Here is a 54,835-nt window from a genome sequence, read left to right on the forward strand (position 1 = left end):
GCGGTGCTGCACCTGGCCTCGTCGCCGAACCGGCGTACCCACCAGATCGACGTGCTCGGCACCCGCGAGCTGGTTCGGGCCGCCGGGGCCGCCGGCGTGGGCCATCTGGTCTACGTCTCGATCGTCGGGGTTGACCGGGTGCCGATCCCGTACTACCGGCACAAGCTGGCCGCCGAGCGGGTGGTCGCCGCCGGACCGGTGCCGTGGTCGGTGCTGCGGGCCACCCAGTTCCCGCAGTTCCTCGACGACATGCTGGTCGCGTCGAGCCGGCTGGGCCCGGTGATCGGCGACCGGGCGGTGCTCGCCCAGCCGGTCGACCCGGACGAGGTCGCCGCCCGGTTGGTCGAGCGGCTGGCCACCGGCCCGTCGCGCGACGTCGAGGAGTACGGCGGCCCGGAGGTGCTCCGCTTCGATGAGGCGGTACGCGCCTGGAAGGCCGCCCGGCGGTCCCGCCGTCCGCTGCTGCCGGTACGGATCCCGGGCCGGCTCGGCCGGGTCCTGCGCTCGGGTGGACTGGTCACCGAGGCGACGCCGAGAGGCTCCCTGACCTGGGCGGACCACCTGGCGGACACGTACGGGGGAACCCGGGCAAGATGAGAACCTTCCCTGTTCACGTTCGGCCTACCGTGACGCCATGTTCGCCATCGTCACCACAGTGATCCTCTACGTCGCCGGCTTCGTCTTCCTCTACGGCGTCATCCGGCTCGCGGTCCGGCACGCTCTGGAGGATCTGGAGGTGCGCCGGATCCAGGCCCAGCGGGCGGAGGAGCTGGCCGCCGTGCGGGACCGCACCATGCTCCGCGAGAACGCCTTCCTCACCGGCAGCTGACCGGCGCATCCGCCCCGCGGCTGACCCGACTGCCGGTCGCGGCCGAGCCCGCCGGGCCGGCGGCCGGTCGCAGCCCGGTCGCGCGGTTCCGGTGGGCGGAACGGGCCGGGTGGTGCGAGGATCGCACCCGTGATGGGGACGCTGAAGACCGAACCCGCCCGTACCCGGCTCGACCTGCTGGCACCGCCGGTCGCCGCCGCGCTCGGGCAGTGGCCCGCCGACGCCCCGGTGGACGTCGAGGACGTGCTGGTCGCGCCGATCGACGCCGACCTCGCCGACACCGCCGCGTTCTGCGCCGCGTACGAGGTGGGGCTGGACGAGTCGGCCAACTGTGTGGTGATCGCCGGCAAGCGCGAGGGTGTGGTCCGCTACGCGGCCTGCGTGGTGCTCGCCACCACCCGGGCCGACGTCAACGGGGTGGCCCGGCGGGCGCTGGACGTCCGCAAGGCGAGCTTCGCCCCGATGGCCGACGCGGTTGAGCTGACCGGCATGGAGTACGGCGGGATCACCCCGATCGGCCTGCCCGAGGAGTGGCCGATCCTGGTCGACGCCCGGGTGATCGCCACCCCGCACGTGATCATCGGGTCCGGCGTGCGGCACAGCAAGATCGCGCTGCCTGGGCCGGCGCTCGGTGCGCTGCCCGGCGCGCGGGTCGTGGCGGACCTGGCCCGGCCGGCCTGAGCGATCACCACCGTCGATACCGTTGCACGTGAAACATCACGTGCGTCGATGCGCCCGACGCTCCACCGGGGACGGCGGCGTCAGTCGGTGCCCGACTCGCGCCGCTGCACCTCGGCCAGGGCGGCCAGCAGGGTCGCCGGCTCCTGGGCGCCGGTCACCGCGTACTTGCCGGCGAGCACGAAGGTGGGCACGCTGGTCACCCCGAGCTGCCGGGCGGCCGCCAGGTCGGCGGTCAGCTCGGCCACCCGCTCGTCCGAGTCGAGGAACCGGCGCGCCTCGGCCGCGTCCAGCCCCACCTCGGCGGCCAGCGCGGCGAGCGCGTCCCGGGAGCCGACGTCCACGCCGTCGGTGAAGTGCGCCCGGTAGAGCGCCTCGACCAGCTCGCCGGCGCGACCCTGGTCGGTGGCCCAGGCGACCAGCCGGTGCGCGTCGAAGGTGTTCGCCGCGACGGCCCGGCCGAAGTCCAGCTTGAGGCCGGTCCCGGCGGCCACCCCGGTCACATGCTCGGCCATCTGCTGGGCCCGGTCCGGCCCGCCGAACTTGGCGCCCAGCGCGTCGAGCAGGGGCTGCGGCTCGGGCACCGGCGACGGGTCGAGCTGGAACGGCCGGTAGCGGACGGTCACCTCGCCGTCGTACGACTCCAGCGCCTGCTCCAGCCGGCGCTTGCCGATGTAGCACCACGGGCAGACCACGTCCGCGTAGATCTCGATCTCCATGGTCGGGACAACCTCCAGGTCAGCTGGTCTGTTCCCGCACCTGGCGCTTGAGCCGGGCCAGGATGGCCGTGCCGCCGCGCACCCGCAGCGGGCTGATCGCCTGGGCCAGCCCCATCCGCTGGTAGAGGTCGTCCGGCACGGCGAGCACCTCGTCCGGCTTCGCCCCGGCCAGCCCTTCGGCGAGGATGCCGGCGAAGGCCCGGGTGGTCGGGGCCTCCGGCGGGCAGTCGAAGAGCGTTTCCACGGTGCCCTCGGGCGTCACCCGGGCGCGCAGGAAGAACGCGGTCTGGCACTCCGGGACCTGCTCCATGCCCTCCCGGTCGGCGGCGTCGGGCGGCAGCGGCGGGATGACGTCGGCGTACTCCAGCAGCATCTCCAGCACCACGTCCCGGGGCGCGGCGGCGAACTCCTCGACGATCTCGGCCAGCCTGGCCGGCATGGATGACATGCCCCGAGGCTACGCCGTCGTCGGCGTACGCCGCCGCGCCGCCGGGCACCCGCTCAGACGGTCGGCGCCTGCTCGCTGATCTCGCTCAGCGCCGACTGGGGGTCGAGCTGCATGGCCAGGTCACCGAGGGAGACGATGCCGACCAGCTTGCGCTCGCTGTCGCAGACCAGCACCCGGCGGATGCCCCGCTCGCGCATCAGCGCCGCCGCCTCGCCGGCGCTGGAGTTCTGCTCGATCATCACCACCTCCCGGGTGATGATCGAGCCGATGGTGGTGGCGGCCGGGTCGCTGCGCTCGGCCACCGCCCGCACCACGATGTCGCGGTCGGTGAGCATGCCGGCGAGGGTGGCGCCGTCGGTGACCACCACATCGCCGATGTCCGCCTCCTTCATCACCTTGGCGGCCTCGTCCAGGGTGGTCTCCGCCGGCAGGTAAACGACCTGCTTGGTCATCACGTCAGCGACCCGGTAACCGGTCATGAGAGTCCTCCGAAACAACGTCCACCCGATCCAACTGCGGTACCCAGCGACACGTCGGCTACACCCCCGCCGGCTACCGGCTCACCTCGTCGCGCAGCCGGTCCACCACCTCCGCCACCGGCAGTTCGGTGCGCTCGCCGGTGGCCCGGTCGCGCAGCTCGACGTACCCCTCGGCGAGGCGGCGGCCGACCACGACGGCGCGCGGGATGCCGACCAGCTCGGCGTCGGTGAACTTCACCCCGGCCGAGACGTGCGTCCGGTCGTCGACCAGCACCCGCAGGCCCGCCGCGGCGAGCTGCCCGCCGAGCTCCAGCGCCGCCGCCAGCTGCGGCCCCTTCCCGGCCGCCACCAGGTGTACGTCACACGGCGCGACCGCCGCCGGCCAGACGAGTCCCCGCTCGTCGTGGTGCTGTTCGGCGATCGCCGCCACCGCCCGGGACACCCCGATGCCGTAGCAGCCCATGGTGGGCCGGACCGGCTTGCCCTCCGGGCCGAGCACGTCGACCGAGAACGCGTCGGTGTAGCGGCGGCCGAGCTGGAAGATGTGCCCGATCTCGATCCCCCGCCGGATGGTCAGCTCGCCGGTGGCGCAGGCCGGGCAGGGGTCGCCGGGGCGCACCTCGGCCGCCTCGATGGTGCCGTCCGGGGTGAAGTCGCGGCCGCTGACCACGTGCACCGCGTGCCGGCCCGGCTCGTTCGCACCGGTCAGCCAGGCCGAGCCCGGCGCCACCCGCGGGTCGACCAGGTAGCGCACGCCGAGCTTCGCCATGAGCTGCGGGCCGAGGTAGCCGCGGACCAGCTCGGGGTGGGCGTCCCAGCCGTCGAAGACCTCCACGGTGGCCGGGGCCACCGCCGCGTCGAGCCGCTTCAGGTCCACCTCGCGGTCGCCGGGCAGCCCGACCACCAGCAGGTCGGCCTGGTCGGCACCCGGCCGGCGGACGGTCAGCACCACGTTCTTCAGCGTGTCGGCGGCGGTCCAGTCGCCGCGGCCGCCGAGCCGGCGGGCGTTGGCCAGCTCGACCAGGGTGGCGATGGTGGGGGTCTCCGGGGTGTCGTGCACCTCGGCCGGCGGGTGCGCGTCCGGGTCGCCGGCCGGCGCGGCGGGGGTGGTCACCGCCTCGGTGTTCGCGGCGTAGTCGCAGGCCGTGCAGCCGACGAAGGTGTCCTCGCCGACCGGCGCCGCGGCCAGGAACTCCTCCGAGGCGGACCCGCCCATCGCCCCGGACATCGCGTGCACGATGGTGTGCTCCAGCCCCAGCCGGTCGAAGATCCGCCGGTACGCGCCCCGGTGCCGGTCGTACGCGGCCCGCAGGCCCGCCTCGTCCAGGTCGAACGAGTAGGCGTCCTTCATCAGGAACTCGCGGCCGCGCAGCAGGCCGGCCCGCGGCCGGGCCTCGTCGCGGAACTTGGTCTGGATCTGGAAGATCGTTACCGGGAAGTCCCGGTACGAGGAGAAGAGATCCTGCACCAGCAGCGCGGCCAACTCCTCGTGGGTGGGTGCGAGCAGGTGGTCGGCGCCCTTGCGGTCGGCGAGGGTGAAGATGTCGTCGCCGTACTCCGTCCACCGGCCGCTGGTCCGGTACGGCTCCGCCGGCAGCAGCGCCGGGAAGTGCACCTCCTGGTCGCCGATCGCGGCCATCTCCTGACGGACGATCTCGGTGACCCGGTCCAGCACCAGCTTGCCTAGCGGCAGCCAGGTGTAGCCGCCCGGCGCGGCCCGACGGATGTAGCCGGCGCGCACCAGGAGCCGATGGCTCGGCACCTCCGCGTCCGCCGGGTCCTCGCGCAGGGTCCGGAGCAGCAGGGTCGACATACGGAGCAGCATTGCCGCAGCGTACGGCCGACCCGGCAGGACGGGCGACCCGAATGCGGTGCGGCGGGCGAGAGTTCGATCAGCCGGGTGGACAACCCCGTGATCGGTGGGGTGACACAGCGGGCGTGGGCGCTAGCCCTGCCGCCTCGTGTTTGCCCAGTCGACCGCGGGGTCACCAGCCATCGCCTCGGGTTGCGCGGATCGGGTCGGCGTTGACCAGCGCTGCTGTGATGTCGGCGAGCCGTCGCGCCGCGGTGGGGTCGAGGGTCTTCAGGCCCAGCGACAGGGGCTTGCCGCGGTCGACTGCGGTCAACGGAGCTGGGGGTGGCGCGTCGATGAAGTCGTGGACGGGCGCGACGGCTTTCTCCACAGGCCGGGCAGCGGCCCGGCCGATCGTCTTGATGAGCGCTCGCGTCAGCGGGTTGATCTGCTCCATCGCGGAGTAACCACTCCTGGTGAATCCCGGGTGGCAGAGGACGTAGGGAACCTGGTGACCGAACTGCGCCGCCATCGCGACACCGAGCAGGTCGTTCGCGCGACCGGCCTGGAGTTGCGCGGTGATCGTGCGGTAGCGGTCGCGCAGTTGGAGATCGTTCCAGTGGATCTGCCCGGAGGTGAGACCGACGGCGGCGATGTTGATGATCACCGAGCGACGCAGGCCGGCCGCCAGCGTGGGCATCAGCCCGTGGCCAAGAAGATAGCGGCTGAGATAGTAGAGCGCGAAAGTCGACTCCAGACCGTCGCTGGTTTCGACCCGCTTCGGGAATTGCCGGTTGGCCGCCAACACCAGGGCGCCGATGGCGTCGTATTCGGCCGTGACGTGCTCTATCACCTTGTTGTTTCCGCGATCGTGCTGAGGTCGGCAGCCAGGAACCCGACACGTTCGCCCAGGCCAGCCTCCTCCGCCGCGGCGAGCAACCGGTCGCCCTTGGCGGGGTTGCTGCCCACCGCGAGGACGCGGTCCCCCCGCTCGGCCCGGCCCAGGACGACCGCTCGGCCCATGCCATCGGTTCCGCCGGTGACAACGACGCTCCTTGCTCCTCGTACGGCGTCGACGTCGTTGTCCCGTTGCCGGTCGACCATGAGAAACCCCCGGTTACTGTTGGTAATTACCCCCATCATCCGTAAGCGGTCAGGATCGCGGAAGAAGGCAGTTCGATGTCAGCACCGCACACTGGTGTGCCTGCCCTGCTCAACACGGCGCTGCCGAGCCCTGTGCCTCGTGACGAGCACGACCAGTGCCCCGTGACCGACGTTCTCCGTCGGGTCGGCGACAAGTGGACGGTGGTGGTGGTGGTGCTGCTCGGGCAACGGCCGCACCGATTCAACGAACTCCATCGCGGTATCGAGGCCATCAGTCAGCGCATGCTCACCCGCACGCTGCGCGGACTGGAACAAGACGGGTTGGTGCACCGAGAGGTCTTCCCCACCAACCCGCCCAGTGTGGAATACCGCCTCACGCCACTCGGTGCCTCACTACTGGAGCCGCTCTCGGCGCTCGCCGAGTGGGCCATCACACACCAGCCGACCATCGCCGCCAGCAGGGGCGTCAACATTCGCCAGCCCCGCGACACCTAGCTACCGGTGCCGTCCCACTGCCAAGCCTCCCTACTGCGACTGCGACGAGGTGGGGCTGGGGGTGTCGGCCGGCGCTGACGGCACGAAGGTCAGACTGACCCGCGAAATCGGCTGCCCGGGCGGCAACCCGGCGACCCCGAGGTGACGTCTGGGAAGTCGTCAACGACTACCCAAGGATCGGCTCGTGTGGACCCTGCGCTGAGTGAGTTCGACTCGTTCGTCCGGACCCGGACCCCCGCCCTGCTGCGGTCGGCGTACCTGCTGACCGGGGACCAGCACCTCGCCGAGGACCTCGTCCAGTCGGCCCTGGCCCGCGCCCACCGGTCCTGGGGCCGGCTGCACGACAGCGGCAACGCCGAGGCGTACACCCGCAAGATCATGTACCACCTGCAGGTGTCCTGGTGGCGACGCCGTCGGGTTCCCGAGTCGATGACGGGCGACCTGCCCGAACCACGCGGAGGCGACTCGGCCACCGACCACGCGAGCCAGACCACGCTGCGGCTCACCCTGCGGGCCGCGCTGGCCAAGCTCTCCGCCAAGCAGCGCGCGGTGCTGGTCCTGCGCTTCTTCGAGGACCGCACCGAGGCCGAGGCCGCCGAGCTGCTCGGCGTCACCGTCGGCACCGTCAAGAGCCAGACCTCCAAGGCGCTGGCGAAGTTGCGCGCCGTCGCACCCGAGCTCGCCGAGCTGTACGTCCTGGAAGGAAGCGCCCGATGAACGACCAGCGTCTTCGGCTCGACCTGGCCGACCTGGCCGAGGAGGTCACTCCGGTCGACCTGCGGGACCGCGCGCTGCGGACGTCCCGCCGGATCGGCATCCAGCGGGCGGTGGCGACGTCCGCCGCGGCGGTGGTGATGCTCGCCGCCGCCACCGGCACCGCCTTCGCGATCCTGCCGAACCGGGGGACCGACCCGCTCCCGGCGACCACCCCGTCGGTCACCGCCAGCCCGTCGCCGTCGGCCTCGCCCACGCCCTCGGCCACCCAGAGCCCGTCCGCGCCGGCCACCGGCGACGCGGGCGCGACGGCCGGCGCCGCGACCTTCGGACGCGTCCTCTACGGCGCTCATCCGGGCACGCTCGGGGAGGACAACAAGGCCGCCGGCCACCTCTACTCCTGGCAACCGGGAGATGGACCGAAGCGCTTGCTCGCCATCGACCCGCTGGTGGCCGTGCTCAACGCGGCGGTGTCACCCAACGGCCGGCGGGTGGCCTGGGTCGAGGACGATGCGCTCTGGGTGTCGGCCGCGGACGGCTCCGGGAAGCGGAAGCTGCGTACCGGCGTCGACGGTCAGTGCTGGGGACCGACCTGGTCCCCGGACTCGCAGCGGCTCACCATCGGCACGATCAGCAGCGACCCGGGTGCCTACCGCACGGGCACGATCGAGGTGTCGTCCGGGCGGTTCACCGAGGTCGGTCCCGCGGACGGCTGTCACCCGGTCTGGTCCGGTGACGGCCGGACGATCGCCTACGCCGAAGGCTCGGGCGGGCGGGTGATCCTCGCGAGCCCGACGGGGAAGGGCAAGCGCGCCATCCCCGGCCTGGGCGGCGACGCGCGCTACTCCTGCTTCGACGTGGCCAGCCTCTCGCCCGACGGTGACCGGATCGCGCTGTACCGGCGCGGTCCCGACATGGAATCGGGCGACGTGGCCCGGGAACTCGACGCCAACGTCGTGCTCGACACCCGTACCGGCAAGGCGGTCAGCCTGCCGCTGGGCGGCCGGGAGCTGCGGCAGGTCTATTTCCAGTCCGACGGCTCGATGGTGGTCCGGGTGCGCGGCGGCGAGCGGTACACCCTGATCCTCGTCGACGAGAACGGGAAGAAGGTCACCGAGCAGGCGGAGCCGTCCAGCCTCAAGGGCATGCAGATCATCGGCGTGGCCGACTAGGCGAGAAACCGGGTCGGCGATGTGGGGGTGTCCGGCGGGTACGGATACCACCACATCGCCGATCCGCCACATCGCCGGCCCAAGGCGTCGCCGTCAGGCGTGCGGGCCGACGCTGACCGGGCCGATGGTCAGCGTCGGCCTGCCCTCCAGGATCTCGCCGACCCGCTCGACCTGCGCCTCCAGTGCCCGCCGGGTGGCGGCGCGCAGCGGCGTCAACGGCTCCACCGTGACGTGGACGGTGCGGCCGGAACGGCGCTGGTGCCACACCCCGGCGACCGCCCCGTCCACCAGCAGCACCGGATAGTTGCCGGCCTGGCCGCCGGCCAGCGCCCGCTGCGCCGCGCCCCCCGGGAACAGCAGCTCCCGGGGATGGCAGCCGACCTGGTACACGTCGAAGTACGGCAGCAGCCGCACCCCGCTCGGGCCGTCCGGCGGGAAGTCGGTGTCGCCGGCCGTCACCCAGGCCGGGGTGCCCTCGACGGTGACCTCGTCCAGGTCCAGCGAGGCGAACAGCTCGGCCGCCCACCGCCGGGGCACCGACAGCCACTGCGCGAAGTGCGCCGAGGTGGCCGGCCCGTACGCGTACAGGTAGTGGCGCACCAGTTCGGCGAGCGCGGCCGGGCCGGCCATCGGGGTGAACCCGGGCAGCCAGCGCGCCGGGCTGGTGTAGGTGCTGGTGCGGCCCCGGTTCGGGCCGAAGCACATCGCCCCGCGCCGGGTGGCGGCCTCCATCGCGGCGATCCACCGCGGCCACTTGTCTCCGAACGCGTCCATCACCCGGTCGCCGGCCCACGGGCCGGTGCGGGCCACCACCTCCTCGGTCAACTCGGCGGTGGTCAGTTCGGCGTCGCGCAGCGCGTCCGCGATGGCCGCCACCACCTGCTCGGTCTGCTCCGGGCTGAGCAGGGTGCGGGCCTGCTCGTGCGGCGGCGCCGGGATCGCGGCCAGCGCCCCGGTCCACATCGGCAGGTCAGCGGCGGCGAGCAGGTGCACGGTGCCGCGCGGCCCGCGCGTCTTGACCAGCGTGCGGTCCGTCCACAGGGCCTGCCGCACGGTGGTACGGGTGGCACCGGCGACCCGCAGCCCGATCGACAGCTCGGCGGCCGAGGCGACCTGGGCGTGCGCGCCGCAGATCGCGGAGACCACGCCGGCCACCACACCCGCCGAACCGGCCCCGGCCGCCGAACCGGTCCCGCCTACCGTGTCGGTCCCGCCTACCGTGTCGGCCGCGCCCGCCTGACCGGCCGCGACTGCCTGACCGGCCGCGCCCGAGGGACCGGCGCCGCCCGATGGGCCGGCCGGGGTGGCGAGGGCGTGCCGGTGGAGCCGGCGGGCGCAGACCTGCGACCAGGTCAGCGTGGTCATCGCAGCTTCCCGAAGAAGGTCCGGATGTCGGCCGCGTGCGCCTGCGGCACCTCCATCGCCACGAAGTGGCCGCCGGGGTTCCCCTCCGGCCAGTGGATGATCGTGTTGTGCCGCTCGGCGAGGCGGCGGATGAGCGCCGGCCCGCCCCCGTAGACGCCGCTGGGCACCCGGGCCTGCCCCTTGGGCCAGGCGAACGAGGTGTTGTCGTACATGAACCAGGACGAGGTGCCGGCGGTGCCGGTCAGCCACCACAGCGTCGCGTTGGCCAGGATCTGGTCGCGGGCGATGGCCTGCTCGGGGGTGTCCGCCGTGACGGTGAACTCCTTGAACTTCTGCACCAGCCAGGCCAGCAGCCCGACCGGGGAGTCCTGCCAGGCGTACGCGAAGGTCTGCGGCGCGGCCCGCAGCAGCGCGTGGTGGTCGACGCCGCCGCTCATCCACTGCTGCATCTCGGCCCAGAGGGCGCGCTCGCTGTCGCTCATCCCGGGCACGTCGGCCTCGGTGGGGAAGCCGAACCCGCCGTCGATGTGGACGCCGACCACGTGCTCAGGATCCACCACCGCCACCTCCGGCGCCACGTACGCGCCCAGGTCACCGCCCTGGGTGCCGTACCGGTGGTAGCCGAGGCGGCGCATCAGCTCGGCCCACATCCAGGCGACCCGGTCGACGGTGAACCCGGTCTCCGGCGGTGCCTGGGAGAAGCCGAAGCCGGGCACCGAGGGCACCACCACGTGGAAGGCGTCCGCCGGGTCGGCCCCGTACGCCCGCGGGTCGGTCAGCGGCCCGATCAGCTCGGTGAACTCGACGAAAGAGTTCGGCCAGCCGTGGGTGAGGATCAGCGGCAGCGCGTCCGGCTCGGGCGAGCGGACGTGCAGGAAGTGCACGTCGAGCCCGTCGATCTCGGTGACGAACTGGGGAAACTCGTTCAGCCGTGCCTCCTGCGCCCGCCAGTCGTACCCGGTCGCCCAGTGCTCGGCCAGGTCGCGCAGGTAGTCCAGCGGCACCCCGCGGCTCCAGCCGTCGCCGGGCAGCTGCCGGGGCCACCGGGTGCGGGCGAGCCGGTCGCGCAGGTCGTCGAGGTCAGCTTGCGGGATGTCGATCCGGAAGGGCGTCATGCCGACCACGCTAGGCGCCATGTAGGTCAGGTTCTGGCACACATCGTCGTTAGTCTGGCGACCATGTCCGACACCCCGGCCCGCCTGCTGGCCCTGCTGTCGCTGCTCCAGACCCCCCGCGAGTGGCCCGGCAGCGAGCTGGCCGCGCGGCTCGACGTCAGCCTGCGCACCATCCGCCGCGACGTGGACCGGCTGCGTGAGCTGGGCTACCCGGTGCAGGCCACGATGGGCGCGATCGGCGGCTACCGGCTGGTCGCCGGCAAGGCCCTGCCGCCGCTGCTGCTCGACGACGAGGAGGCGGTGGCCATCGCGGTGGGCCTGCGTACCGCCGCCGGGCACGCGGTCACCGGCATCGAGGAGGCATCCGTACGCGCGCTCGCCAAGCTGGAGCAGGTGTTGCCGACCCGGCTGCGGCACCGGGTCGGGGCGCTCGGCGCGGCCACCGAACCGCTGCTGACCTGGAGCCGGCCGACGGTGGACCCGGAGCAGCTGACCGGGCTGGCCGCCGCCATCGCCAACCGCGAGCGGCTGCGGTTCAGCTACCGCCGGCACGACGGCGTGAGCGGTGAACGCCGGGTGGAGCCGCACCGGCTGGTGTCGGCCGGGCGCCGGTGGTACCTGGTCGGCTACGACAACGACCGGGACGACTGGCGGATGTTCCGGGTGGACCGGATCAGCGAGCCGGTCTCGATCGGGGTGCGTACCGCCGCGCGGGAGTTGCCGGCCGCCGACGCCGCCGCGTACGTCACCGACAAGCTGACCGAGCTGACCCCGGTGTACCGGGCGGTGGCGACCCTGCACGCACCCGTCGAGGCGGTCGCCGGCCGGGTCGGCGACTCGCCGGCGGACCTGGTGCCGATCGACGCGCGGAGCTGCCGGCTGACCAGCCACAGCGACACCCTGGACTGGCTGGCCTGGCGGCTGCTGACGCTGGGCTGCGAGTTCGAGGTGCACGAACCGCCGGAGCTGGTCGCGTACCTGCGCGAGATCGGCGGCCGGGCCACCCGGGCGGCGGGCTGATCGCCCCCCCGCCGGCGAGGTGGGGGTGTCGGCGGCGCGGCGCTGCCGCCACCTCGCCGATCAGGGCGTACGCCTCAGCGCCGCCGGGCGAAGTCGACGAACGCCCGCCAGTTGTGCGGGCCGACGGTGAGCACGGGGCCGGACGGGTCCTTGCTGTCCCGCACCAGGACGACGCCCGGCAGGTTGTCGGCCACCTCGACGCACTCACCCTGCGTGCCGCTGCGGGTGGACTTGCGCCAGGTCGCGCCGATCAACTCCACGACGCCATCACTTCCTTCATCAGCTCGATCGACTGCCGGCGTGACAATGCCTCACTGCGGACGCTCTCCCACCTCGACAACAGAGTAGACAGATCCTCATCTCTGTCGACCACCACGCCGCCGAGCTGTGTCCCCAAGTGACCAACCCATCCGCCGTCGTCACCTCTGGCCAGGACGAATGGCCCGTCCAGCCCGACATGAACGCTGACCTCGGCGGGTATCACATGGACGCTGATGTGCGGAGCCTCCGCGCATTCGATGAGGTGATCGATCTGCTGGACCATCAACCCACGAAAGCCCTCGTCGGCACGGCGGAGAACTGCTTCTTCGATGACCGCTACGAACTTGGGTGGGTCCGGTCGGAGAAAGACCGACTTCCGATCCATGCGGACGGCCAGCCGCCGCTCCACCTCGTCATCGCTGATCGCGTCGTCGCAGCGGATCAGGGCGCGGGCATAGTTCTCGGTCTGAAGCAGCCCGGGAATCAAGCTCGGCTGGTAGTACCGGAGCTGCTGCGCGCGTCGCTCCGCCTCAAGCGAGGGGCGGAACCAGCTCGGCTGGCCGTCGCGCTCGGCCAGCTTGAGCAGGGACGTCAGCAGGCCGCCGGTGGCCAGCACCTCGTCGGCGCGCCTGAGGAAGAACCGGTCGAGGGGGCGTTGCCCGAGCTCGACGGCGGACACCTGCGAGCCCGAGAAGTGGACGAGCTTCCCGAACTCCTCCTGGCTCAGCTCGGCCTTCAACCGCAGTCGCCGCAGTTGGGCGCGGATCAGGTCGGTGGTCGGTTCGGATTCCACAGTTCCTCCACAGATCCGCCGGCTCCTGCCCGGGGGGTCACGCAATGACGACGGGTCGCTTCGTCCTCGCCTCGCCCGCCGTCGATGCCTTCCGACAGTAGTCACCTCCACAGCAGAGTGTCATCAGCGGTCGCGCTCGCCAACGGTGGCGGGCGGGCCGCGCCGGGGCCGCTCCGGTTCCCCCGTGCCGGGCGGCCCCGGCCCCGGCATCCCGAGGAGGTCGACATGGACGACCAGAGCCGCCGCTACCGACGGCGTCCGGTGTTGGTCGGCCCGCTGCCCGTGCCCCGCCTCGGCCCGTACGCCGACCGGCCCCGGGCCTATCCGGCGGACCGGGTGCCGCACCTGCCGCTGCGTCCCATGTGGCTGTGCCGGGCCTGTGGCCGGCCCTGGCCCTGCGCGGAGGCGCGACTGCTGCTCCGGGTCGAGTACGACGGCCGCCCCGTCGACCTGGCCGTCTACCTCTCTGGGCTCTACCACGAGGCGACCCACGACCTGTTCTGGCTGAACCCGCACGACGGCCCCACCCCGCGCGAACTCTTCGAGCGGTTCGTCGCCTGGGGGCCGTACCGGCGGCCGGCGGTCGAGCCGGCGGCCGGCGAGCGGTGAGCAGTCACGACGCTCGCCAGCGCGCCGATGGTTGCCGCCCGGGACGGGGAAGAACTGTCGGATAACAACAGTGATCGGCGGCAACTGAGGTCCGGAAGGGACGCGTCTTGGGTGGCGTCACAACGTGATCCACTCCCGAGAGGCCACCCCCATGGACAGCATCCTCACCCCCGTACCGTCTTCACCTCGGCGCTGCGGCGGGCCCTGCGGCCGCGCGTGCTGATGAGTGCCGCGGCGCTGGTGCTGCTCCCCGTCGCTGCCGCCGGCTGCGGCGCGCCGGCCCCGACCACCGCCGCCAACCCCCCGGCGGACACCGCCACCACCGAGGCGGCCGCGGTGAGCGTCGCCGCCACCGACCAGGGCGGCGCGGGCGGCTCCGCGACGGCCCACCCCCGCCCGTCGGCTCCCTCGGGTGGCGCCAGCCAGCTGAGCTGGCCGCAGCTCACCTGGCACTCCGCGCAGGCTTACGGCACGGACGACGCCCCGGCCCGGATCTGGCGCAGCACCCCGGACGGGCGTTGGGAGCTGGTCCGCGAGGGACGCCCCGGTGACCGGGTGGCGGCCGGCGAGGTGGTCGCCTCCCCGGACGGCCGGCGGGCGGCCTGGCGGTCGACGAACCCGCACCGCCTGACGATCAGTGCTTTCGAGGGCGGGTCGGCGGTGTCGGTGCCGATCGCGGGCACCCTGAGCTGCACGCCGCGCTGGATCGACAACCTCACGGTGGTGTACACCGAGGGCAGCGAGCGCGACTGGACGGTGGTCGGGGTCCGGGTCGACGGCAAGGGTCGCCACGTCATCGCCACCCACCAGCGCAGCTGCCCGGTCGTCGCGAACGGCATGATCGGCTTCGTCGAGGACCGGTCGTTGCGCCTCGGTGACTCCAGCGGGGCCTTCCGCACCGTCCAGCCCCGCATCCCCGGCGACCTGAAGATCCACAGCCTGGCCGGCTTCTCGCTGGACGGCCGGCACGTCGTGGTCAGCACCCACGTGCCGAGCCCGGGCGAGTGCGGCTGCACCTGGCGGATCCGCAACTACCGGGTGGACGTCGCCACCGGCGCCGCCACCGAGCTGACTCCGCTCGACCCGGCGTGGACCAAGGCCACCGGCCACGGCGCCATCAAGCAGGTCCGCTTCCTGCCTGGCGGCACGCTGGTCGCCCAGGTCGACACCGGCACCTACGGCGACGACGCGCCCGCCTACCGGCTGGTCCGGTACGCCGTGGACGGCCGGGTGCTGGGGAGCCTGAAGGTGCCGGCCGGCACCCCGCGGGGCTACCTGCTCTGACCCACGGCACGAACGGGAACGGCGGGCCACACCGACGGGGGGTGGCCCGCCGTTCGCCGTACGGCGTGGGGGTCGCCACACCGACCCGGTGGCCGGGCCACCACGGCGACCGGCCGGTGGAAGACTGACCGACCGACGCGGATCGGACCGGAGGCCGGAGTGGCAGACGTGCGCTGGCGCAGTTACGTGGCGGTGGGGGACAGCTTCACCGAGGGGATGGACGACCCGTACCCGGACGGCACCTACCGGGGCTGGGCCGACCTGGTCGCCACCCGGCTCGCCGCCGAGGCCGGCCCCGACTTCCGGTACGCGAACCTGGCCATCCGGGGCCGGCTCTTCCCGGACGTGGTGGCCAACCAGGTGCCCGAGGCGGTCGCCATGAAGCCCGATCTGATCAGCTTCGCGGCCGGCGGGAACGATGTCCTCCGCCGCACCTTCGACCCGGACGCCCTGGTCGCCCGCTTCGACGACGTGGTGCGGGAACTGCGCTCCGGCGGCGCCGACGTGGTCCTCTTCCGGTTCGCCGACGTGATGGCCCGGCTGCCCGGGCAGCGGCTCGTCGCGCCCCGGGTGGAACTGCTCAACCGGGCGGTGGGCGAGACCGCCGAGCGGCACGGCGCGATCCTGGTCGACCTGTACGCCGACGACACCTACCTCAACCCGATGCTGTGGAGCACCGACCGGCTGCACCTCTCTCCGGCCGGGCACCGGCGGGTGGCCGCGCAGGTGTTGGGCGCGCTCGGCGTCGGCTGCGACGACGATTGGCTGCTGGTGCCCGACCGCCCACTGCCGAAGCCGTGGCTGGTCGCCCGCGCGGACGACCTGCGTTGGGTCGGCCAGCACCTGGCCCCCTGGATCAAGCGCCGCCTGACGGGCCGCTCCTCCGGCGACACCGTCACGGCCAAGCGCCCCACGTTGTCCCCGATCACCGACTGACCCACCCCCCCTTCCCCCGCGATCTTGCACTTTCGGCCCTCGTTTCGTTGTCATATGACCCTTCTGCCCGGGCAGAAGGTGCAAGATCGCGGGGGTGGTCCGGGGAGGGCGCGGGTTGTGCAGCGCATCTGCTGCACTCGATCTGGGATGGCCGCTCGGCGGGGCGGGATCCGGCGTACCTTGGGGATCATGTCTGTGCCGAGCGATCCCGATCCCCGACTCCAGTCCTACGCGGACCCGCAGCGGCTGGTCACCACCGGCTGGCTGGCCGAGCACCTGGGCGACGAGGGCCTCGTCGTGGTCGAGTGCGACGAGGACGTGCTGCTCTACGACACCGGCCACCTTCCCGGCGCCTTGAAGATCGACTGGCACCTGGAGCTGAACGACCAGGTGACCCGCGACTACCTCGACGCGAAGAGTTTCGCCGAACTCTGCGCCGCCAAGGGCATCGGCCGGGACGACACGGTCGTCTTCTACGGCGACAACTTCAACTGGTGGGCCGCGTACGCCCTCTGGGTCTTCTCCCTCTTCGGCCACCCGGACGTGCGGCTGCTCGACGGCGGCCGGCAGAAGTGGATCGCCGAGGGGCGGGAGCTGACCCGCGACAAGGTGACCCGGCCGCGCGCCGACTACCCGGTGCCGCAGCGCGACGACGCGCCGATCCGGGCCTACCGCGAGCAGGTGATGGCGCACGTGGCGGCCGGCCGGCCGCTGGTCGACGTCCGCTCGCCCGGCGAGTACACCGGCGAGATGCTGCACATGCCGGACTACCCGCAGGAGGGCGCGCTGCGCGGCGGGCACATCCCGGGCGCCGTCAACAAGCCGTGGAAGTCCGCGGCCAACGACGACGGCACCTTCAAGTCGCCCGACGAGCTGAAGGCCATCTACGCCGACCAGCTCGGGCTGAGCCCGGCCGACGACATCGTGGCGTACTGCCGGATCGGCGAGCGGTCCAGCCACACCTGGTTCGTGTTGCGCCACCTGCTCGGCTACCCGCAGGTGCGCAACTACGACGGCTCGTGGACCGAGTGGGGCAACCTGGTCCGCGCCCCCGTCGTGAAGGGCGACCAGCCCGGCGGGCTGGAGAGCTGAGCGGTCCGCCGGCCCCGCGCACCGGTTCGCGGTCGCGCGGGGTCCGGCCCCTTCCGCGGCGCGACCCCGGGGCGGTGCGACGGGGCTCAGCCGGCGGCGAGGGAGACCTCGCCGTACAGGTCGCGGACCACCCCGGTGATCTCCCCGGTCTCCGGCTGCCAGCGCAGCAGCCCGCCCGGATCGTGGCGGAGCAGCACCGCGCCGTCGGCGTCCCAGCCGAGCACCTCGCAGCAGCCCTTCCAGCGGTCCCGGCCCAGGTCGAGCAGGCGGGTCACCACGCCGGTGCGGGCGTTCAGCACCGCCACCCCCTCGACCCCCTGGAACTGGCCGGTGGTGAGCCAGCCGGCCCGGGCCACCAGGTCGCCGTGCCGCCAGCCGCGCCCGTAGAACTCGTCGACCCGGTTGCCGCTGGGCAGCGCGCGCAGGTCGAGCGGGGTGTCGCCGCGCATCGTCTCGTCGCCGCTCCACTGCCGCAGCCGCAGGCTCTCCAGGGCGCCACCCACCTCCAGCAGGCCGTCCGTCGGTTGCGCCGGGTCGGGGGTGACCAGATCCCAGGGGTACGCCTTCAGCCGCCGGGCGGCCCCGCTGCTCCGGTCCACCTCGTACGTGGCGGCCTCGTCGCCGACCAGGAGCCGGTCGCCGGCCCAGAGGACGTGCTCCAGGTAGCCCTTGAGCGGGTAGCGGCTGACCGTCGCGGTGGTCAGGTCGACCACGGCGACCAGGTCGGTCTGGGCGAAGGCGGCCAGCCGCCCGTCCGGGGAGAGGCTGCCGGTCTTCAGCGGCACCGCGTGGTTGCCCTCGGCGTCTCGGGTGCGGGCCGGGGTGAACACGTCGAGGTCGCGCACGATGCCGTCGTCGCCGAGCACCCGGATCCGCCCCTCGACGCCGGTCGCCGGGTCGACCGGCTGGTAGAGGGCCAGCGCCTGGCGGACCGGGCGGGCGGAGAGCGGTGCGGCCACCGGGTCGCCGAGGCGGCCGAGCGGGTCACCGGGATAGCTCAGCCGCTCCGGCGGCCGCTGCACCGGCGACGCGCTCGGCACCGGGCGTACGGTCGGCGTGGCGGGCGTGATCGGCGCCGGCCCGTCGGCGGGGCGCAGGGCCAGCGCCGTACCGCCGGAGAGCAGGACCACCGCCACCGCGGCGGCCCCGGCGGCCCGGCGGTGGCGCCGGACGCGGCGGGCCCGCTCCCAGCCGGCGGACGCGGGATGCGCCGGTTGGACGTCCTCGGTGGCCACGGTCAGCAGCCGGGTCAGCTCCTCTTCCCTCACGGGTTCACCTCCATCCCGCTGGGCAGGCCGTCCTCGCGGCCCAGCTCGGGCGCCACCTCACGGAGCCGGCGCAGGGCCGCGTGGCACTGGCTCTTCACCGTGCCGACGGTGACTCCGAGCGCCTCGGCGGTGGCCGTCTCGGTCAGGTCCTCGAAGTAGCGCAGCACCAGCACCGCGCGCTGCCGGGGCGGCAGTTGACCGAGGGCGGCGTGCAGGGCGAGCCGCAGCTCCCCGTCCCGGTCCCGGGCCGCCCGCTCCGGCGGGTACGCCGCCAGCCACTCCCGCCGGCGCCGCCGCCACCAGGAGACCGCGTCCCGGTAGAGGATCGCCCGCACGTACGCGGCCGGGTCGCCGTCGCGCACCGCCGGCCAGCGCAGCGCGAGCTTGAGCAGCGCGTCCTGGAGCAGGTCCTCGGCCTGGTGCCGGTTGCCGCAGATCAGGTACGCGGCGCGCAGCAGCCGGTGCTGGTGCGCCTCGACGAAGCGGACGTAGCCGTCCCGTCCGTCGTCGGTCGTCGCCGGTGCCATCCACCCTCCCTCCGGCCGGCCGCCGCGTTCGGCGTCACCAGCCAGACGCACCGGAACCCGGAAAAGGTTGGGCGGTCAGGCGCCGGGGGTGCCCAGCAGGTAGCGCTGGACGGTCGGCGCGACCCAGGCGACCAGGTCGGCCCGGTCCATCTCGACCATGGGCGGCAGCCGCAGCACGTAGCGGGTGAGCGCCAGCCCGAGCATCTGGCTGGCGAACAGCCCGGCCCGCCGGGGCAGGTCCGCGGGTGCGGCCTGGGCCACCGCCGGAGCGACCTGCTCGGCGAAGATGGCCCGGATCCGTTCGGCCGCGCCCGGGTTGGTGGCCGCCGTACGCAGCAGCGCGGCCATCGTCTCGTCGCTCTCCCAGCGGTCGAGGAAGTGCCGGACCAGCACCTCGCCGAGCTGGTTGGGCGGTACGTCGGCCAGGTCGGGCAGCCGCAGGTCGAACTCGGCGGCGGCGGCGAACAGCCCCTCCTTGCTGCCGTAGTAGCGCATCACCATCGACGGGTCGATCCGCGCGTCGGCAGCGATGGCCCGGATGGTGGCCCGGTCGTAGCCCTCCGCGGCGAAGCGCTCCCGGGCGGCACGGAGGATCGCGGCCCTCGTGGCGTCGGAGCGGCGGGGACGGGTCGCGGTCGGCTCGGTCATGCCTACGACCGTATGCCAACAACTGTTGACACTCCAGCGGGGACGGGTCTAGCGTTGCCAACATACGTTGGCCAACACGTGTTGGCATAGACGAGGAGGTGCGGTCATGCTGCCCACGAGCACGGACGTCCTGGTGGTGGGGGCCGGTCCGACCGGGCTGACCGCCGCGCTCGCGCTGGCCCGGCGCGGGGCCGAGGTGACCGTCGTCGACCGGTTGGAGCGGCCGCCGGTCACCTCCCGGGCGGCGGTCGTGCACGCGTACACCCTGGAGGAGCTGGACCGGATCGGCGCCGCCGCTCCGCTCATCGCGCGCGGGCTGCGCTCGCCGGGGTTCACCGTGCGCGACCGCGACCGGGTGCTGCTCACCGTGCCGTTCCGCACCCTGCCGTCGCGGCACGCCTACGCGCTGATGGTCTCCCAGTCGGTCACCGAGGAGGTGCTCACCGGGGAACTCGCCGCGCTCGGGGTGACCGTGCTGCGGCCGTACCAGGTGACCGGGCTGGCGGTCGACGCCGCCGGCGCGACGGTCGCCTTCGCGGGCGGGGCGACCGTGCGGGCGCGCTACCTGGTCGGCGCGGACGGCATGCGCAGCCTCGTACGGGAACAGGCCGGCATCGGCTTCTCCGGGCCGGCCACCGGCGCGGAGTCGTTCGCCCTCGCCGACGTCCGGGTGACCAGCGCGCTGCCCCGCGATCAGGTGGCCCTCTTCCTCGCCCGCTCCGGCCCGCTGGTCTGGGCGCCGCTGCCCGACGGGGTGGTCCGGCTGGTCGCCGCGGTCGACGAGGCGCCCGCCGACCCGGACGCCGGGTACTTCCAGGCGCTGCTCGACGAGCGCGGGCCGGCCCGGCGCCCCGACCGGGTGACCGAGGTGCTCTGGAGTTCCCGGTTCCGGCTGCACCACCGGATCGCCGACACCTTCCGCGCCGGCCCGGTGCTGCTCGCCGGCGACGCCGGGCACGTGCACAGCCCGGCCGGCGGGCAGGGGATGAACCTCGGCATCGTGGACGCGGTCGACCTCGGCAGCACTCTCGCCGACGTGCTCGCGGGTGGCCCCGAGACGCTGCTCGACGGGTACGCGGCCCGGCGCCGGCCGATGGCCGAGGAGGTCGTCGGCTTCGCCGACCGGCTGACCCGGCTGGCCACCCTGCCGCCGTCCCGCCGGCCGGCCCGGAATCTGCTGTTCCGGCTGATCTCCGTGCTGCCACCGGCCCGGCACCGGGTCGCGCTGCGCCTCTCCGGGCTCGACCAGCGCCCACGGGGTGCCCGACCGGCCGCACACCCGTAGCTCCCGCCCTGCCGGCGCGCCCGCCGGCGCTGGCCGCCCTGCCCGCGCCGTGGGCCTGCTGGCGCCGGGCCGCGCGGCCTGCTTCGCAACTCTGGTCGGGACGTGGCACGATTTCCCAGGTGACCAGCAAGGCCGACCCGGAGCAGCACCTGCGCGACCTGGCGCGGCTGCGCCGCGTCCGCGACCGGATCGACCGGGAGTACGCGCAGCCGCTGGACGTCGAGGCGCTCGCCCGCGGGGTGAACATGTCCGCCGGGCACCTCAGCCGCCAGTTCCGGCTCGCCTACGGCGAGTCGCCGTACAGCTACTTGATGACCCGGCGCATCGAGCGGGCGATGGCGCTGCTGCGACGCGGTGACCTCAGCGTCACCGAGGTCTGTTTCGCGGTCGGCTGCGCGTCGCTGGGCACCTTCAGCACCCGGTTCACCGAACTGGTCGGCATGCCGCCCAGCGTCTACCGGCGGCGGGCGGCGCACGGGACCGCTGGCATGCCGGCGTGCGTGGCGAAACAGGTGACCAGACCGGTCAGGAAATGAGAAGCGCCGGCCCGCGAGCCGCAACTAGCGTGACCGGCATGGACATCAAAATTCACGCGAGCTTCCTCCCGCACACCGACCCGGACGCCTCCCTGACCTTCTACCGCGACGTCCTCGGCTTCGAGGTTCGCGGCGACGTCGGGCACGCGGGGATGCGCTGGATCACGGTCGGCCCGGCCGGCCAGCCCGACACGGCCATCGTCCTGCACCCGCCGACCGCGACCCCCGGCCTCACCGACGAGGAGCGGCAGACCATCCTCGAACTGATGGCCAAGGGCAGCTACTTCGGCGTCAACCTGGCCACCACCGACCTCGACGACACCTTCGCCAAGCTGGAATCCACCGGCACCGAGGTGGTCCAGGAGCCGACCGAGCAGCCGTACGGCGTCCGCGACTGCGCGTTCCGCGACCCGGCCGGCAACATGATCCGCATCCAGGAGCTGCGCTGAGCCCGGGCCGGGCTACGCCGGCGAACACCGCGAAGGCGGCCACCCCGCTACGGATGGAGACACGATGAGCAGGGCCACGAGGACGGACAACCGATCGCCGGAGCGGCAGGTCGCCGACAGCCACGACCTGATCCGGGTGCAGGGCGCGCGGGAGAACAACCTCAAGGACGTCAGCATCGAGATCCCGAAGCGCCGGCTGACGGTGTTCACCGGTGTCTCCGGCTCGGGCAAGAGCTCGCTGGTGTTCGGCACGATCGCCGCGGAGTCGCAGCGGATGATCAACGAGACCTACAGCGCGTTCGTGCAGGGCTTCATGCCGTCGCTGTCGCGGCCCGAGGTCGACGTGCTCGACGGCCTGACCACCGCGATCATCGTGGACCAGGAGCGGATGGGTGCGAATCCGCGCTCCACCGTCGGCACCGCCACCGACGCCAACGCGATGCTGCGCATCCTGTTCAGCCGACTCGGCCAGCCGCACATCGGTTCCCCGAACGCGTACTCGTTCAACGTCCCGTCGGTGAAGGCGAGCGGCGCCATCACCGTCGAGCGCGGTGCGGGCAAGACGAAGACCGAGAAGGCGACCTTCCACCGCCTCGGCGGCATGTGTCCGCGCTGCGAGGGCATGGGCTCGGTCAACGACTTCGACCTCTCGGCGCTCTACGACGAGACCAAGTCGCTCAGCGAGGGCGCGATCAAGGTCCCCGGCTACAGCATGGACGGCTGGTACGGCCGGATCTTCAGCGGCAGCGGCTACTTCGACATGGACAAGCCGATCGGCAAGTACGGCAAGAAGGAGCTGCACGACCTGCTCTACCGGGAGCCGACCAAGATCAAGGTCGAGGGCATCAACCTGACCTACGAGGGCATCATCCCCAAGATCCAGAAGTCGATGCTCGCCAAGGACGTCGAGTCGATGCAGCCGCACATCCGCGCCTTCGTGGAGCGGGCGGTGACCTTCACGACCTGTCCGGAGTGCGACGGCACCCGCCTGAGCAAGGAGGCGCGGTCGTCGAAGATCAACGGAAAGAGCATCGCCGACGTCTGCGCGATGCAGATCAGCGACCTGGCCGACTGGATCCGCAAGGTCGACGAGCCCTCGGTGGCCCCGCTGCTCGGCCGGCTCCAGCACCTGCTCGACTCGTTCACCGAGATCGGGCTGGGCTACCTCTCGCTCGACCGGCCGGCCGGCACGCTCTCCGGTGGCGAGGCCCAGCGCACCAAGATGATCCGTCACCTCGGCTCGTCCCTCACCGACGTCACGTACGTCTTCGACGAGCCCACCATCGGTCTGCACCCGCACGACATCCAGCGGATGAACGACCTGCTGCTGCGGCTGCGCGACAAGGGCAACACGGTGCTGGTGGTCGAGCACAAGCCGGAGACCATCGCGATCGCCGACCACGTCGTCGACCTCGGCCCCGGGGCCGGCACGGGCGGCGGCACCATCTGCTTCGAGGGCACGGTGGAGGGACTGCGGGCGAGCGACACCATCACCGGCCGGCACCTCGACGACCGGGCGAGCCTGAAGAAGTCGGTGCGGAAGCCCGCCGGCGCGCTGGAGGTCCGCGGCGCGTCGACGCACAACCTGCGCGACGTCGACGTCGACATCCCGCTCGGTGTGCTCTGCGTGCTCACCGGCGTCGCCGGCTCCGGCAAGAGCTCGCTGATCCACGGCTCGGTCGCCGGCCGCGACGGCGTGCTGGTGGTCGACCAGGGCGCGATCCGCGGGTCGCGCCGCAGCAACCCGGCCACCTACACCGGGCTGCTCGACCCGATCCGCAAGGCGTTCGCGAAGGCCAACGGGGTGAAGCCGGCGCTGTTCAGCGCCAACTCGGAGGGCGCCTGCCCGGCCTGCAACGGCGCCGGGGTCATCTACACCGACCTGGGCGTCATGGCCACCGTCGAGTCCGTCTGCGAGGAGTGCGAGGGGAAGCGGTTCCAGGCGGCGGTGCTGGAGTACACGCTGGGCGGCCGCAACATCGCCGAGGTGCTGGCCATGTCGGTGACCGAGGCCGAGGAGTTCTTCGGCGCCGGCGAGGCGCGTACGCCGGCCGCGCACGCCATCCTCGACCGGCTCGCCGACGTCGGGCTCGGCTACCTCAGCCTCGGCCAGCCGCTCACCACGCTCTCCGGCGGCGAGCGGCAGCGGCTCAAGCTGGCCACCCACATGGCCGAGAAGGGTGGCGTCTACATCCTCGACGAGCCGACCACCGGCCTCCACCTCGCCGACGTCGAGCAACTGCTCGGCCTGCTCGACCGGCTCGTCGACGCCGGCAAGTCGGTGATCGTCATCGAGCACCACCAGGCGGTCATGGCGCACGCCGACTGGATCATCGACCTCGGCCCCGGCGCCGGTCACGACGGTGGCCGGATCGTCTTCGAGGGCACCCCCGCCGACCTCGTCGCGGCCCGCTCCACCCTCACCGGCGAGCACCTGGCGGCCTACGTCGGCGCCTGACCGGCCCCGGCCCGGCCGCGGAGCCGGGCCGTCGGAGCGATCCGGCGGCCCGGCGGCGGTCAGGTTCCGCGCCCGCGTTCTACATCAGTTGGACTGAACCTCCTGGTCCCAGCGGGACCGGCGTTCCAGCGGGACTGGCGTTCCAGCGGGACTGGCGTTCCGCGCTGGTGGTCGGCTGACCCGCGCGGTCGGCCGGACGCCCTAGGCTGCGCGGGTGGAACAGGCGTGGCGTGACTGGGGCGGCGTGGTGCTCGCCGCGCTGGCCGGGCTGCCGCTGCTGGTCCTGGCCACCGCCGAGCTGGCCCGGCGCCGCCGGGACGCGGCGACCGCCGGTGAGTCCTGGCGTCGCAGCGTGGCCGAGGTGGGCGCGCTGGCCGGCACCCTGCCCTGGGTCTGGATGATCCTCACCCCGCGCGACGCGCCCCGCGAGGTCGACCTGGTGCCGCTGCGCGACCTGGCCGACCTGCTCACCGGGCCGGCGGCCACCGCCGTGGTCCAGGTGGTCGGCAACCTGCTGGTCTTCGCCGCACTGGGCTTCTTCGCCCCGGTACGGCTGCCCGCGCTGGCCGGCCTCGGCCGGCTCTTCCTGCTCGGCGCGGCCGGCTCGGTGCTGGTCGAGTCGCTCCAGTACGCGCTCGACCTCGGCCGGGTCTCCTCGGTCGACGACGTGCTGCTCAACGCGACGGGTGCGGCGCTGGCCGGGCTGCTGTCCCGGCGGTGGTGGGCGGGGCGGTGGGCGGCGGCGCCGGGGCGGCCGGTCGCAGCACCCGCCACGCCGCGAGGGTGACCAGCGCGAAGATCACCGCCACCGCCGCCGCCACCGGCACCGTGCCGTACGCCGCCCCGACCAGCCCGGCCAGCGCCGCGCCGACCGGTGCGGTGAGCAGCCCGACCACCCGCTGGCCCGCGCCCACCCGGCCGAGCAGGTCGGCCGGCACGTGGAGCTGCCCGTACGACGCCCAGAGGCTGTTCCACACGGTGCTGCCGGCGGCGAAGACGGCCAGCGTGAGCCCACCGGTCACCGGGTGCCGGGCCAGCGCGAATGCGGTCAGGGCGACGGTCTGCGCGGCGAGCACCACCCGCAGGGCGGCGGTGGTGCCGAGCCAACCGGCCAGCCGGCCCGCGCCCAGCGCACCCGCCACGCCGCCGAGGACGGCCGCCGCGGCGAACCCGCCGTACCCGGCCGGCGGCACCCGCAGCACGTCGAGCGCGTAGAGCACCAGCACCGCCAGCAGCCCGCTGATCGCCAGGTTGCTCGCCGCGGTCAGCACCGTGATCCGCCACATCGTGCGATCCCCACGGAGCCACCGCACCCCGTCCGCCGCCTCCCGCCACACCGACCGCCGCCCCTGGTCCCGCCGCCTCCCTCCCGCGATCTTGCACTTATGGCCCTCGTTCTGCGGCTTTGCGCCCGGTTCGCCAGGGCGGAAGGTGCAAGATCGCGGTGAGGGAGGGGCTGAGAGGGCGAGGACGAGCAGGGCGGCGGCGACGAAGGTGAGGGCGTCCAGGGCGAACGGCAGCGGTGCGGCGACGGCGAAGAGGACGCCGGCGGCGGGGGCGCCGAGGAAGCCGCCGGCCACCGCCGTACCGGCCTGCAACCGGCCGTTCGCCCGGGGCAGGGCGGCCGCCGGCACCACCGCCGGGAGCAGCGCGAACGCGGCGGCGTCGAAGAGCGTGCCGAGCGTGGCGAGCAGGAACGCGACCAGCAGGAGCGTGGCCACCCCGGCCCGGTCGACGGCGACCGCGACGGCGAACCCGCCCACCACGGCGGCGCGCAGCCCGTCCGTCACCGCCATCGTCCGGCGCCGGTCCCAGCGGTCCGCGTACACGCCGCCGAGCAGGCCGAACAGCAGCGGCGGCAACTGGGCGGCGACGGTCACCGCGGCGATCACCCGCGGGTCCCGGGTCAGCGTGGCGGCCAGCAGGGCCAGGGCCGGCGTACGCAGGGCGTCGCCGAACCGGGACGAGACGGCGGCGGACCAGAGCAGGTGGTAGTCGCGGCCGAGCCGGGGTGCGGTCATGCCGGCGACCCTGCGGGCTCGACCGGGTCGAGGGTCAACCCGGGGAGTGACCCAACCGACGGGTAACCGAGCCTCCACGTGGTGCGGCGCGCGGTCTACGCTTGCCCGGTGACGGTGGAGCAGCAGGCACGGGGCACGAACGGAGCCACGGGGTCGGGTCGGCGCCGGTCCCGCAAGGACGAGATCCTGGAGATCGCGGTCGGCCTCTTCGCCGCGCGCGGCTACCACGGCGTCTCGATGGACGACATCGGCGCGGCCGCCGGGGTCACCGGCCCGGCGCTCTACCACCACTTCGCCGGCAAGGAGGCGATGCTGGTCGCCGCGCTGATCCCGGTCAGCGAGGGGCTGCTCGCCGGCGGCCGGGAGCGCTCCGCCGGCCACCCGGACGACCCGCGCGCCGCGCTGGAGTCGTTGATCGACTTCCACGTCGACTTCGCCCTGGCGAATCCGGCGGTGATCGCCCTGCACCTGCACGAGCTGGACCGCCTCCCGGACGAGCCGCGCCGCCGGATCCGCCGGCTCCAGCGGCTCTACGTCGAGGAGTGGGTGACCGTGCTGACCGCGCTGCACCCGGGGATGCCCGACGGCGAGGCGCGGGTGCTGGCCCACGCCGCGTTCGGCCTGATGAACTCCACCCCGTTCCTCGGCGGCGAGGTGGACCGCCGCCGCCGCGCCGAACTCCTCCGCGGCGCCACCCTCGCCGCCCTCCTGGCCCCCACCCCTCCCGCCTGACCCCACCCCGGCCCCGGCCGCCCGGCCCCGGCCGCCCGGCCCCGGCCCTCTGGCCCCCGGGCACGACCCTCGGCCCCGGCCCTGCCCCCGGCCCCTGCTCTGGTGATCAAGGGGTTTGTGTCGGGGAACGGGTGGTGTTCTTCTGACGCAAACCCCTTGATCAACGGGCAAAAGGTCGGGCGGGACGGTGGCGGGAGTCCGGCGGGAGTCGGATGGGTGGGGTGGGGCTCGTGGGTGGTGGGGGCGGCGTGGTTCGCTGTCAGCGTCCCAATCCTTGGACGCTGGGAGGAAGAATGATCGAGTCGCTGCTGGTCGCCAACCGGGGCGAGATCGCCCGTCGGATCATCCGTACCGCCAGGCGGCTCGGCGTCCGCGCGATCGCGGTGCACTCGGAGGCCGACGCCGGCCTGCCGTTCGTGACCGAGGCCGACGAGGCGGTCTGTGTGGGCCCGGCCAACCCGGCCCAGAGCTACCGCAACGTCGAGGCCATCCTCGCCGCCGCCAAGTCGACCGGCGCGCAGGCCATCCACCCCGGCTACGGCTTCCTGTCGGAGAACGCCGACTTCGCCCGTACCGTCGAGGCGAGCGGGCTGATCTGGGTCGGACCCGGCGCGGACGCGATCAGCGCGATGGGCGACAAGATCAACGCCCGGAACCTGATGGCGGCGGCCGGCGTGCCGGTGGCGCCCGGCACCACCGACCCGGCGGCCGACCTGGACGCGGCGGTCGCCGCGGCGGCGGAGATCGGCTACCCGGTGATGGTCAAGGCGGCGGCCGGCGGCGGGGGCATGGGCATGGGCGTGGCGAACGACGAGGCCGCGCTGCGCACCGAGTACGACAAGGTGCGCTCGTTCGCCGAGCGGATGTTCGGCGACGGCTCGGTGCTGATCGAGCGGTACTTCCCCCGGGTGCGCCACGTTGAGGTGCAGATCCTCGGCCTGGCCGGCGGCCGGGTGGTGGCCCTGGGCGAGCGGGAGTGCTCGGTGCAGCGGCGCAACCAGAAGCTGGTCGAGGAGTCGCCGTCGCCGGCGGTCTCGCCGGAGCTGCGCGAGCGCTTCCTGGCGGCGGCCGTGCGGGCCGGTGAGGCGGTCGGCTACCGCAACGCGGGCACGGTGGAGTGCCTGCTCGACCCGGCCACGCAGGAGTTCTTCTTCCTGGAGATGAACACCCGGCTCCAGGTCGAGCACCCGGTCACCGAGCTGGTCTACGGGGTCGACCTGGTCGAGGAGCAGCTGCGGGTCGCCGCCGGGCTGGCCCCGACCTTCGACCCGGACGCGCTCGCACCGCGCGGGCACGCCATCGAGCTGCGGATCAACGCCGAGGACCCGAAGCGCTTCCTGCCCGGCCCGGGTGCGATCAGCACCTGGAACGAGCCGGCCGGCGAGGGCGTGCGGGTCGATTCCGGCTACGTCGCCGGCAACACGGTCACCCCGTTCTACGACAGCCTGATGGCCAAGCTGATCGTCAGCGGCCCCAGCCGGGCCGAGGCGATCGAGCGGGCCCGGGCCGCGGTGGCCCAGTTCGAGGTCGCCGGCCCGAAGTGCAACCTCCCCTTCTTCGCCGAGCTGCTGGAGAACGAGGAGTTCCTCTCCGGCAACTACGACACCGGCATAGTGGGCCGGATGCGCTGACCCCTACCCCCCGTTGATCATGAAGTTGTTGCCGCGACACGCCGGCACGACCCACAACAACTTCATGATCGACCAGGCTGGGGGCGGGTGGGTGCGGGGAGTGGGGTGAGGGTGGGAGGGTGGGGGGGACCAGGACCAGCATTTCGTCACAGTGAGGTGACCCCTTATGACGAGCCTGCCGAACTTCGTGTCGATCCGGGAGGTCGGGCCGCGCGACGGACTGCAGAACGAGGAGCCGATCCCGACCGACGCCAAGGTGCGCCTGCTCGACGCGCTCTCGGGCACCGGCGTGCGGCGGATCGAGGCGGTGTCGTTCGTGCACCCGAAGGCGATCCCGCAGATGGCCGACGCCGATGAGGTGTGGCAGCGGGCCGCCAAGGCCGACGGGGTGCGCTACTCGGCGCTGGTCCCGAACACCCGGGGCGCACAGCGTGCCCTGGCCGCCGGGTTCACCGAGATCGAGGTGGTGGTCTCGGCCAGCGACACGCACAACCGGCGCAACGTGAACCGGTCCACCGAGGAGTCGCTGGACGACATCGCCGAGCTGATCGACCTGCTGCACGGCGCCGGCGCGCAGGCCGAGGTGATCATCGCGACCAGCTTCGGCTGCCCGTACGAGGGGGACACCGACCCGGCCCGGGTGGCCGCCATCGTGGACCGGGTGGTCCGCGACGGCGCGGACCGGGTGGCGTTCGGCGACACCACCGGCATGGGCACTCCGCGCCGGGTCCGCGACCTGCTGACCGCGGTACGCGACCGCAACGCGCACATCCCCGTGCTGCTGCACTTCCACAACACCCGGGGCACCGCGCTGGCCAACCTGCTGACCGCGCTGGAACTGGGGGTGACCGAGTTCGACGCCAGCGTCGGTGGCCTCGGTGGCTGCCCGTACGCGCCGGGGGCCAGCGGCAACCTGGCCACCGAGGAGGCGGTGCACATGCTGCACGACATGGGCATCGACACCGGGATCGACCTGGACGCCCTGGTCGAGGTGGCCGAGCTGGCCGAGGAACTGATCGGCAAGAAGCTGCCGAGCGGCGTCCTGCGCGCCGGTCCCCGTACCCGCCTCACCCCGCTCCCGTCCTGACCCGGGGCCGCCTGGGCGGGTTCCCGGCGGACCGTCACACACCCGCCCCGACCCGTTGGAGGGTCACGAAGGCGGTGATGATGAAGGCGACCCTCGACACCGGCCAGATCCACCATCGCCCGGCGGCCTTCCGCCGATTGAAGCAGAGGACGAGGGAGCCGAGGGTGAGCGCCCAGCAGGCCGCTGCGGACCACCACCACACCCTGGTGTCCGGGATGTGCCGACCGAAGTCGGCGTCCCAGTAGCCGCGGCTGGTGGCCTGCGGGGAGTACCACGCCAGCACGAAGGCGAACCACGGCAGGATCACGACGGCGGCGATCACGAGAACGGCGGAGATCGCCGTTCGCCTCCTGTGGTCCGGGGCGGACGGCCTCGAGTCGGTCATTCCGCATGCTCCCGTCGAGTCGGAGGTGCGGCTCCGGTGTGTGGTCGAAGTATGACGGTCAACCGCGCGGCCGTGGGGGGCGGTGACCGCCCGGCGGGTCGCCGAAGCGGAGGACGATGCGCTAGCCTAACGATCGTTCAGGTTGGTCGGTTCGCCCACGAGGCGACCGGCCCCAGGGGGCGAGGGAGTCGGCGTGACGCTCGACGGTGAGGCACTGGAGCAGCTGCGCAAGCGGGCCCGGGCCGGCGGTGCGGACAAGTACCACGCGGCGAACGCCGCCAAGGGCAAGCTCTTCGCCCGGGAGCGGGTGGCGCTCCTGGTCGACGAGGGCAGCTTCGTCGAGGACGGCCTCTACGCCAACGCGATGGCCGAGGGGCTGCCCGCCGACGGCGTGGTGACCGGCACCGCCACCATCGACGGCCGCCCGGTCTGCCTGATGGCCAACGACTCCACGGTCAAGGCCGGCAGCTGGGGCGCGCGTACCGTCGAGAAGATCATCCGGATCATCGAGCGGGCCTATTCGACCGGCGTGCCGATGGTCTACCTGGTCGACTCGGCCGGCGCCCGGATCACCGACCAGGTCGAGCTCTTCCCCGGCCGGCGCGGCGCCGGCAAGATCTTCTGGAACCAGGTACGCGCCTCCGGCTCGATCCCGCAGGTCTGCGCCCTGTTCGGGCCGAGCGCGGCCGGTGGGGCGTACATCCCGGCGTTCTGCGACGTGGTGGCCATGGTCGACGGCAACGCCAGCATGTACCTCGGCTCCGACCGGATGGTCGAGATGGTCACCGGCGAGAAGACCACGCTGGAGGCGATGGGCGGGGCGAAGGTGCACTGCGCCGAGTCCGGCGTCGGGCACTTCCTCTGCAAGACCGAGGCCGACGCGCTCGACGTGGTGAGGCGCTACCTGTCGTACCTGCCGGCGAACTGGACGCAGGCCCCGCCGGCCGCCGAGGCCGTGCCCGCGCCGGAGAAGGCCGATCTGGCCGCGCTGGTGCCGGCGAGCGAGCGGCAGGCGTTCGACATGCGGCGGTACGTCAAGGGCCTGCTCGACGAGGGTTCCTTCTTCGAGATCCAGGCGCTCTGGGCCAAGGAGCTGACCATCGGCTTCGGCCGGCTGAACGGCGAGGTCGTCGGCGTGGTCGGCAACAACTCGATGTTCAAGGGCGGTGTGCTCTTCGTCGACTCGGCCGACAAGGCGACCCGGTTCGTGCAGCTCTGCGACGCGTTCAACGTGCCGCTGCTCTTCCTGAGCGACGTACCCGGCTTCATGGTCGGCAGCGCGGTGGAGAAGCAGGGCATCATCCGGCACGGCGCCAAGATGATCACCGCGATCTCCGAGGCCACCGTGCCGAAGATCTGCGTGGTGGTCCGCAAGGCGTACGGCGCCGGCCTCTACGCGATGGCCGGCCCCGGCTTCGAGCCGGACGCCACCATCGCGCTGCCCACCGCCAAGATCGCGGTGATGGGCGCCGAGGCGGCGGTGAACGCGGTCTACGCCAACAAGATCGCGGCGATCGAGGACGAGGCCGAGCGGGCCGCCTTCGTCACCGCCAAGCGCGAGGAGTACGAGCGGGACATCGACATCGTCCGGCTCGCCAGCGAGCTGGTGGTGGACGCGATCGTCGAGCCGCACGAACTGCGCGCCGAGCTGGTCCGTCGGTTCGCCGCGGCCCGGCACAAGGAACGGCACTTCTCCCGGCGCCGGCACGGCGTCACCCCGGTCTGACCCCGTCGCCGGCCCAACCGGCCGGCGCGGGCCCACCCGCACCAGCGCCCCGCCCCCCGGCGTCACGAGCGCCCGGTGGCCCGTCACACAGGAGGATTCCATGGACTTCCGGCTCACCGAGGAGCAAGAGGCGCTGCGGGAGAGCGTGCGGGAATTCGCCCGCGAGGTGGTCGCCCCGGTCATCGCCGAGCACTACGAGAAGCACACCTTCCCGTACGAGGTGATCCGGCAGATGGGCAAGATGGGGCTCTTCGGGCTCCCCTTCCCCGAGGAGCACGGCGGGATGGGCGGCGACTACTTCGCCCTCTGCCTGGCCCTGGAGGAGCTGGCCCGGGTCGACTCCAGCGTGGCGATCACGCTGGAGGCGGCGGTCTCGCTGGGCGCCATGCCGATCTACCGGTTCGGTACCGACGAGCAGCGGGCGCAGTGGCTGCCGAAGCTGCTCAGCGGCGAGGCGCTGGCCGGCTTCGGGCTGACCGAGCCGGGCTTCGGCTCGGACGCGGGCGGCACCCAGACGCGGGCCGTGCTGGACGAGTCGACCAACGAGTGGGTGATCAACGGCTCCAAGGCGTTCATCACCAACTCGGGCACCGACATCACCGCCCTGGTCACGGTCACCGCGGTCACCGGTACCCGGCCGGACGGCAGCAAGGAACTCTCCACCATCATCGTCCCCTCCGGCACGCCGGGCTTCAGCGTCGCGCCGGGCTACTCCAAGGTCGGCTGGACCGCCTCGGACACCCACGAGCTGACCTTCGACGACTGCCGGGTGCCGGCGGCCAACCTGCTCGGCGAGCGGGGCCGGGGCTTCGCCCAGTTCCTGCGCATCCTCGACGAGGGACGGATCGCCATCGCCGCGCTCGCCGTCGGTCTCGCCCAGGGCTGCGTCGACGAGTCGATCAAGTACGCCAAGGAGCGGCACGCCTTCGGCCAGCCGATCGGGAACTACCAGGCGATCCAGTTCAAGATCGCCGACATGGAGATGAAGGCGCACACCGCCAGGCTGGCCTACTACGACGCCGCCGCCCGGATGCTCGCCGGTGAGCCGTTCAAGCGGCAGGCGGCCATCGCCAAGCTGCACGCCAGCACTGTCGCGGTGGACAACGCGCGGGAGGCCACCCAGATCCACGGCGGCTACGGCTTCATGAACGAGTACCCGGTGGCCCGGTTCTGGCGGGACGCCAAGATCCTGGAGATCGGCGAGGGCACCTCCGAGGTGCAGCGGATGGTCATCTCCCGCGACCTCGGGCTCTGACCCACGCCGAGGGCCGCTGCCACCAGCGTCACGGCGGCGGCCCGACCGTCGCCCAGCTCTGCGCCGAGGGCGGCCCGACCGCTGCTCAGCTCCGCGCCGGGGGCGACGTCGGCCCGACCGCGGTTCAGCTCCGCGCCGAGGGTGGCGGCGGCCCGACCGCTGCTCAGCTCCCTGCCGTGGGCGGCGGCGTGCCAGGACGCGCCGTTCCCGCGTACGGCGGTTCGGGCTGTCGGATTTCGGCGCGTCGGCGTCGGCAGCCCGACGCTCCGCTGCCGGCGGTCGCACCCCATCCGTACGCTTCCAGCCGATGAACGCGGACCGTGATCCTGCGCTGAGCTCCGGTCGCCCGACCCTGGCGGAACTGCTGCGCCGGCACCGGCTCGCCGCCGGCCTCACCCAGGCCGAGCTGGCGTCCCGGGCCGGCGTCGGTGTGCGTACCGTTCGCGACCTGGAGCGGGGCCGCTCGGCGCGGCCGCAGCGGACCACCGTGGAGCTGCTCGCCGGCGCGCTGGCCCTGGCCGGGCCGGCCCGCTCGGCGTTCCTCGCTGCCGCCCGGCCAGCGGCGCCGGCCGACCCGGCCGAGGCGTCCGGTGGCGCCGAGCCCGCCGCCGACGCCGGCCCGAACGCCCTGCCGCCACCGGCCGAGCTGATCGGGCGGGACCGCGACCTGGCCGAGCTGGCCGGACTGCTCACGGACGACCGTGGCCCCCGGCTGGTGAGCCTGGTCGGGCTGGCCGGCGTCGGCAAGACCGCGCTGGCCCTGGCCGCCGCCCACGCAGCCGCCGGCAGCCATCCCGCCGGGGTGGCCGGGGTGCTGATCGGGGAGGGGTCGGACGCGGCCGACGTGCTGGCCGCGTCGGTGGCGGTCTTCGGCGTCGCTCGGCTGCCGGAACTCGCCGCCCGGGTCGACGGCCGGCCCGCCCTGCTGCTGATGGACGCGGTCGAGCGCGCCCCGGACGCGGTGGCCGAGGCGCTGCACCGGCTCGCCGCCACGGTGCCGTCGCTGCGTGTGCTGGTCACCGGCCGGCACCCGGTGGGCCTTCCGGGCGAGCGGGTACGCCCGGTGGCGCCGCTCGACGTACCCCCGCCGGGCAGGGAGCGGGCCGGGCCCGCCGCGCTCGCGGGTTACCCGGCGGTGGCGCTGTTCACCGCCCGGTTGGCCCAGGTACGCCGGGAGCCGCCCGGCCCGATCGAGCTGCCGGCGCTGGCCGCGCTGGTACGGCGGCTCGGCGGGCTGCCGCTGGCCATCGAGCTGATGGCCGCCCGCGGCCGGATCCTCGACCTCAACGAACTGCTCGACCGGTACGGCGACCGGGTCCTCGACCTGGCCACCGGCCCGGCCGACCGGCCAGGCTGGGAGGCGGACCCGGGCCGGTCGGAGGGCACCCGGGCGGCGGTGGCGATGACCCTGCGGGACGCGGTGGCCACCAGCTACCGGCTGCTCGCCGCGGACGAGCGGGCGGCGCTGCGCCGGCTCGCCGTGTTCGGCAACCGGTGGTCGGTCGAGCTGGCCGATGAGATGCTCGCCGACGAGGCCGACCGGGACGGCGCGGTCGCCGTCGACCCGGTGCCGCTGCTCGACCGGCTGGTCGAGATCGGGCTGCTGAGCGTGCGGGGCACCGGCCAGTTCCGGTTCCGGCTGCTCGACGCGGTCCGGGACTTCGCCATCGAGCAGGCCGCCGGCACCGGCGAGCTGACCGCGATCCGCCGCCGGCACGCCCAGGTGATCGCCCGGCTGGTGACGCGCACCGCCACCGATCTGGTCGGGGCGAACCTGCCCGCCGCCGTGCACCGGCTGGACGAGGTGAGCGGCGACATCAGCTCCGCGCTGACGCACGCCGCGGTCGACGACCCGCTGACCGCGCTGCGCCTGGCCGCCGGACTGACCCGTTGGTGGCGGTTCCGGGGACGCGACGTCGCCGGGCGGCAGTGGCTGTGCCGGCTGCTCGCCGACCCGCGTACCGCCGACGCCGATCCGGTGCTGCGGGCGTGGGCGCTGCTCGGCGTGGCCCGGCTCGCCGCCGAGCACGGCCGTGGCGCCGAGGAGCTGCCGGCGGCCCGGGCCGCGCTGGCCGCGTTCCGCGAGGCCGGCGACGTGACCGGGGAGCTGGAGGCGCGGACGGTGCTCTGCGCGCTGCTGATCGCCACCGGCGGGCACGACGAGGGCCGGGCGCAGACCGAGGCGGTGCTGAAGTTGGCCACCCGCAACGGGCGCACCCGGGACATGGCGGTGGCCCAGAACAACCTCGCCTGGCATGAGATCCGGGTGGGCGACCTGCCCGCCGCCCGGCGCCGGCTGGCCGCCGTCGACCGGCTCGCCGCGCAGGCCGGGGAGCAGCGGCTGCGGGTGCTCGCCCGGGCCAACCTGGCCGAGGTGGCCCGCCTCGCCGGCCGGTACGCGGACGCGGTCGACCAGGGTCGCCAGGTGGTGGCGGCGCTGACCGGGCTGGGTGACCCGGGACACCGGCGTCGGGTGCTCGGCACGGTGGGTCTGGCGCTCGCCCAGGACGGCCGGTCGGCGGAGGCGGGCGAGGTGCTCGCCGAGCTGCGCTCCGCCCCGGCGTCCGGGGGCGGCTCGGGGCCGCGACCGGAGGACGGCATCTGCGCGTTGATCGAGGGGAACCTGGCCCTGCACCGGGGTGACCGGGAGTTGGCAGCGGAGTGGTTCGCCGCCGCGGCGGAGGCCGGCGTCGACGGCCAGGACCGGCGGGACGTGGTGGAGGCGCTGGTCGGGCTGGCCGCCAGCACGGCAGACCACGGCGTGCTCGACCGGCTCGACCGGGTCTGCCGGGAGAGCGGCATCCGACTGCTGCCACAGGAGGAGGGGCTGCTGTACGCGCTGGCCGAGGCGCGCAGTGGGACGGCCGGGCCGGACGCCGTCGGGGCCGGTGCCGGGGACGAGACCGGGGTCCGGGTGCCGCGGCAACGCGGGACCGGGGTGGCGCGGGCGAGGAAGCCCCCTGTTACCCCTCGCTCTTCGCCCGCGCCGTCACCCCCCGGTGGGTCCCCGTGGCAGGAAGATTAGCCACCGGGTCGGGGGACGATCGTCCGGTTTGATCGACTATCTCCCGCTGCCGGCGGCAGTTCTGCCGGTTTTTCTGCCGGTGGGTTTCGCTGCCGGTGCGGGTTGCGGTTCGTGTGAAAGGCGCCGGGCGCTGCTCGGGGTGCGCCGACTCAGCAGCCCGTCGGGGCCGCCGCGGACTCCACGGGCACCGTGGTGCTGCCCGCGGTGGCGCCGGGGTGGACGGCGTCGCGCACCCGGCGCAGGCCGTCGAGCAGGGCGTGCAGCGCGTCCGGGTCGAGCTGGCCGGTGAACCACTGCTCGATGATGCGCAGGTGGCCGGGGAGCGTCTCGTCGAGCCGCTGCAGGCCGGCGGCGGTGACCACGGCGTACGAGCTGCGCCGGTCGGAGGGGCAGGCGCGCCGGGTCAGCAGGCCGTCGCGCTCCATCCGGTCCACCACCCGGGTGACCCCGCTGGTGGACAGGGACGTCTGCGCGGCCAGGTCGGTCATCCGCAGTTGGTTGCCGGGTGAGCGGGCGAGCCGGGTCAGCACCTCGAACTCGACCGACGACAGGCCGTGTTCCTCGAATTGCGCGGAGAACCGGGCCGACAGCCCGGCGTGCGCCTCGAAGAGGAGGCCGACTGCGGTGATCCGAGGGTCGTCGAACACGTTCTGGTTCACCCGTACATCCTAACAGTCCTTGACACGAGGAATATTGCTGCCGCTATAGTTGCTGAGGCAGTCGTTGGGCTACTAAACGATATCTCTCGGAGGGCAGTTTCCATGACCAGCAGCGTCGAAGCGGTTACCCGCGACTGGGAGGGCCTCACCATCCCGACCGCCGGCACCTACGTGCTGGACGCGGCGCACAAGCGCGTCGGGTTCGTCGCCCGACACATGATGGTGAGCAAGGTACGCGGTGAGTTCGCCGAGGCCGCCGCCACCATCACCGTCGCCGAGGACCCGATGCAGTCCTCGGTCAGCGCCACCATCCAGGCGGCCAGCATCGACACCAAGCAGGCCGACCGGGACGCCCACCTGCGCAGCCCCGAGTTCCTCGAGGTGGAGAAGTTCCCCACCCTCGAGTTCCGGAGCACCGCCGTGAAGTCCCGCGACGGCAACGAGTTCGTCCTCGTCGGCGACCTGACCATCAAGGGCGTCACCCGTCAGGTCGAGCTGGAGGTCGAGTTCGAGGGCGTCGGCCGCAGCCCGTTCGGCCAGGACATCTTCGGCTTCTCGGCGAGCACCGAGATCGACCGCGAGGAGTTCGGCCTGACCTGGAACGTCGCCCTGGAGACCGGCGGCGTGCTGGTCGGCAAGAAGATCAAGATCGAGATCGAGGGCGAGGCTGTCCGCCAGGCCTGATCCCCGAGGATCTGACGTACGTCGGGCCCGTGCCGCACCGCCGGCACGGGCCCGACGCCGTCCGTACCCGATCGCGCGGGCGCGGTCCCGCCCGATCCGGTCCGGTCCCCCCTGCCGCCGGGCGGGTCGATGCCGGGCCCGGGCTCGGGTATCCGCCCGCACGGCGCCGGCTCGCGTGGTCACCGCGGAGCCGCAGCGGGTGCGATTTGTCACGGCTCGTTCCCCCGGCGGTGCGGTGGCCGGCGGCCCGGGCTGGGTAGAGATGCCGGCGGGAGCGCGTACGGACCGGTCGCCGTCGTCCCGGCCGGTGGGCCGGGGACCCGGCCTCTGGTCCGCTGCGATCAACGCTCTTAACGTGGATGGTTCACAATGCGTTTCCGGGACGGTACGGTCCCGAGTGCGCCTCGCGCCGGGAGGACGACATGGGCAGGGACGTCGCGCAGGGCGCCTTCTCCCGGGAGGACCGGGTCCGCTACCGGCAGAAGGTCCGGCGCTGCCTGGACGTGTTCGCGCTGATGCTCGACGACTTCGGGTTCGACGCCGACCGCCCGATGACCGGCCTGGAGATCGAGCTCAACCTGGTCGACTCGGCGGCCGAGCCGGCGATGCGCAACGAGGAGATCCTCGCCGACATCGCCGACCCGCTCTTCCAGACCGAGCTGGGGCAGTTCAACCTGGAACTCAACGCGCTGCCCCGGCTGATCGAGGGCACCGGCTTCGCCGACTACGAGCACGAACTGCGGGCCAGCCTGACCCGGGCCGACGAGCGGGCGGCCAAGTCGGACGCGAAGATCGTCCTGGTCGGCATCCTGCCCACGCTCACCGAGCGGCACCTGGTCGCGGACAACCTCTCCACCAACGAGCGCTACCGGGTGCTCAACGACCAGATCGTCGGCGCCCGCGGGGAGGACATCGAACTCGACATCCGGGGGGTCGAGCGGCTCCAGACGCACACCGACTCGATCGCCCCCGAAGCCGCCTGCACCAGCCTCCAGTTCCACCTCCAGGTCGCGCCGGACAGCTTCGCCGACTACTGGAACGCGTCCCAGGCGATCGCCGCTGCGCAGGTCGCCGTCGGCGCCAACTCGCCCTTCCTCTACGGCCGGCAACTCTGGGCCGAGACCCGGATCGCCCTGTTCCAGCAGGCCACCGACACCCGCCCGGACGAGCTCAAGGCGCAGGGCGTACGCCCCCGGGTCTGGTTCGGCGAACGGTGGATCACCTCGATCTTCGACCTCTTCGAGGAGAACGTCCGCTACTTCCCCCCGCTGCTGCCGATCTGCGAGGACGAGGACCCGGTCGAGGTGCTGCACGGCGGCGGCGTGCCGCAGCTGGGTGAGCTGCGGCTGCACAACGGCACCGTCTACCGCTGGAACCGGCCGGTCTACGACATCATGGACGGCCGTCCGCACCTGCGGGTGGAGAACCGGGTGCTGCCGGCCGGGCCGACCGTGGTGGACATGCTGGCCAACGCCGCCTTCTACTTCGGGCTGGCCCGCGGGCTGGCCGAGGCCGACCGGCCGATCTGGAGCCAGCTCACCTTCAGCTCGGCGGAGGAGAACTTCCACGCCGCCGCGCGGCGCGGGATGGACGCCGTACTGCACTGGCCGCGGCTCGGCGAGGTGCCGGTGACCAAGCTGGTCCTGGACGTGCTGCTGCCCCGGGCGGCGGCCGGACTGGACCGGTTCGGGGTGGCCCCGGCGGAACGGGACCGGCTGCTCGGCATCATCGAGCAGCGCTGCCGTACCGGTCGCAACGGCGCGGCCTGGCAGACCGAGGCGGTCTGGGTCGCCGAGCGGCACCGGGGCATGGACCGGAACGCCGCGCTGCACCACATGGTCCAGCGCTACGCCGAACTGCAGCGCAGCAACGAGCCGGTGCACACCTGGCCGGTGGACTGACGGACGCAACCGCCGGGGAGCGCCGTCAGCGGGAGCGCCGGGTCGACCGGAGGCGTCGCCCGGCCGGACTGTCGTCGCCAGCAGGATCGGTGGCGTCCCCGGAGCCACCCGCCGGCGCCGCCGGGTCCACCCCGGCAGTTTCCGCACCACCGGATGGTTTCGCGGTGCCTCCACCGGCCGGCTTCGCGGTGCCGGCCGGCTTTGCGTCGCCGGTCGGTGCGCCGGCCGTGCCGCCGACGGTGGCCGGTTCGCCGGCGGCGGCGGGCAGGCGGGAGGACTTGCCGGCCCGCTGCCGCGGCACCCGCGTCGTCCCGGATCCGACCGCATCCGGCCCGGCGTCCGCCGGTGTGGCCGGTGCCGGGTCGACCGCGACGTCGGCGGAGGTCGCCGAGCGGCGGGCAGCGCGCTGGGCGAGCGCGGCCACCAGCGCCGAGCCGCCGACGCCGACGATCACCGCGTAGGGGGCGATCAGGTGCGCCGAGACCTGCTCCGGACTGATCGCGGTCACCCGGGGTACCGCCAGGAAGTACGCGACCGCGACGAGCAGCGGCCCGGCCGCGCCGGAGGCCACCGCGCCGACCCGGTGGTCGGGGTGCCGGGCGGCGCTCCGGGCCGCGAGCGCGCCGATGACCAGCGCGGAGCCCAGCGAGAGCACCGCGCCGGGCCAGTAGAGGTAGTCCCGGATCCAGTACCGGCCGTCGTCCGCGCTGAGCTGCCAGATGCCGAGCTGCGCGCTGGTCAGCCCGCGGCCGGCGAGCACGCCGTCGACCACGGCGACCACCGCGAGCAGCCAGAGCCAGGCGATGGTGGCGATGACGTTCGCGGCGGCGGCCCGGGAGCGCAGCGCCCAGCCGGCGGCCAGTACGCCCACCAGCATCCCGACCGCCGCGTAGCCGGCGGCGACCTCCCGGGGCGAGGGGGTGTCCGCCACCTCGGCCATCCGGGCCGGCACGGCGACCAGCAGCGCGGTGATCAGAGCGCCGAAGCCGGCGGCGAGCGCCAGGAGAAGCAGCCGGAGCGGGCCGACCTGCTCCGGTCCGGTGTCGGCATCCGGCCGGCCGGCGACCTCGCCGTCCCCGCTCTCCGACGCGGCTTCGGCGGGCGCGTCGCCGGGCGGCGGGCCACCGGCCGGGCGGTTCGGCGTGCCCCGGTCCCGCAGCCGCTGCGCGCAGACCGCACCGAAGACGGTCGAGGTGGCGGCGATCCAGGTGGCCCAGACCAGACTGGCGACCCAGGCCGCCGGTCCGGCGCCGGGGTCGGCCGGCGCCCAGTTGATGATGCCCAGCCCGTAGCCGAAACCCAGTTGGGCGGCGCCCGCGCCGGCAGCGACGCCGATCGCGGTGGCGATCGATCCTCCCCAGCCCCGTCTGGCCATGCGGGGCAGCGTAGCGTCCCGGGGTCGGCGCGGCGAGTGGTGCCGGGGCGGCGGCGATCTCGATCCGGGAAAACGCACCGGCGGGTGGCCGGCCCGTGACGGGCGGCGACCACGGCGGGCGCGGCGACCGCGCGGAGCGGGCTTGGTGGCGCCGGGTACGGTCGCCGGGGATGAGGCGGTGGGCGGTATGACGGACGGGAACACGGGCCTGCGGACGGACGGCGCGAGCGGTGACGCCGGGCCGGACCGGTTGACCCTGGCGCTCGGCGGCGGGTTGTCCGTCGCGCTGCTCGCCGCGATCGGCGCCACCGGCGGCTGGCTGCTCGCCGGGGAGGGCGCCGAGCCCACCGGCCGGCCCGTCGCGGGCGCCACCACCGGCGCGCCGACCGGCAGCCCGAGTGCGGCGCCGAGCCGGGCCACCCCGACGGCACCCCGGTCGACGTCGCCGACCCGGTCCACCGGGCTGACCGTGCCGCCCCTGATCGGCACCGACTTCGCCGAGGCCCGCGACGAACTGCGGGAGCGGCGGCTGGGTTGGCGACTGGTCTTCGGCAGCGGCACCGGGCGCACGGTGACCCGTACCTCGCCGGCGGTCGGCGCGGAGGTGCGGCCGGGCACCACGGTGCACCTCTACGTCGATGGTCCGGCGCCGGCCAGCACGGTGCCCGACGTGGTCGGCGAGGAGTGCGACGACGCGGCCGACGAACTCGTCGACGAGGGCTTCTACCCGCGCTACCGGTCGGGCCGGCGCGGCGTGGTCACCCGCCAGGAGCCGGCCGGCGACGCCGCGGGCAACTGGAACGACCCGGTCGCCATCTGGTGCGGCGTGGCGGCTCCCGGCTCGCCCACCGCGTCCCCGGTGCCGTGACGGGCGGGTCGGCACGCTGATCCCGGCCGATGGCCGCCCGGACCGCTAGGTTGGCGGGCGAGGGCCATGACGCCCGTCCCGGTTCGGGAAAGGACGTGCCATGAGCGAGCGGCAGCGAGCGAATCATCGGCACAGCGCGTGGGTGTCTCATGTCGGTGCGGAGCGGAGCGGAGTGCCGGCATGAGCGAGCGGCAGCGAGCGAATCATCGGCACAGCGCGTGGGTGTCTCATGTCGGTGCGGAGCGGAGCGGAGTGCCGGCATGAGCGAGCGGCAGCGAGCGAATCATCGGCACAGCGCGTGGGTGTCTCATGTCGGTGCGGAGCGGAGCGGAGTGCCGGCATGAGCGAGCCACCCGAGGGGGACGACTCCACCCGATCGTTGCCACCGTCGGGCGACCGGGCCGGCGGGCCGGAACCCGTCGACCGGACGCAGCGGCTGCCCGGCCCGACGGACCGGACGGCGGAGCAGCCACCCGAACCGGCCGCGCCGGACCGGACCGCCCCGCTGCCGCCGACCGGGCGTCCCGGCCCGGCGGCGTGGTCCGGGCGGGCCGAGGTGCCGCCGCCACGACCGGCCGACTACCAGCCGGGCGGCGGCGAGTGGTACGCCGAGGACAGCGGCCGGCGCTGGTGGCTGCCCATCCTCTGGGGCGTGGTCGTGCTGCTGCTGCTCGCCCTGCTGGGCGCCGGGCTGTGGCTGGCCCTCCAGTCGGCGGACGACGGGACGGAGCCGGGCCCGACCCCGTCGGTCTCGCCGACCCGTACCGTGCCGACCACGCCCGCGCCGACCACCACCGAGCCCACCACCCGGTCGCCCTCCCCGTCGCCGACCAGCGAACCGGTCGAGGTGCCGGTGCCGCCGCTGGTCGGTCTGTCGCAGGAGGCGGCGGAGGCGATCCTGGACCGGCTCGGGGTGGACCACCGGGTCGAGTACCGGGCGTCGGACCGGCCGGCCGGCACGGTGATCGAAACCGACCCGGCCGCGGGCGAACCGGTGCCGGCCGGCGAGGAGGTCACGTTGACCGTGTCCCGCGGCCGGCCGACGCCGACCGCGAGCCCGAGCGAGCCGACCACCGAGCCGACCCCGACGGCCTGAGCCAACTCGACGGCGCCTGAGTCCACGCCGACGGATTGAGCCCACCCTGACGGACTGACCCCGACCCGAGCCCGATCCGATCTCAAGCCTGACCCGGCCCGTGGAGTGACAGGACGCCGACGCTGGCGGCTCTTGGCCGGGAGGGCCCGGTCACCACATCCGGCGTCTCGTCCCCACCAACCCCAGGCCGGCGAGCGAGATGGCCAGGCCGAGGACGCCCGACCAGAACAGCGAACGGCGGATGTCCTCCGGAGTGTGCCCGCCGGCCGCCGCCGGTTCGGCACCCGACGGCGCGGCGGCGACCGGCCCGCCGGAGTCGGGCGTCGGCTCGGTCGCCGGCGGGTCGGGCTCGCCGAACGCGAACGGGTCGTACTCGTCGTGCGGTTCGGTCGACGGGTCTTCGCCGATCACGGTGATCTCCGGTGCCGGCACCGGATCGGTCAGTCGGGTGGACGACAGGGCGGGGTCGCGGACCACGACCACGAGCGTGGTCGCGGCGCCGAACAGCGCCAGGATTCCGAAGGCGTAGGCGATACGGGAGCGGTGGTGCCGCCGCGCGGCGGACTGATTGACCATGGCCATCCCAGGTTCGGGGTCCTGGACGCGCGGGGTGGAAACCTGCCGGGGTGGGCGTACCGATTCTATGGCGGCGGCACGCCCCCCGGCGGCCGTTCGTGGAGGTCAGCCCACCCGGACCGGGGTCCGGACGACCGGCCTGCGGGCCGTCCGCACGGTGTGCGGGCGGGGTTCCGGGGCGGCCCGCAGCTGGCGCAGCCCCTGCCGCTGTACGAAGATCGACCGCCGGTTGACCGCGTCCCCCGCCGCGTTCAACTCGTAGCCGTCGAGCCAGAGCCAACCGTCGTAGGTCGGCCAGTCGAGCACCCGGATCACCCGGAACATGATGGGCCTGAGGAACTGGACACTCGCCGCGCGAGTCACGTGCAGTACGTCACCGGAGCGGGGAAGCACATGGGCTCCTGGGGAGGGTTGGCCGGCGGACGGGCCGGCGGAGCTGGTCGGGGGAAGGTTGCCGGCCGGGCGACGGGGTCGTGCCCGGTGGGCCGGCGGGTGCGGGTGGTGGTGGTCGGGCGACGCCCGCTGGTGGCGTGCCGCCACCCGACCAACACCCGATCGCTCCTGGGCACCGCTCCCGCCGCCGCAGCCTGCTGGCGTGCAGCGGCGGGGTCATCAGCCCGGGGCAGATCCTGTTGCCGCAGGTCGGGCACGATCACCGTCCGGTTTCCGGGCGCTGGTGGGGTCACCGCTCCGGAAGAGCGATCTTGACGGTGAGTGACCCGTGCCATACGGACAGAGTGCATCAGACACGTGCGACATGCAAGTTGCACGTCGACTTTTGCCGATACGCGAGCGGCTCGCGTGTCACGACGCTTGAAGCCGTTGGCGTCCAAACGGCACACTGAGGGCCGGTTTCGCCCGTCGCGGCCGGCCGACGACCGGCACCACCCCCTGCCGCGAACGCCTCGCCCGCTGCCCCAGGGTCGCGCCCCGGCGGGCGGCGACAGCGGCGCGTCCACGCGGAGGTGTACCGGTGAGGGCCAGCGAGCGGTCCGGAACGGCAGCCGAGGGTGCGATCCTGAGCGCGAGCGGTGCCCCGCTCCGGCGAGCCCCGTGGCGAACCGAGGTGCGGTCGTGAGCGAGCGGCGCAGCCCGACCATCCGGCGCCGCCGGCTCGGTGCGGAGTTGCGCCGGCAGCGGGAGGCGGCCGGGATCACCATCGAGGCCGTCGCCGAGCAGCTGGAGTGCTCCGCGTCGAAGATCTCCCGGATCGAGACCGGCCACACCACGGCGACCCCGCGGGACGTGCGGGACATGCTCCGGATCTACGGCGTGGTCGGCGCGGAGAGCGACGAGCTGGTGCAGATCGCCCGGGAGGCCCGGCAGAAGGGCTGGTGGCACCCGTACAGCACGGTGCTGGTCGGGGCCTACGTCGGGCTGGAGGCGGCGGCCAGCTCGATCCGGGCGTACGAGCAGCAGGTGGTCCCCGGTCTGTTGGAGACCGAGGAGTACGCGAGTGCCATGATCCGCGCCGCTCGGCCGGACTTCACCGCCGAACAGGTCGCACAACGTGTCCGTGTCCGACTGGGCCGCCAGTCGTTGCTGACTCAGGATGATCCGGTCGATCTGTGGGTGGTGCTCGATGAGGCGGTGGTGAGCCGGCCGGTGGGCGGGGACGAAGTGATGCGTGGCCAGCTCAAGCGGCTGGTCGAGGTGGCCGAGTTGCCGAACGTGACGTTGCAGATCCTGCCGTTCGAGGTGGGGGCGCACGCCGGCATGGACGGCACCTTCACGATCCTCAGCTTCCCCGAGCCCGGTGATCCGGATGTCGTGTACGCGGAGAACGCCACGGGTGGGCTCTTCCTGGAGAAGAGTGACGAACTGCAGAAGTACAGCTTCATCTTCGATCACATCCGCGCGGCGGCCATCCGTCCGGAGGAGTCCATCGCACACATCGCGAAACTGGCAGAGGAGCCGTTGTGGAAATGGCGACCAAGGGGTTCCCCGTGGACCTGACGCAGGCAACCTGGTTCAAGAGCTCGAAGAGCGGGCCGAACTGTGACAACTGCGTGGAGGTGGCGTACGTGACCGGGGCGGTCGGGGTCCGGGACTCGAAGGACAAGACAGGTCCCGCCCTGGTCTTCGCCCCGGGCGACTGGCACGCCTTCGTCGACGGCGCCAAGCGCGGCGGCTTCGGCCGGGACTGACCACCGGCGTGACACCGATGGCGGCTCCCCGTCCGGTTCTCCGGACGGGGAGCCGACCGTGCCCGGGCGGCACCGGAGGCGGGGATCCGACCGGCGTCGGGCGACGCGGGCAGGGGCTCGGTCGATTCACCGTGGCCGCAAGGGCGCTGCCGCCCGCCGCCCGGACGTGACCCCGGCTCCGGGATTCCCGTCGCCACATCGGTCCCGTCTCGTTGTACCCCTCGGTACGGCGCTGGTCGACAACCCGCCGCGGATCGACAACCGAGCTAGGCAGGCGAGACGGATGACGACGATCGGTTCAGAGAACCTCACCAACGGTCCGGGCAAACCGGAGCGGTTCGGTGGCAAGTACCGGGGGGCGCGCCGGGACACCGTGCTGACCGAGGTGGTGTCGACCGACACCGAGAACGCCGGCCGGGACGCCGCGCCCGCCACGCCCGAGCAGGCCGGCCCGCCGCTCTCCCTGCCGTCGCTGGACCCGAACCCGCTCACCGAGCCCTCGTTCCCGCCCGGCGGTTGGGCGGCGGAGCCAACCGAGTCGCTGGCCGACCACCCGCTGCTGCGCGGCCTGCTGATGGAGCTGCCGCCGAAGGGCAGCGTGCCCCCGCCCGGTTGGCTGGACCGCTGGTTCGAGGCGACCCGGGCGATTTTGGAACTGCTATACATGCAGGGGGCCGGCCGCTCCCACTGACGCCGGCTCCGCCGGCTCGGCGAGCGTCATCCGCTCGACCGGCACCGCCCAGCCCGTCGGCGCCAACGGTTCCGCCGGCAGCGCCCGCTCGGCCAGGCGGTTGTGTCGCAGCGCGTGCCGGACGCCGAGCACGGCGACGCAGAGCGCACCGACGGTGATCGCGGGGCCGGTCACGCCCGGTTCCACGAGCAGGTCCGCGCCGCCCGCGGTGAGCAGCGCCGGCACCGTGGCCAGGCCGGTGACCTGCACCGGCAGCCCGATCATCGGATGCGCCGCGGCGGCCCGCAGGCCGTGCGGGGCGGGCGTGTCCGGCGCGGCGGCGAAGGCGCCCGCGCCGGCCCACAACCGGCGCAGCCGGCGTACAGCGCAGAGCGCGACCAGCGCGGCCGGTCCGCCGGCGAGGGCGAGGTTGCCGGCGGCCCGGTCCGCCATGGTGGCCCCGCCGCTGGACAGCCCGGCGGTCAGCACCGCCGCGGTCAGCCCCAGTCCGGTCAGGGTGAGGACGAGCGACCAGCCGGCCCGCCGGCGCAGGGCGTGGGCACGGTCGATCCGGGGCAGCCCGTCCGCGACGTACCCGGCGGCCAGCCAGACGGCGGCGACCGGCAGCAGCACGGCGAGATGGCTCTCCATGTCTGACAGCCTTGCCCGTTCCCGGGCCGGGCGAATCCGGGCCCGCCCCCCGTTGGGCCCGTAGTCGCACCCCGTAGGGGATCCATCCCTCCGATGTTATTGACGATTCGACATGTTTATCTGCCTCTCCGCGCCGATCTACCCTCAGACCGATTGGCATCCATCGATCTGCCCGCCACGAACGGGTGGACGGTCGGTGCTGGTCGGAGGAGGGAGGTAGGAAGATGGCTCTTCCACACAGGTCCGTACTCGTCGGGGTGGCCGCGCTGGCGATGGTGGCGGCCGCCACGCCCGCGATGGCCGCCGAACCGGTCGGGGTGATCCGCAGCGCCGGCGGAGACACCGCCGTCGCGGACAGCTACATCGTCGTGTTCAAGGACAGCGCCGTCGGGCGGAGCGCGGTGGGCGACAACGCCCAGCGGCTCGTCGGCCGGCACGGCGGCACCGTGGCGCGCACCTACGGTGCGGCGTTGCGCGGCTTCGAGGTCCGGGTCGGCGCGAAGGCCGCCGCGCGGATCGCGGCCGACCCCGCGGTGGCGTACGTCGAGCAGAACCACACAGTGACGATCTCCGGCACCCAGACCAACCCCCCGTCCTGGGGTCTGGACCGGATCGACCAGCGCAACCTGCCGCTGAACAACTCGTACACCTACCCGAACACGGCGTCCAACGTGCGCGCCTACGTCATCGACACCGGCGTGCTGTACGGGCACAACGACTTCGGCGGCCGGGCCGTCTCCGGCTTCGACGCGGTGGACGGCGGCTCCGCCGACGACTGCAACGGCCACGGCACGCACGTCGCGGGCACCGTCGGCGGCTCCGCGTACGGGGTGGCCAAGGGCGTCCAGATCGTCGGCGTCCGGGTGCTGAACTGCCAGGGCTCGGGCACCAACGCCCAGGTCGTGGCCGGCATCGACTGGGTCACCGCGAACGCCGTCAAGCCGGCCGTGGCGAACATGAGCCTCGGCGGCGGCGCCAACAGCTCGATCGACACCGCGGTCACCAACTCCATCAACTCCGGCATCACGTACGCCGTCGCGGCCGGCAACGGCGACATCTTCGGCAACCGGCAGAACGCCTGCAACTACTCGCCGGCCCGGGTCGCCTCGGCGATCACCGTCGGCGCCACCCAGAACAACGACGCGGCGGCGAGCTTCTCCAACTACGGCACCTGCGTCGACATCCTGGCGCCGGGCGTCAACATCACGTCCGCCTGGTACACCGGCAACAGCGCCACGAACACGATCAGCGGCACCTCGATGGCGTCCCCGCACGTCGCCGGCGCCGCGGCGCTGGTGCTCTCGGCCAACCCGTCGTGGAGCCCGCAGCAGGTGCGCGACAGCCTGGTCAACAACGCCACCCCGAACGTGGTGACCAACCCGGGCACCGGCACCCCCAACCGGCTGCTCTACGTGGTCAACGACGGCACCCCGCCGGTGAACGACTTCTCCGTCTCGGTCTCGCCGACCTCCGGCTCCACCGCGCCCGGCGGCTCGGTGACCACCACGGTCGGCACCGCCACCACCAACGGCTCGGCCCAGTCGGTCAGCCTCTCCGCCAGCGGCCTGCCGTCCGGCGCGACGGCCTCGTTCAACCCGGCCACGGTGACCTCGGGTGGTTCGTCGACGCTGACCATCAGCACCTCGGCCAGCACCCCGCCCGGCACCTACCCGGTGACCGTCACCGGCAGCGCGGCCTCGGGCACCCGGACCGCGACGTACACGCTGACGGTGACCGGCTCCGGTGGTGGCGGCTGCTCCGGCAGCAACGGCACCGACGTGGCGATCCCGGACACCGGTGCCACGGTCTCCAGCTCGATCACCATCGCCGGCTGTGCCCGGAACGCCTCGTCCAGCTCGACGGTGGCGGTGAACATCGTGCACACCTACCGCGGTGACCTCGTCGTGGACCTGGTCGCCCCGGACGGCTCGTCCTACCGGCTGAAGAACAGCAGCTTCTGGGACGGCGCGGACAACATCAACACCACCTACACGGTGAACCTGTCCAGCGAGGCGGCGAACGGCACCTGGCAGCTGCGGGTCCGGGACGTCTACGCCGGTGACACCGGCTACATCAACACCTGGACGCTGACCCTCTGACCAGCGGCCGTGCGGGGCCCCTCCCAGCCGGGAGGGGCCCTCGCGCGTACGTCGGAGCCGGGATCAGACCGCGAAGCCGGCCGGGCGCTCGGTGGCCGGCGGCGGCGGGGTCGCCTTCCACAGCCCGGTCTTCTGGCCGAACAGCCGGCTCAGGTAGGCCGGGTTGAGCACCAGGTAACGGTGCCAGAGCCGCTTGGGCTCCAGGCCGAGCCGCCAGAGCCACTCCAGGCCGGCCCGCTGCATCCACGGCGGCGGCTTGCGCAGCAGCCCGGCGTGGTAGTCGAAGGCCGCGCCGACCGCCATCAGCGGCATGTCCAGCAGCGGCCGCATGGCGTACGCGAAGACCTCCTGGCGCGGGCAGCCCAGCCCGACCAGCACGAGCCGGGCCCCGCTGGCCTTGATCCGGTCGGCGATCTCGACGTCCTCGCCGGGCTGCACGGCGCGGAACTTGGACGGCTCCACCCCGGCGATCTTGAGGGCCGGGAACATCCGCTCCAGCGCCGGGATCAGCCGGGAGAGCGTCTCCTCGGTGGAGCCGTAGAGGTAGACCGGCAGTCCCTCGTCGGCGAACCGGGAGAGCACGTGCAGGGTCAGCGTCGGGCCGTAGACCCGGTCGGTGAGACCGGCGCCGTGCAGCAGGTTGAGCGCCCAGCGCACCGGCTGGCCGTCCGGGGTGACCACGTCGAAGGAGTTCAGCCGCGCGTTGTGCGCCCGGTCGAGCACCCCGGTCATCACCCCGTGCACGGCGAGCGCGGTCAGCGCCAGCGGTCGGCGCTCCTGCGCGGCGGCCACCACCTGCTCGGTGGCGGCGGCGTAGTCGGTGGCGTCGACCAGGACGCCGAGGACGTTGCGCTTGCGGCCCGACGTCATGCTCCCGGCACCCACTTGTCCACGTTGGCCTCGTAGATCTCCCGCATGATCATGGGTACGTCGTAGACCTGCTTCCACTCCGGGTAGTCGGCCTGGAAGGCCTCGTTGGAGCCGATCCACCACTTGTGGTCGCCGATCCGGTTCGCCTCGACGTACTCGGAGATCATCTCGTGGCCGGTGATCTCCTGGGCCAGCGCGAAGGCCTCGCGCATCGAGGTGTTCGAGTGCCGGCCGCCGCCGAGGTTGTAGACCGCCGCCGAGCGCGGGTTGCGGAAGAACGCCTCGAACGCCGAGACCACGTCCGAGCTGTGGATCGCGTCCCGCACCTGCTTGCCCTGGTAGCCGAAGATCTTGTACATCCGGCGCTCCATGTTGGCCCGCATCACGTAGCCGAGGAAGCCGTGCAGTTCGGTGGCGGAGTGGGCCGGGCCGGTCAGCGTGCCGCCGCGGAAGCAGGCGGTGCGCATACCGAAGTAGCGGCCGTACTCCTGCACCATCACGTCGGCGGCCACCTTGGAGGCGCCGAAGATCGAGTGCAGGCAGGAGTCGATCGACATGTCCTCGCGGATGCCCTGCTCGTACGGGTGCCCTGGCTCGATCTCCCAGCGGGTCTCCAGCTCCACCAGCGGCAGGCTGTTCGGCCGGTCGCCGTAGACCTTGTTGGTGGAGCAGTGGATGACCGGCGCCTCGATGCAGTGCTCGCGGACGTTCTGCAGCACGTTGAGGGTGCCGGCGGCGTTCACGTCGAAGTCGGTGAACGGGTCACGCACCGCCCAGTCGTGCGAGGGCTGCGCGGCGGTGTGCACCACCACCACGACGTCGGTGCCGTACCGGCGGAAGAGCTTCGCCAGCGCGTCGCGGTCCCGGATGTCGATGCTGTGGTGCGAGTACGCGCTCCCCAGCTCGTCGGTGAGCCGCCGGACGTTCCAGGCGGTCGACGCCTCCTCGCCGAAGAACTCCTGCCGCATGTCGTTGTCGATGCCGACGACGTCGAGACCGAGGCCGGCGAAGTGCCGGACCGCCTCGGAGCCGATCAGCCCGCCCGACCCGGTCACGAACGCGACACTCACAGGCCACTCCTGGTCCATCGGAGGCAGAAACCATCGGAGCATAGCGTGACGTACGGCACGCCCCGATACGGCGCGAGGGCCCCGCATCGCTGCGGAGCCCTCGTCTTCTGGTGGGGAAGGGGGGAGTTGAACCCCCACGCCCTTTCGGGCACACGGACCTGAACCGTGCGCGTCTGCCATTCCGCCACTTCCCCGTGGCTCGACCTCGAACACTGTAGTCTGTGCCGGTCCTGCTGTCTCCAGCGGGCCCGGCCAGGTTACCCGGCTCCGGTCGTCGGCCGCGATCCGGTTACCGTTCGTCGAGCGGTTACCGTTCGTGGCGGACGAAAGAGTAGCACGACAGCATCGGCCCGTCCGAACGGGCGGGCGCCAGCCGGCCGAGCGGCGTGTGAGCTGCGCGCGCCCCGGCCGGATACCATCATGTCCTCGGGACCCGAGGAGGAGCCGGTGAGCGTGCTGCAACGCTTCGAGAAGCGTCTGGAAGGCCTGGTCGAGGGGGCCTTCGCCAAGGTCTTCAAAGGGGTGGTCCACCCCGTGGAGATCCTCAACGCCATGCAGCGGGAGGCCGAGGCGCACAAGGCCATCCTGGCTGGTGGGCGCACGTTGGTGCCCAACCGCTACGTGATCGATCTCTCGCCGTACGACCACAGTCGGCTGGCGCCGTACGCCGCCGCGCTGGCCCAGGAACTGGCCCAGTCGCAGGCGGAGTTCATCGGCGAGCAGGCCTGGACGGTCTACGGCGACGTGATCGTCGAGATCGAACGCGGCGAGGGGCTGGACACCGGCATGTTCCGGGTCACCGCCGAGGTCTACACCGGCGGCGAGGTCGCCCCGGTGTCGGCGCCCGGCTACGACGCCGGCCCGCCCGCCTACCCCGCCTACGACCAGGGCGGCGGCTACGGCCCCCCGCCGGGGCACGGCGGCGGCCGCAACGTCCGGCTGGTCTCCGGCGACGGGCGCACCTACCCGCTGCAGATGGGCTCGACCGTGATCGGCCGCGGCGACCAGGCCAACCTGCGCCTGCCGGACGTCGGCATCTCGCGGCGACACGCCCGGCTGGACTTCGACGGCGGCCAGGTCGTGCTGACCGACCTCGGGTCGACCAACGGCACGATGGTCAACGGCCAGCGGGTCTCCGCCGTCGCGCTCAACCCCGGGGACATGATCCAGCTGGGCACCACGACGCTGACCTTCCGCGTGGACGGCTGACCCGCCTTGCCGGAACTCGTCATCACCGTTGCCCGGTTCGGGTTCCTCATCCTGCTGTGGATCTTCGTGTTCACGGTGGTCGGCGTCATCCGCCGGGATCTCTTCGCGGGCGCCCGGTCGGGCCGGCTGGTGGCCGCGCCCCGGGCGGTCGGCGCCTCGACCGGGCAGCCGGCGAAGCCGGCGAAGGTGAAGCGGGGCCGGGCGGCCCACCAGCTGGTGGTCACCGCCGGCCAGCTGGCCGGCACCAGGATCACTCTCGGTGAAGCGCAGATCACCATCGGTCGGGCCGAGGACTCCACCCTCGTCATCACCGACGACTACGCCTCCGCGCGGCACGCCCGGCTGGTGCCGCGCGACGGGCAGTGGTTCGTCGAGGATCTCGGCTCGACTAACGGGACGTACCTGGATCGCGCTAAGGTCACCGGACCAACCCCCGTCCCCCTCGGCGTGCCGATCCGGATCGGCCGCACTTCCCTCGAATTACGGCCATGACTCTGACCCTGCGCTATGCGGCCCACAGCGACCGCGGTCTGATCCGAGACGGTAACCAGGATTCCGTCTACGCCGGGCCGCGGCTGCTCGCCGTCGCCGACGGCATGGGCGGCATGGCCGCCGGTGACGTCGCCAGCAACATCGTCATCGGCGCCATGGCGCCACTGGATGAGGACGTCCCCGGGGACGCCCTCGTGGACGCGCTGCGGTCGGCGGTGGGCACCGCCAACCAGCAGCTCCGCGACACTGTGGACGCCAACCCGCAGCTGGAGGGGATGGGCACGACGCTCACCGCCACCCTCTTCTCCGGCAGCAAGCTGGGCATGGTCCACATCGGTGACTCGCGTGCCTATCTGCTGCGCAACGGCGAGTTCGCGCAGATCACCAAGGACGACACCTACGTCCAGATGCTGGTCGACGAGGGCCGGATCAGCGCCGAGGAGGCGAGCAGCCACCCCCAGCGCTCGCTGCTGACCCGGGCGCTCGACGGCCGCGACATCGACCCGGAATACTCCGTCCGCCAGGTGCTGCCCGGCGACCGCTACCTGATCTGTAGCGACGGGCTCTCCGGCGTGGTCAGCGCGGACACCATCGCGGACACCATGCGCGAGTACGCCGACCCGCAGCAGTGCGTGGAGCGGCTGGTGCAGCTCGCGCTGCGCGGCGGCGGTCCGGACAACATCACGGTGATCATCGCCGACGCCACCGACCAGGACATCGTCGAGGCCACCCCGATCGTCGGCGGCGCCGCCGCCCGCGACCGCGGCATGGCCACCTCCGCCGACGTCTCCACCCCGGCGGCCCGGGCCTCGGCGCTGTCCGCTCCCCGGCCCGCCGCCCCGGAGGAGCCCGCGGCGGCCGCCGAGGAGGAGCCGGAGCGCCGCCGGCACCGGCCGGTACGCGCCGCCGCCATGACGCTCGCGCTGCTGGTGATCGTCGGCGGCGGCCTGTTCGGCGGGTGGAGCTACACCCAGCGGCAGTACTACGTCGGGGCGACGGAGGACGGCCAGGTGGCGGTCTTCCGGGGCATCCAGGGCCAGATCGCCGGGATGGATCTCTCCACGGTGCACTCCACCAGCCCGGCCGAACTGGACGATCTCACCCTGGCCGCGCAGGAGCAGGTCAAGCAGGGCATCCCGGCCAAGAGCGAGCCGGACGCCGAGCGCCGGCTGGCCGAGCTGACCAGCGACAGCCCGACGAACCCGAACCTGAAGCCGATCTGCCCGCCGAGCCCGACGGTGACGGCGGCGGCCACCGGCGCGACGCCGACCCCGGGCGCGCCGTCGCCGGGCGCGACGCCCGGTCCGGTCACGGGCAGCCCGACGCCGGGCGGCGCGCCGAGCGGTAGCGCCGCGCCGGCCAGCACGCCCGACGCCCCGCCCTCCGACACCATCGCGCCGGCGCTGGATCCGGCCGCCTGCCGGTCGCCGGAATAGGCGCCGGCTCGAACCCGAGGACGATCGTGACCGCACCGGCCACCCCGGCATCCTCGCCCGCCACCACGGGCGAGCAGCCCGGCGTACGCCTGGCCCGGTCCCGGCGCAACGCCGAGCTGTCGCTGCTGCTGCTGGCGATGGGCCTGGTGGCCGCGTACGGGGCGATGGTCGAGGCGAAGGTGCTCGACAGGGTCACCCCGGACTTCTGGATCCCGGCCGCCGCGCTCACCGCGGTCTTCCTCGGCCTGCACCTGGTGATCCGGTTCCTCGCGCCGTTCGCCGACCCGGCCCTGCTGCCGGCGGTCGCCCTGCTCAACGGCATCGGGGTGGGCTTCCTGCGCCGGCTCGACCTCGGCGACGCGCTGCCCGCCGACCGGGAGAACCTGGCCATCTTCGCCGGCACGGGTGGTCGGCAACTGGCCTGGACGCTGCTCTCGGTCATCCTGGCCGCCGGGCTGCTCGCCCTGATGCGCGACCACCGGTCGGTCTCCCGGTACGCGTACACCCTGGGGCTGGCCGGCATCGTGCTGGTGATGATCCCGGCGGTGCTGCCCAGCCGGTACTCGGAGATCAACGGCGCCAAGCTGTGGATCAAGTTCGGTGAGACGTTCTCGATCCAGCCGGGCGAGTTCGCCAAGCTGGCGCTGCTGGCCTTCTTCGCCTACTACCTGGTGCGCAAGCGTGAGGTGCTGTCGCTGGCCAGTCGCCGGTTCCTCGGCATCGACTTTCCCCGCGGGCGCGACCTCGGCCCGGTCGTGGTGGTCTGGCTGATCAGCCTCCTGGTCCTCATCTTCGAGAAGGACCTGGGCACCTCGCTGCTCTACTTCGGCATGTTCGTGGTGACGCTCTACATCGCCACCGAACGGGTCAGCTGGCTGCTCATCGGCCTGGTGCTCTTCTTCGGCGGCGCCTACCTGGCGTACGTGCTCGGCGACGTCGTCGGCGGCCCCTTCGCCAACTTCTACCTGCGGGCGCAGATCTGGCTGGACCCGTTCGCCGACCCGCACGACGACGGCTACCAGCTGGTGCAGGGGCTGCTCGCGCTGGGCACCGGCGGGCTGTTCGGCGCCGGGCCGGGCGGTGGCCAGCCGGGC

56 protein-coding genes and 1 tRNA gene (2 of these 57 only partly in view) are annotated in these 54,835 nt (G+C 73.3%); 34 read left to right on the plus strand and 23 right to left on the minus strand.

Going from position 1 to position 54,835, the window contains the following annotated elements; genetic code table 11:
* The 3 genes from GA0070609_RS28925 to GA0070609_RS28935 form a co-directional block, all read left to right on the plus strand.
* Positions 1-597: the 3' portion of an SDR family oxidoreductase gene (locus GA0070609_RS28925; RefSeq protein WP_088996715.1), read on the plus strand. 183 nt of this gene lie to the left of the window's left edge; the window shows 597 of its 780 coding nt (coding positions 184-780); its start codon lies beyond the left edge, outside the window; the stop codon is at positions 595-597.
* 37 nt (positions 598-634) lie between these two features.
* Positions 635-829 carry a hypothetical protein gene (locus GA0070609_RS28930; protein ID WP_088996716.1) on the plus strand — a complete coding sequence of 65 codons (195 nt, stop codon included), beginning with the start codon at positions 635-637 and terminating at the stop codon, positions 827-829.
* Between the two features lie 132 nt (positions 830-961).
* Positions 962-1,510 carry a YbaK/EbsC family protein gene (locus GA0070609_RS28935; protein WP_088996717.1) on the plus strand — a complete coding sequence of 183 codons (549 nt, stop codon included), beginning with the start codon at positions 962-964 and terminating at the stop codon, positions 1,508-1,510.
* 80 nt (positions 1,511-1,590) lie between these two features.
* Here the strand turns inward: GA0070609_RS28935 and GA0070609_RS28940 are convergent, their stop codons facing one another.
* The 6 genes from GA0070609_RS28940 to GA0070609_RS33975 form a co-directional block, all read right to left on the minus strand.
* Complete coding sequence (locus tag GA0070609_RS28940) at positions 1,591-2,226, minus strand: DsbA family oxidoreductase (protein ID WP_088996718.1); 636 nt, start codon at positions 2,224-2,226, stop codon at positions 1,591-1,593.
* A gap of 19 nt (positions 2,227-2,245) precedes the next feature.
* Positions 2,246-2,674: a SufE family protein gene (locus GA0070609_RS28945; protein ID WP_088996719.1), complete on the minus strand. Its 429-nt coding sequence runs from the start codon at positions 2,672-2,674 to the stop codon at positions 2,246-2,248.
* Positions 2,675-2,727: 53 nt separating this feature from the next.
* Entirely contained in the window at positions 2,728-3,153 is a 426-nt protein-coding gene (locus GA0070609_RS28950; protein WP_088996720.1) for a CBS domain-containing protein, read from the minus strand.
* A 73-nt stretch (positions 3,154-3,226) separates the two neighbouring features.
* A complete protein-coding gene (locus GA0070609_RS28955) occupies positions 3,227-4,978 on the minus strand; it encodes a proline--tRNA ligase (RefSeq protein WP_088996721.1) in 1,752 nt (583 codons plus the stop codon).
* 160 nt (positions 4,979-5,138) lie between these two features.
* Positions 5,139-5,798, minus strand: coding sequence for a Rossmann-fold NAD(P)-binding domain-containing protein (locus tag GA0070609_RS28960; protein WP_197700195.1), 660 nt, complete (start codon positions 5,796-5,798; stop codon positions 5,139-5,141).
* Complete coding sequence (locus GA0070609_RS33975) at positions 5,795-6,049, minus strand: SDR family NAD(P)-dependent oxidoreductase (RefSeq protein WP_197700196.1); 255 nt, start codon at positions 6,047-6,049, stop codon at positions 5,795-5,797. Before GA0070609_RS33975 ends, GA0070609_RS28960 begins: the two co-directional genes overlap by 4 nt.
* A 162-nt stretch (positions 6,050-6,211) precedes the next feature.
* Here GA0070609_RS33975 and GA0070609_RS28965 point away from each other — a divergent pair, with 162 nt between their 5' ends.
* The 3 genes from GA0070609_RS28965 (at position 6,212) to GA0070609_RS28975 (ending at position 8,430) form a co-directional block, all read left to right on the plus strand.
* Complete coding sequence (locus tag GA0070609_RS28965; RefSeq protein ID WP_231928449.1) at positions 6,212-6,544, plus strand: winged helix-turn-helix transcriptional regulator; 333 nt, start codon at positions 6,212-6,214, stop codon at positions 6,542-6,544.
* A gap of 186 nt (positions 6,545-6,730) precedes the next feature.
* Entirely contained in the window at positions 6,731-7,261 is a 531-nt protein-coding gene (locus GA0070609_RS28970) for a SigE family RNA polymerase sigma factor (RefSeq protein ID WP_088996723.1), read from the plus strand.
* The gene (locus GA0070609_RS28975) at positions 7,258-8,430 is read left to right on the plus strand and encodes a TolB-like translocation protein (protein WP_088996724.1); all 1,173 of its coding nucleotides are present in this window, start codon (positions 7,258-7,260) and stop codon (positions 8,428-8,430) included. The genes GA0070609_RS28970 and GA0070609_RS28975 overlap by 4 nt, the downstream gene beginning before the upstream one ends.
* A 93-nt stretch (positions 8,431-8,523) precedes the next feature.
* Here the strand turns inward: GA0070609_RS28975 and GA0070609_RS28980 are convergent, their stop codons facing one another.
* Both GA0070609_RS28980 and GA0070609_RS28985 read right to left on the minus strand, forming a co-directional pair.
* The gene (locus tag GA0070609_RS28980; protein ID WP_157748322.1) at positions 8,524-9,795 is read right to left on the minus strand and encodes a winged helix DNA-binding domain-containing protein; all 1,272 of its coding nucleotides are present in this window, start codon (positions 9,793-9,795) and stop codon (positions 8,524-8,526) included.
* Positions 9,792-10,910: an epoxide hydrolase family protein gene (locus tag GA0070609_RS28985; RefSeq protein WP_088998028.1), complete on the minus strand. Its 1,119-nt coding sequence runs from the start codon at positions 10,908-10,910 to the stop codon at positions 9,792-9,794. Before GA0070609_RS28985 ends, GA0070609_RS28980 begins: the two co-directional genes overlap by 4 nt.
* A 63-nt stretch (positions 10,911-10,973) precedes the next feature.
* Between GA0070609_RS28985 and GA0070609_RS28990 the strand changes: the two genes are divergently transcribed.
* Positions 10,974-11,930 carry a helix-turn-helix transcriptional regulator gene (locus GA0070609_RS28990; RefSeq protein ID WP_088996725.1) on the plus strand — a complete coding sequence of 319 codons (957 nt, stop codon included), beginning with the start codon at positions 10,974-10,976 and terminating at the stop codon, positions 11,928-11,930.
* Positions 11,931-12,004: 74 nt separating this feature from the next.
* Here GA0070609_RS28990 and GA0070609_RS28995 read toward each other — a convergent pair whose 3' ends face one another.
* Together GA0070609_RS28995 and GA0070609_RS29000 are read right to left on the minus strand one after the other, a co-directional pair.
* A complete protein-coding gene (locus tag GA0070609_RS28995; RefSeq protein ID WP_088996726.1) occupies positions 12,005-12,190 on the minus strand; it encodes a DUF397 domain-containing protein in 186 nt (61 codons plus the stop codon).
* Complete coding sequence (locus tag GA0070609_RS29000) at positions 12,181-12,984, minus strand: helix-turn-helix domain-containing protein (protein WP_088996727.1); 804 nt, start codon at positions 12,982-12,984, stop codon at positions 12,181-12,183. The genes GA0070609_RS28995 and GA0070609_RS29000 overlap by 10 nt, the downstream gene beginning before the upstream one ends.
* Before the next feature lie 225 nt (positions 12,985-13,209).
* Here GA0070609_RS29000 and GA0070609_RS29005 point away from each other — a divergent pair, with 225 nt between their 5' ends.
* The 4 genes from GA0070609_RS29005 (at position 13,210) to GA0070609_RS29020 (ending at position 16,905) form a co-directional block, all read left to right on the plus strand.
* A complete protein-coding gene (locus GA0070609_RS29005) occupies positions 13,210-13,593 on the plus strand; it encodes a hypothetical protein (protein WP_088996728.1) in 384 nt (127 codons plus the stop codon).
* 222 nt (positions 13,594-13,815) lie between these two features.
* A complete protein-coding gene (locus GA0070609_RS29010; RefSeq protein ID WP_157748323.1) occupies positions 13,816-14,877 on the plus strand; it encodes a hypothetical protein in 1,062 nt (353 codons plus the stop codon).
* A gap of 168 nt (positions 14,878-15,045) precedes the next feature.
* Complete coding sequence (locus GA0070609_RS29015) at positions 15,046-15,813, plus strand: SGNH/GDSL hydrolase family protein (RefSeq protein WP_088996730.1); 768 nt, start codon at positions 15,046-15,048, stop codon at positions 15,811-15,813.
* Between the two features lie 189 nt (positions 15,814-16,002).
* Positions 16,003-16,905, plus strand: a complete 903-nt coding sequence (locus tag GA0070609_RS29020) for a sulfurtransferase (protein WP_088996731.1) — start codon at positions 16,003-16,005, stop codon at positions 16,903-16,905.
* A gap of 86 nt (positions 16,906-16,991) precedes the next feature.
* Here the strand turns inward: GA0070609_RS29020 and GA0070609_RS29025 are convergent, their stop codons facing one another.
* The 3 genes from GA0070609_RS29025 to GA0070609_RS29035 all read right to left on the minus strand — a co-directional run bounded on the left by GA0070609_RS29025 (position 16,992) and on the right by GA0070609_RS29035 (position 19,348).
* Positions 16,992-18,173: a hypothetical protein gene (locus tag GA0070609_RS29025; protein WP_088996732.1), complete on the minus strand. Its 1,182-nt coding sequence runs from the start codon at positions 18,171-18,173 to the stop codon at positions 16,992-16,994.
* Positions 18,170-18,700 (minus strand): SigE family RNA polymerase sigma factor, encoded by a 531-nt coding sequence (locus GA0070609_RS29030; protein WP_088996733.1) that lies wholly within the window; start codon positions 18,698-18,700, stop codon positions 18,170-18,172. Before GA0070609_RS29030 ends, GA0070609_RS29025 begins: the two co-directional genes overlap by 4 nt.
* A gap of 75 nt (positions 18,701-18,775) precedes the next feature.
* On the minus strand, positions 18,776-19,348 hold the full coding sequence (locus tag GA0070609_RS29035) for a TetR/AcrR family transcriptional regulator (RefSeq protein ID WP_088996734.1): 573 nt from the start codon (positions 19,346-19,348) through the stop codon (positions 18,776-18,778).
* A gap of 106 nt (positions 19,349-19,454) precedes the next feature.
* Between GA0070609_RS29035 and GA0070609_RS29040 the strand changes: the two genes are divergently transcribed.
* The 5 genes from GA0070609_RS29040 to GA0070609_RS29060 all read left to right on the plus strand — a co-directional run bounded on the left by GA0070609_RS29040 (position 19,455) and on the right by GA0070609_RS29060 (position 24,863).
* Positions 19,455-20,633 carry an FAD-dependent oxidoreductase gene (locus GA0070609_RS29040; protein WP_088996735.1) on the plus strand — a complete coding sequence of 393 codons (1,179 nt, stop codon included), beginning with the start codon at positions 19,455-19,457 and terminating at the stop codon, positions 20,631-20,633.
* 119 nt (positions 20,634-20,752) lie between these two features.
* Entirely contained in the window at positions 20,753-21,169 is a 417-nt protein-coding gene (locus GA0070609_RS29045) for a helix-turn-helix transcriptional regulator (protein ID WP_088996736.1), read from the plus strand.
* Positions 21,170-21,207: 38 nt separating this feature from the next.
* Positions 21,208-21,618 (plus strand): VOC family protein, encoded by a 411-nt coding sequence (locus GA0070609_RS29050; RefSeq protein WP_088998029.1) that lies wholly within the window; start codon positions 21,208-21,210, stop codon positions 21,616-21,618.
* A gap of 64 nt (positions 21,619-21,682) precedes the next feature.
* Positions 21,683-24,076 (plus strand): ATP-binding cassette domain-containing protein, encoded by a 2,394-nt coding sequence (locus GA0070609_RS29055; protein WP_088996737.1) that lies wholly within the window; start codon positions 21,683-21,685, stop codon positions 24,074-24,076.
* Between the two features lie 214 nt (positions 24,077-24,290).
* Positions 24,291-24,863 (plus strand): VanZ family protein, encoded by a 573-nt coding sequence (locus GA0070609_RS29060; protein ID WP_088996738.1) that lies wholly within the window; start codon positions 24,291-24,293, stop codon positions 24,861-24,863.
* Here GA0070609_RS29060 and GA0070609_RS29065 read toward each other — a convergent pair.
* The gene (locus tag GA0070609_RS29065; protein ID WP_088996739.1) at positions 24,751-26,097 is read right to left on the minus strand and encodes an MFS transporter; all 1,347 of its coding nucleotides are present in this window, start codon (positions 26,095-26,097) and stop codon (positions 24,751-24,753) included. The genes GA0070609_RS29060 and GA0070609_RS29065 overlap by 113 nt on opposite strands.
* A 108-nt stretch (positions 26,098-26,205) precedes the next feature.
* On the opposite strand from GA0070609_RS29065, the gene GA0070609_RS29070 reads away from it, so the two are divergent.
* From GA0070609_RS29070 to GA0070609_RS29085, 3 genes are all read left to right on the plus strand, one after another.
* On the plus strand, positions 26,206-26,829 hold the full coding sequence (locus GA0070609_RS29070; protein WP_088998030.1) for a TetR/AcrR family transcriptional regulator: 624 nt from the start codon (positions 26,206-26,208) through the stop codon (positions 26,827-26,829).
* A 293-nt stretch (positions 26,830-27,122) separates the two neighbouring features.
* Positions 27,123-28,460, plus strand: coding sequence for an acetyl-CoA carboxylase biotin carboxylase subunit (locus GA0070609_RS29080; protein WP_088996740.1), 1,338 nt, complete (start codon positions 27,123-27,125; stop codon positions 28,458-28,460).
* A 166-nt stretch (positions 28,461-28,626) separates the two neighbouring features.
* A complete protein-coding gene (locus GA0070609_RS29085) occupies positions 28,627-29,547 on the plus strand; it encodes a hydroxymethylglutaryl-CoA lyase (RefSeq protein ID WP_088996741.1) in 921 nt (306 codons plus the stop codon).
* Between the two features lie 34 nt (positions 29,548-29,581).
* Here the strand turns inward: GA0070609_RS29085 and GA0070609_RS29090 are convergent, their stop codons facing one another.
* On the minus strand, positions 29,582-29,932 hold the full coding sequence (locus tag GA0070609_RS29090) for a hypothetical protein (protein WP_157748324.1): 351 nt from the start codon (positions 29,930-29,932) through the stop codon (positions 29,582-29,584).
* A gap of 193 nt (positions 29,933-30,125) precedes the next feature.
* On the opposite strand from GA0070609_RS29090, the gene GA0070609_RS29095 reads away from it, so the two are divergent.
* From GA0070609_RS29095 to GA0070609_RS29105, 3 genes are all read left to right on the plus strand, one after another.
* Positions 30,126-31,658 (plus strand): acyl-CoA carboxylase subunit beta, encoded by a 1,533-nt coding sequence (locus GA0070609_RS29095; protein ID WP_088996743.1) that lies wholly within the window; start codon positions 30,126-30,128, stop codon positions 31,656-31,658.
* A gap of 100 nt (positions 31,659-31,758) precedes the next feature.
* Complete coding sequence (locus GA0070609_RS29100) at positions 31,759-32,913, plus strand: acyl-CoA dehydrogenase family protein (RefSeq protein ID WP_088996744.1); 1,155 nt, start codon at positions 31,759-31,761, stop codon at positions 32,911-32,913.
* Between the two features lie 307 nt (positions 32,914-33,220).
* Positions 33,221-35,938, plus strand: coding sequence for an ATP-binding protein (locus GA0070609_RS29105; RefSeq protein WP_088996745.1), 2,718 nt, complete (start codon positions 33,221-33,223; stop codon positions 35,936-35,938).
* A gap of 149 nt (positions 35,939-36,087) precedes the next feature.
* Here GA0070609_RS29105 and GA0070609_RS29110 read toward each other — a convergent pair whose 3' ends face one another.
* On the minus strand, positions 36,088-36,597 hold the full coding sequence (locus GA0070609_RS29110; RefSeq protein WP_088996746.1) for a MarR family winged helix-turn-helix transcriptional regulator: 510 nt from the start codon (positions 36,595-36,597) through the stop codon (positions 36,088-36,090).
* A gap of 102 nt (positions 36,598-36,699) precedes the next feature.
* Here GA0070609_RS29110 and GA0070609_RS29115 point away from each other — a divergent pair, with 102 nt between their 5' ends.
* Positions 36,700-37,281 carry a YceI family protein gene (locus GA0070609_RS29115; protein WP_088996747.1) on the plus strand — a complete coding sequence of 194 codons (582 nt, stop codon included), beginning with the start codon at positions 36,700-36,702 and terminating at the stop codon, positions 37,279-37,281.
* A gap of 422 nt (positions 37,282-37,703) precedes the next feature.
* Entirely contained in the window at positions 37,704-39,182 is a 1,479-nt protein-coding gene (locus tag GA0070609_RS29120) for a glutamate--cysteine ligase (protein WP_088996748.1), read from the plus strand.
* 25 nt (positions 39,183-39,207) lie between these two features.
* Here the strand turns inward: GA0070609_RS29120 and GA0070609_RS29125 are convergent, their stop codons facing one another.
* Complete coding sequence (locus GA0070609_RS29125; protein ID WP_088996749.1) at positions 39,208-40,557, minus strand: hypothetical protein; 1,350 nt, start codon at positions 40,555-40,557, stop codon at positions 39,208-39,210.
* A 187-nt stretch (positions 40,558-40,744) separates the two neighbouring features.
* Between GA0070609_RS29125 and GA0070609_RS29130 the strand changes: the two genes are divergently transcribed.
* Positions 40,745-41,425, plus strand: a complete 681-nt coding sequence (locus GA0070609_RS29130; RefSeq protein ID WP_157748325.1) for a PASTA domain-containing protein — start codon at positions 40,745-40,747, stop codon at positions 41,423-41,425.
* 340 nt (positions 41,426-41,765) lie between these two features.
* Positions 41,766-42,521: a PASTA domain-containing protein gene (locus GA0070609_RS29135; protein WP_088996751.1), complete on the plus strand. Its 756-nt coding sequence runs from the start codon at positions 41,766-41,768 to the stop codon at positions 42,519-42,521.
* Positions 42,522-42,671: 150 nt separating this feature from the next.
* On the opposite strand, the gene GA0070609_RS29140 is transcribed toward GA0070609_RS29135, so the two are convergent.
* Together GA0070609_RS29140 and GA0070609_RS29145 are read right to left on the minus strand one after the other, a co-directional pair.
* A complete protein-coding gene (locus GA0070609_RS29140) occupies positions 42,672-43,103 on the minus strand; it encodes a hypothetical protein (protein WP_172899430.1) in 432 nt (143 codons plus the stop codon).
* A 99-nt stretch (positions 43,104-43,202) separates the two neighbouring features.
* Entirely contained in the window at positions 43,203-43,490 is a 288-nt protein-coding gene (locus tag GA0070609_RS29145; protein WP_088996752.1) for a hypothetical protein, read from the minus strand.
* 681 nt (positions 43,491-44,171) lie between these two features.
* On the opposite strand from GA0070609_RS29145, the gene GA0070609_RS29150 reads away from it, so the two are divergent.
* The 3 genes from GA0070609_RS29150 (at position 44,172) to GA0070609_RS29160 (ending at position 45,935) form a co-directional block, all read left to right on the plus strand.
* Entirely contained in the window at positions 44,172-45,053 is an 882-nt protein-coding gene (locus GA0070609_RS29150; RefSeq protein ID WP_088996753.1) for a helix-turn-helix domain-containing protein, read from the plus strand.
* Positions 45,023-45,244 (plus strand): DUF397 domain-containing protein, encoded by a 222-nt coding sequence (locus GA0070609_RS29155; protein ID WP_088996754.1) that lies wholly within the window; start codon positions 45,023-45,025, stop codon positions 45,242-45,244. The genes GA0070609_RS29150 and GA0070609_RS29155 overlap by 31 nt, the downstream gene beginning before the upstream one ends.
* 283 nt (positions 45,245-45,527) lie before the next feature.
* On the plus strand, positions 45,528-45,935 hold the full coding sequence (locus tag GA0070609_RS29160; RefSeq protein ID WP_088996755.1) for a hypothetical protein: 408 nt from the start codon (positions 45,528-45,530) through the stop codon (positions 45,933-45,935).
* Here the strand turns inward: GA0070609_RS29160 and GA0070609_RS29165 are convergent.
* Positions 45,903-46,565: a hypothetical protein gene (locus GA0070609_RS29165; RefSeq protein WP_172899431.1), complete on the minus strand. Its 663-nt coding sequence runs from the start codon at positions 46,563-46,565 to the stop codon at positions 45,903-45,905. The two genes, GA0070609_RS29160 and GA0070609_RS29165, sit on opposite strands and share 33 nt — an antisense overlap.
* Before the next feature lie 224 nt (positions 46,566-46,789).
* Between GA0070609_RS29165 and GA0070609_RS29170 the strand changes: the two genes are divergently transcribed.
* The gene (locus GA0070609_RS29170; RefSeq protein WP_088996756.1) at positions 46,790-48,664 is read left to right on the plus strand and encodes a S8 family peptidase; all 1,875 of its coding nucleotides are present in this window, start codon (positions 46,790-46,792) and stop codon (positions 48,662-48,664) included.
* A gap of 63 nt (positions 48,665-48,727) precedes the next feature.
* On the opposite strand, the gene GA0070609_RS29175 is transcribed toward GA0070609_RS29170, so the two are convergent.
* The 3 genes from GA0070609_RS29175 to GA0070609_RS29185 all read right to left on the minus strand — a co-directional run bounded on the left by GA0070609_RS29175 (position 48,728) and on the right by GA0070609_RS29185 (position 50,798).
* Positions 48,728-49,534 carry a WecB/TagA/CpsF family glycosyltransferase gene (locus GA0070609_RS29175; protein WP_088996757.1) on the minus strand — a complete coding sequence of 269 codons (807 nt, stop codon included), beginning with the start codon at positions 49,532-49,534 and terminating at the stop codon, positions 48,728-48,730.
* Positions 49,531-50,646, minus strand: a complete 1,116-nt coding sequence (locus GA0070609_RS29180; protein ID WP_172899432.1) for an NAD-dependent epimerase/dehydratase family protein — start codon at positions 50,644-50,646, stop codon at positions 49,531-49,533. The genes GA0070609_RS29175 and GA0070609_RS29180 overlap by 4 nt, the downstream gene beginning before the upstream one ends.
* Positions 50,647-50,712: 66 nt before the next feature.
* A tRNA-Leu gene (locus GA0070609_RS29185) sits at positions 50,713-50,798 on the minus strand.
* Positions 50,799-51,024: 226 nt separating this feature from the next.
* Between GA0070609_RS29185 and GA0070609_RS29190 the strand changes: the two genes are divergently transcribed.
* The 4 genes in view from GA0070609_RS29190 to GA0070609_RS29205 are tightly spaced (at most 26 nt apart) and all read left to right on the plus strand, a layout consistent with a single transcriptional unit that may run on beyond the window.
* The gene (locus GA0070609_RS29190; RefSeq protein WP_088996759.1) at positions 51,025-51,813 is read left to right on the plus strand and encodes an FhaA domain-containing protein; all 789 of its coding nucleotides are present in this window, start codon (positions 51,025-51,027) and stop codon (positions 51,811-51,813) included.
* 6 nt (positions 51,814-51,819) lie between these two features.
* A complete protein-coding gene (locus GA0070609_RS29195; RefSeq protein WP_088996760.1) occupies positions 51,820-52,305 on the plus strand; it encodes an FHA domain-containing protein FhaB/FipA in 486 nt (161 codons plus the stop codon).
* Positions 52,302-53,741, plus strand: a complete 1,440-nt coding sequence (locus tag GA0070609_RS29200) for a PP2C family protein-serine/threonine phosphatase (RefSeq protein WP_088996761.1) — start codon at positions 52,302-52,304, stop codon at positions 53,739-53,741. The genes GA0070609_RS29195 and GA0070609_RS29200 overlap by 4 nt, the downstream gene beginning before the upstream one ends.
* A 26-nt stretch (positions 53,742-53,767) precedes the next feature.
* A protein-coding gene (locus GA0070609_RS29205) for an FtsW/RodA/SpoVE family cell cycle protein (RefSeq protein ID WP_088996762.1) crosses the window boundary here: on the plus strand, positions 53,768-54,835 show its 5' portion. The gene runs 423 nt beyond the window's last position; 1,068 of the gene's 1,491 nt are visible here — the first part of the coding sequence; the start codon lies at positions 53,768-53,770; its stop codon lies beyond the right edge, outside the window.

This window comes from Micromonospora echinaurantiaca, from assembly GCF_900090235.1.
Classification (GTDB): Bacteria; Actinomycetota; Actinomycetes; order Mycobacteriales; family Micromonosporaceae; genus Micromonospora; species Micromonospora echinaurantiaca.

Excerpts from the sequence above, each read along its gene's own strand:
- GA0070609_RS28930 (WP_088996716.1), top strand. The coding sequence starts at position 635 with ATGTTCGCCATCGTCACCACAGTGATCCTCTACGTCGCCGGCTTCGTC.
- GA0070609_RS28935 (WP_088996717.1), top strand. The coding sequence starts at position 962 with ATGGGGACGCTGAAGACCGAACCCGCCCGTACCCGGCTCGACCTGCTG.
- GA0070609_RS28940 (WP_088996718.1), bottom strand. The coding sequence starts at position 2,226 with ATGGAGATCGAGATCTACGCGGACGTGGTCTGCCCGTGGTGCTACATC.
- GA0070609_RS28945 (WP_088996719.1), bottom strand. The coding sequence starts at position 2,674 with ATGTCATCCATGCCGGCCAGGCTGGCCGAGATCGTCGAGGAGTTCGCC.
- GA0070609_RS28950 (WP_088996720.1), bottom strand. The coding sequence starts at position 3,153 with ATGACCGGTTACCGGGTCGCTGACGTGATGACCAAGCAGGTCGTTTAC.
- GA0070609_RS28955 (WP_088996721.1), bottom strand. The coding sequence starts at position 4,978 with ATGCTGCTCCGTATGTCGACCCTGCTGCTCCGGACCCTGCGCGAGGAC.
- GA0070609_RS33975 (WP_197700196.1), bottom strand. The coding sequence starts at position 6,049 with ATGGTCGACCGGCAACGGGACAACGACGTCGACGCCGTACGAGGAGCA.
- GA0070609_RS28975 (WP_088996724.1), top strand. The coding sequence starts at position 7,258 with ATGAACGACCAGCGTCTTCGGCTCGACCTGGCCGACCTGGCCGAGGAG.
- GA0070609_RS28980 (WP_157748322.1), bottom strand. The coding sequence starts at position 9,795 with ATGACCACGCTGACCTGGTCGCAGGTCTGCGCCCGCCGGCTCCACCGG.
- GA0070609_RS28985 (WP_088998028.1), bottom strand. The coding sequence starts at position 10,910 with ATGACGCCCTTCCGGATCGACATCCCGCAAGCTGACCTCGACGACCTG.
- GA0070609_RS28990 (WP_088996725.1), top strand. The coding sequence starts at position 10,974 with ATGTCCGACACCCCGGCCCGCCTGCTGGCCCTGCTGTCGCTGCTCCAG.
- GA0070609_RS29005 (WP_088996728.1), top strand. The coding sequence starts at position 13,210 with ATGGACGACCAGAGCCGCCGCTACCGACGGCGTCCGGTGTTGGTCGGC.
- GA0070609_RS29010 (WP_157748323.1), top strand. The coding sequence starts at position 13,816 with ATGAGTGCCGCGGCGCTGGTGCTGCTCCCCGTCGCTGCCGCCGGCTGC.
- GA0070609_RS29020 (WP_088996731.1), top strand. The coding sequence starts at position 16,003 with ATGTCTGTGCCGAGCGATCCCGATCCCCGACTCCAGTCCTACGCGGAC.
- GA0070609_RS29030 (WP_088996733.1), bottom strand. The coding sequence starts at position 18,700 with ATGGCACCGGCGACGACCGACGACGGACGGGACGGCTACGTCCGCTTC.
- GA0070609_RS29035 (WP_088996734.1), bottom strand. The coding sequence starts at position 19,348 with ATGACCGAGCCGACCGCGACCCGTCCCCGCCGCTCCGACGCCACGAGG.
- GA0070609_RS29040 (WP_088996735.1), top strand. The coding sequence starts at position 19,455 with ATGCTGCCCACGAGCACGGACGTCCTGGTGGTGGGGGCCGGTCCGACC.
- GA0070609_RS29050 (WP_088998029.1), top strand. The coding sequence starts at position 21,208 with ATGGACATCAAAATTCACGCGAGCTTCCTCCCGCACACCGACCCGGAC.
- GA0070609_RS29055 (WP_088996737.1), top strand. The coding sequence starts at position 21,683 with ATGAGCAGGGCCACGAGGACGGACAACCGATCGCCGGAGCGGCAGGTC.
- GA0070609_RS29065 (WP_088996739.1), bottom strand. The coding sequence starts at position 26,097 with ATGACCGCACCCCGGCTCGGCCGCGACTACCACCTGCTCTGGTCCGCC.
- GA0070609_RS29080 (WP_088996740.1), top strand. The coding sequence starts at position 27,123 with ATGATCGAGTCGCTGCTGGTCGCCAACCGGGGCGAGATCGCCCGTCGG.
- GA0070609_RS29085 (WP_088996741.1), top strand. The coding sequence starts at position 28,627 with ATGACGAGCCTGCCGAACTTCGTGTCGATCCGGGAGGTCGGGCCGCGC.
- GA0070609_RS29090 (WP_157748324.1), bottom strand. The coding sequence starts at position 29,932 with ATGACCGACTCGAGGCCGTCCGCCCCGGACCACAGGAGGCGAACGGCG.
- GA0070609_RS29100 (WP_088996744.1), top strand. The coding sequence starts at position 31,759 with ATGGACTTCCGGCTCACCGAGGAGCAAGAGGCGCTGCGGGAGAGCGTG.
- GA0070609_RS29105 (WP_088996745.1), top strand. The coding sequence starts at position 33,221 with ATGAACGCGGACCGTGATCCTGCGCTGAGCTCCGGTCGCCCGACCCTG.
- GA0070609_RS29115 (WP_088996747.1), top strand. The coding sequence starts at position 36,700 with ATGACCAGCAGCGTCGAAGCGGTTACCCGCGACTGGGAGGGCCTCACC.
- GA0070609_RS29120 (WP_088996748.1), top strand. The coding sequence starts at position 37,704 with ATGGGCAGGGACGTCGCGCAGGGCGCCTTCTCCCGGGAGGACCGGGTC.
- GA0070609_RS29125 (WP_088996749.1), bottom strand. The coding sequence starts at position 40,557 with ATGGCCAGACGGGGCTGGGGAGGATCGATCGCCACCGCGATCGGCGTC.
- GA0070609_RS29130 (WP_157748325.1), top strand. The coding sequence starts at position 40,745 with ATGACGGACGGGAACACGGGCCTGCGGACGGACGGCGCGAGCGGTGAC.
- GA0070609_RS29135 (WP_088996751.1), top strand. The coding sequence starts at position 41,766 with ATGAGCGAGCCACCCGAGGGGGACGACTCCACCCGATCGTTGCCACCG.
- GA0070609_RS29140 (WP_172899430.1), bottom strand. The coding sequence starts at position 43,103 with ATGGCCATGGTCAATCAGTCCGCCGCGCGGCGGCACCACCGCTCCCGT.
- GA0070609_RS29155 (WP_088996754.1), top strand. The coding sequence starts at position 45,023 with ATGGCGACCAAGGGGTTCCCCGTGGACCTGACGCAGGCAACCTGGTTC.
- GA0070609_RS29160 (WP_088996755.1), top strand. The coding sequence starts at position 45,528 with ATGACGACGATCGGTTCAGAGAACCTCACCAACGGTCCGGGCAAACCG.
- GA0070609_RS29165 (WP_172899431.1), bottom strand. The coding sequence starts at position 46,565 with ATGGAGAGCCATCTCGCCGTGCTGCTGCCGGTCGCCGCCGTCTGGCTG.
- GA0070609_RS29170 (WP_088996756.1), top strand. The coding sequence starts at position 46,790 with ATGGCTCTTCCACACAGGTCCGTACTCGTCGGGGTGGCCGCGCTGGCG.
- GA0070609_RS29175 (WP_088996757.1), bottom strand. The coding sequence starts at position 49,534 with ATGACGTCGGGCCGCAAGCGCAACGTCCTCGGCGTCCTGGTCGACGCC.
- GA0070609_RS29180 (WP_172899432.1), bottom strand. The coding sequence starts at position 50,646 with ATGCTCCGATGGTTTCTGCCTCCGATGGACCAGGAGTGGCCTGTGAGT.
- GA0070609_RS29190 (WP_088996759.1), top strand. The coding sequence starts at position 51,025 with ATGTCCTCGGGACCCGAGGAGGAGCCGGTGAGCGTGCTGCAACGCTTC.
- GA0070609_RS29200 (WP_088996761.1), top strand. The coding sequence starts at position 52,302 with ATGACTCTGACCCTGCGCTATGCGGCCCACAGCGACCGCGGTCTGATC.